This is a genomic window from Borrelia turicatae 91E135 (genome assembly GCF_000012085.2).
Lineage (GTDB): Bacteria > Spirochaetota > Spirochaetia > Borreliales > Borreliaceae > Borrelia > Borrelia turicatae.
This window is the reverse complement of the sequence record NZ_CP019369.1, coordinates 1-43228: the sequence shown is the minus strand read 5'-3', so window position 1 is coordinate 43228 and position 43228 is coordinate 1. Positions and strand designations below refer to the sequence as shown.

The window sequence follows — 43228 nt, the reverse complement described above, 5'->3', positions numbered from 1 at the left end:
CAGAAATTAAATTTTTAGATGTCTCTAATAATAGCATAATTATACACTGCATTTAGTAAAAGGTTACTTCTCTAAATAAAGAAAGCCCAATTTCTGTAGTTTTCTCATCTGAAAATCTTATATCATTGATAATACACTAATAAATAATATCTTTAAATTAAAAAAAGGCTACAATTTTACGTAGCCTTTTTGTTAAATCTAAAATAATAATAGGATTATTACTTTCTAATACCAAGGACCATCTTTATCAACAGCTCCCTGAACTACCTTAAGAGAATCTTTCATTTGTAGGATTGGAGATACTATTGCTTTATATGCTTCATATGGATTAGATTGTCCTTGGACCTTTGAAATTAAAGATTTCACTTCTGTTTCGAGTTTATCCAATCTGCTTTTTGCATGTATTTCCATTATGTATACAAAATTTGTTGCAGTTTTTGCACTCACTTGAATGTAGTCTAATAAGGTCTTAAGATCTTTTTCAAGGTTTTCTTTTGTAAATTCTTTAGCCTCTTCTCTAGATTTAGCTCTGGTAACAGTATCACTAGGATGTGTATAATATATTTTGGTTTGTTTATTTCCAAATAATATATAATTTCTAAATATTTTATCAATTGTATTAATTGCTGAACCTACATTATATCTAACACTTTCCAGATAGGACTTATATCTATTGTCTAACCTTATCTCCTCTTCATCATATTCATCTTCATCATCTTCCAAATAGTATTGATCATAATCTTCTTCTATTTCATCAATGTATGAAATAGTGTTTGAACCTGCAATATCTTCTGGTCTTAAATCAGAGTCTATAGTAAAATCCATTGAATTACTTTCAATAGTTTCCTTTAATTCACCACCTTCACCACTAAGGAAAGTTGAACTTCCATGAGTCATTATTGCATGCTCATAGGAATCATACATTGTTGAAACTGCAGTAATTGAATTTGCTCGCTCTATATCTTGTTGCTTTTGTACTTTTTCTTCTCTAAATTCAGATTTTGTACTTGATAACACAACATTTGGACTCTCTTCATTAAGAATGACATCATTTATTTCAAGTCCATCCTTAAGCATGACTTCATTTTGTATACTATTCTGTTGTAATTCATCCTGAAGAACACTAGTTATATCGCCTGATACTACATTTTGTGCTAAATTATTAAAAGATTTCCTGCCACTAGTAGATGGTCTTTTCTTGATAACCCTCCTTCTTTTCTTAGTAGAACTTCTAACAGATTTTTCACTAGCATCTAAGACAAAATTAACCTTATCTAATAAACCTAGGGATTTTTCTTTAATTTCATCATTAAATATTAAATCACAACTGATAAAACTCAAAAGTAATCCCAAAGCTACATATTTATTTTTGGATTTCATTTCTCTCTCCTTTAAAATTAATATTAAAGATATAGCACTTTGAATAAGATTCAAGTCTTTATTAAAATAGGTAAAACCATTTGACTTTAACTCTCTTAAGATATTACATTAATACTTTTTACTATTTTTTTGTGTTAATTCATTTTATCGATCTTACTCATTAAAAATTCATAACAAATAAATGCTGCAAAGGGTAGAGGTTTTTTCCCTAAAAAATACTATCTTTGACCAACTCCTAATGGCTTGATGCGCACTCTTTAAAGCAGCAAAATCTTCCTCCTCCGCCTGTTTCATTGCATTCCTAAATTTACCCATCTCTGACTCTACTTTTTTAAACATATTTTCTGCATCATTCAAGCTAGTTTTTACACCCGACATATAATGTATAATATAACCAATGTAATAATAGCCACTCGATCTGTAAAGTTTACATGAAGCCAAACTGACTTAGAGAGAGATAAAATATGAATATAATAGACTTTTAAAAGTTTAACTTATTAAGCACAGTATGTTTGATTAATATATAAAATATTATTTTATGGTTTTTTATGTTAATTAGTATTGTGAAATTTTTGTCATAGCTCTAGTTTATTACAATATAATGATACTATCCAAATAAATAATCCTTTTTTTAAATTCAGCTCCCCCAGCATCATCTCCAGAATTATCTTTGCCTCTGATAAGTAATAAATTTTTGTTTTGATGATTATTTACTATTTTAATTCAATATCTAAGGAAAAACTTTTTATACTCTTATACTATAATGCCTTACCATCCAATTTAAACCTACTGGTATCCAAAGCACCAGAAATTGCTTACTATCTCTTAGTAAGGAAACCTACACCCATTTAAAATATGATTCTTAAAACTTCTAGTAAAATCGGCACAAACTTTTCAATGATATCAAGTAATATCTTGGCATACTCACGCATCTATTTTGATGAATACTCATTCACTTCTTCTACTTCATTTAATGCCAATCTTAATTTTATAAAATGAAACATATTATTTAAATCAATTTGCCAATACCACTCAGTGTATAAATTTAAAGGTAAAACAATTATAAATGCGTCTTTTCAAACATTACAATCTATCATAGATTGATATAATTCATAACACGATTTTCAACTTTCTATTAAATTATTTACTATATCTTTTGCACGATCTAAGTCAACTCTTGTGCTCTCAATTTATTTATTCTCAATATTTCGATTTATTATATCCTCTTCTAAAGGAAGATAAAACTCTTCTCTCAGCAAACTATATGAACCAGAAATCTCATTCATTCTTGCTGTTCTATGTCTCATCCATTGTATTGCAACAAATATAGAAGCCTTAACATCATAATCAATAAGCTTTTATAAAGCCCCTATCTAAACCTTATATTCCTTACTTAACAAATCATCTTTTCGCGTTATCAGTATTCAACAAATTTTATCCCTTAAAACTCTAAAATAACCTATTAGTATCTAAATAAAACTTAAGAAAGTTCCCTTTTTATAGAGAACTCTTCTTGCAAATATTGACACTTATAAAATACCTAACTACCTTTTATATACTCTTTTATCTATGAAGACTTCTTAGAAAAGATTTAGCTCCTTGCACTAGTTCTTCTATCTCTTTCTTTTTTCCTTTAGACTCATTTAGCTTTGGAACAGAAGATTCTAATTGCTCTAAAGAATTTTCTGCATCACTTCGTGACTTTTGAGCTAAAAAATCACTGTTTCTTGACAACCTGTAACTTTTATATTTATTTTTTAATCTCTCAGTAATAGATTCTTTTAAAGTTTTTTGGGCTAGATCAAAAAACACCATTGCAGAGCTTAGCTCACTAAGTAATTCTCCTCCGATTCGACTTGTCAACCTATTAATATCAAATCTTTTCCCATTTAACTGATCGCGAAACTGAATTAGTTTCTGTCTCTTCCCATTGTTATCTCTAGGATAACTTCCTATTTTATTGTTAAGCTCTGAGAGGGCACCATAAAAACTGGATTCTAATCGATCACATTCATTTTTAAGTTTAAGTGCATCCTCAATTAATTGATCAAATTCATAATCACCAAGGGCTCTCTTTATTTTTTCAATTTCTGCTTGTGCAGCTTTTTCGTACTTAGTATTTGGAGTTATGTCTTCTTCTTTTATATCTATTTCTTCTTGGACATAGTATGGATACACTTGTTGAGGATATTTAAATACTGGAATAGCATTATTAACAGGTGCTAAAGGCTTTTCTTGCACTACTTGTTGTACTCCTCCTTCCAACTTATTTTTAAGAACATCTAATTGACCTTCTTGCTCTTTCTCACATTCTTTATTTTCTTCTAATTTATTCCCTTCTAAAAATCTTTCCCTTGTTTTGTCTAGTAATTCATTAAAGGCATTTATATCACATGACAACAAACACAACAATATTAACATACATACTACTAAAGTACTCTTCTTCATATCTCTCCTCCTAAATTACTAAAATCACTCAACTATTGAGTCTCAATGTCTAAAGAAAACAATTACCATTAAATATACACCTTTTATTTTAAATTTCATAAAACCTCAATTATTTTATTCTGTAATAATTAAAGGCAATTCAAAATTATTTTGATAAAGTAAAATCAATTACTTACTAATCAAAACTAATCTCATAATAATCATTTACCCCCTAGTTAAAAAAGTTTAGCTAGAGCTTGTTTACTTATCTTTAATACAAATATTTAATCTACTAAAATGCCAAAAAGGAAAACAATTCTTATGAAGAGAAGAGTTTTCCTAATAATGACTTTATTATTTTGTTTACTTATCTTTTATTATTCATTTAGCAGCAGCGGGCTGAATAGCACTAGCTTCTGTTATTTCTGTAGTAGTGTCAGAGTACTGTATTCCTTTAACAGCTTCTCTTATCTTATCTAAATTGATACTTACTGTTTTCCTAATTATAAAATCAAGTATTCCTAACACCTTATTTACAGCACTTACAGCTGCTGCTTTACCTGCTCCTTCTTCATTAGCAGCAGGTTGAGTAAGTTTACCAGACTTAGTCATTGCTTTGAGAGCCAACAGCAGCTGCTAAGTCTGCATTAGTAGCTGCTGTGCCATTATCATTTGCAGCACCAACACTACCAGTAGCTAATTTTCCAGCATCATCGCCAGCAGCAGGTGCAGCAGACGCAGTAACATCCTTAGAATTTTTTATCTTATCAATCATAGCCCATGGGTCGGCTTTTGATACTTCGCCTGCTAGCTTTGCAGCATCACCTGCACCAGCTTGAGCGTTATGAATTAGGGCTTTAGGTCCATCTCCATTAGCCACCGGTTCACCAAAATTGCCAGGCTTGATTTCTATGCCAGATTTATCTGCTAGATCAATAATTGTCTTTACACTTTCAATTATAGCCTTTACACTAGCTTCATCAGCACCTACAGCATTATTATCAGTAATGGCATCACCAATATCAGTATTACCAGCCTCTTTAGCAGTATCAGCAAGTGTAGTTAGAGCAGCAATTAGTCGTTCAAAGACATCATTTGCACCTTTAATTGCACCCTTAACAGCTTCAATTGTGCTACCATCAGCATTTTTTGCTTCAGATATTTTACTTGATAGCTCATTTAACTTATTCTTAGTAGTTGTAAGTCCATCTCCGATCGTCTTAAAGTGTTCACCAACTTTACTTCTCTTGTCACCCGATTTAACTGCTGTAAATCCCAAAGTATCTCCAATAGCATTACCAAAGATGCCAAAAATCTCTTGAAATCCTTGACCTATTTTGATAAGTGAATCAGAGAAATAAATTTTAAATTCAACAGCTAATTTAACTTCTTAAGTTTAATTACAACAATATAGAAGGCATCTGAGGCACATCTCTAAGATTGCCTTCTAATCTTACTCCTGATGCTAATTTTCCATTCTTAACTAATGAACGTAGCGCTATCCCTCCTGCTACTACTGCTGCTTTAACTGCATCTTGGGCTAAATTATCTGCAGTATTCCCTCCTTTAGCAAAACTCATCGCAGTTGTATCTCCATTTGCTTATCCTTCTCTTTACTAATTACACATACCTTACTAATTCCACACTTAACTTTGCTTCATCTATTTAATTAACATACACTCAATATATCATATCTATACTATAATTACTTCAAATACCCTATTAACTAAAAAAAGGAAAACTACTCAATTTAATGAGTCCCGTTTCCCTTTAATGCCTTTATTATTGATTTTTATTTTCTACTTACTTACTAGTGCCTGCCTCACTTGCTACAGGGGTATCTTCTTGTTTAACTGCTGCTAATGCTTCACTTATTGTTTTTAATCCACTATCAACAGTATTTTTTATTGCAAGCATAAGAGTACTTAAAGTCTTAGCCACAGCACTAGTTGCCGCTCCATTTACTGCATTGGCATATTTATCATCACCATTTTTAGCAGCAAATTTACCACCCTTAGTCATAGCTCTTAAAGCAATACCCGCCGCAATAACTGAGTCCTTTTATGCTGCTGCACCAAGATCTTTATTATCATCTTTCTTAGCAACAGCAATCTCAGCAGCATTCTTTGCCTGATCAATCTCAACATTATTATTAGCAACCTCAGCAGATTTAGCAATAGCTTTTAGAATATCAGCCCCAGTTACAGCACCTATTGATGCACTAGCTGCAGCGGCTTGTGCTTCTTCAGCATTAGCTTTACCACCAAGCAACCTACCAATTGATTTTTGCTCTGATTCTGCAGTCTTAGTAGCCTCTGAACCCCCTTCATTGTCTTTCAGAACCACTCCAACAATTTCTTTAATTCCTTTAACAAGAGCGTTTACACTTACTGTTTCTCCAGGGGCAGCATCATTATCTTTAACAGCATTACCAATAGCATCACTACCAGTAGCCCCACTAGCTGCTGTCTTAGCCCCATCAGCGATCTTGTCTAATGTGTTAGTGATAAAGTGCTCAACGACTGATTTAACTTTTGGATAGTTACCATTCGTAGCAACTTTCTCTTGTAATTTCTTTTTAACAGATGTCATTGTCTCTGCTATTTTAGTGAAATACGCTCCTACCTCACTTTTCTTAGTCTCCGCTTTAATACCCAAAGCGCCAGCAACCATATCAGAAAGTGAAGTAAAAACATCTAAGAAACCTTTACCTAAATTAGCAATAGAAGTTAAGAATAAGGTTTTAGGATCTTCAGCCTTAGTACTACCACTGCCACAACTAAGAAGTAAAAATAAAGTCATTAATAACGCACTTGAATAAATAAGATAAAAATAAAAACTAAAAGCATTAGATGCTTTAACATTTCAGAGATTGTGTGTGATTCAACAATTAATTCTATTGATTGTTTTTTAACTAATAATTAAATTATTTAAATTTTGTTAGAGACAATTAGTCTGTGTTTAATATTGTTGCGTTATACTTTTTCCATATACTTGATGAAGGTTAAAGAAATCATGATTTCAAATAGCAATATCAACGCAAGAGAGTTATATAAGTATTCAATATTTTTTAGAAACTACATTTCAAATGTAGCAGAGGACACTCTTAAGAATGGAATTACCTTAAATAGTATTGATACTGCTTTTAATGTTAATGATGCTTTAGAAGCCTTAAAAATAGAGTTAAAAGAAGCATTATTGCAGTGTTTAATTAGTTACCGTTTTAATGGTGTTGGATACATTTTAGTTAAAACTGCTGACTTACTTGAAGATTTACATTTAAGCGTGAACCTAGAACTTCCTATTGGGTTTATGTATCTTGACTATAACAATGTTCGTGATGAGGGGCCTGACTTTAATTATATAACATACACTTTCAAAGTAAATACAGATGAGAAGATATCTTATAGAGAGTTGAAGATTCATAAGAATAGAGTAATCATACACTCTAATTATGATTATATACTTAAAGCTTACAGTCCATGTTATACGCAAAGCTTTTTGCTTAATATATATCTTTTTGAACAAATATATAAAGAAATAGAGAGGAGAATAGAGCAACATAACTTTTTATTTTACAAGGATGAATCATTAGTAACATTACAAGATGCCTTAAGTGATGCTACGACTTCATTAGAGATTTTAACTAAGGGCGTTAATGATAAGCCACGTATATTCTCTAATCTATTTAAAAGAAATGTAGATGAAAATCATATAAGCACATTTAAGAGTGTAAATAGAGATTTAGAGCGAGAGCTTACGCGGCTTAAATCTAACTTAAATAATAATGGTATTTTTTACAGTGGAACACCTGATGCGTCACTGGAGGTTATTAAGTATGACTTAACCTATTTAAAGGAAGCATTAGCCTTAGTAAAGGCAAAGATAGGTGCTGACACAAAAGAGCCATTAACTAGAAGTTTTAATGAGCAAACCAAGGGGCTTGGAAATGATGGGAAAGGGGATAGGTCTAATTATTATGACTTTTTAAAAAGTGTTCAAGAACAAATTGAAGTTACTATTAATAGTAAACTTGTTAAGTATTTCAATCTTAAGATGCATTTTAATTCACTTTATGTGCTAAGTGAAGAAGAAAAAATAGAGCGAGATATGAGATTACTTGAAATGTATGACAAGTATGTAGCTTTAATGCTAAATCCTGCCTTAAGTAAAGTTGATAAGGCAAATTTACAAGACAGATTATTTATGAAAATAAAAGGAGATTAATATGGAAGTAGAGAAGACAAATGACTCTTTAAAGACCGCTACTGATACAGAAGCAGTAAGTAAAACACCTGTTATGGTGAGTATAAGTGCTGCTGAATATGAAGAATATAAAGCGTATAAAGCATCAAAAGAATCTGATAATCAGGCTTTAAGTATAAATGAGCGTGTATCAAAAGAACTTGCTGAGGTTCAGGAGCGTGCATTATTACAAGATAAACTCTTAAAGGAAGCAACACGTATCAATGAGATTGATACACTTGCAAGTAAATACTTAAGTAATCACTTTAATAAAGAGACATTACTCTCTAAAGGATATTCACTTGATGAGATACTCTTAGCCCAAAGCCGAGAGCTTGTTCGAAAATATGTATTACCTGAAGAGATAAAAGCTATAGCTAAGGTTGAATCAGCAGAACATCTTGAAGGAAAGATCTTGGAACAGCTTTTAGATTTGGCAAAGGTGAATATAAAACATAGAAAGCGTAATGAGAGTATGAGTGATGTTTCTTCTAAAAATGGGGGTGTTAAATTTAGAAAGACAATATCAATCTCAGATCCAAATTTCAGACCAATTAATCGGAGTAATTCATTTGATTTTGAATATTATTCAAAAGAAATTGCAAGTGTCTTTAACGACATAAGTATGCCAGAATTTTACAAATGGTTTAATGATTCTCAAATTGAAGATATTAATATCAATCCTGGAGATATGTGTTTACACAAAAATCTAATTGCTGGGATTGATAAAATGTCAAACATTGTAATGTCAACATTAGGATTTAGATCAAAACCAGTTAAGCTTAATTACCTCAAATTACAATACAAGTTTAACCATTTACAACAAACGTATGAAAAAGTGTATCAAAACAATAATTTTCTGCCCTTCAGACAAGCATATAAGCTTGCAAGTAATGAGATTATCAAGCTTATTGACCGTTTTATCTTAACAGGTTGTATATCAACAAAAATCGAAAAAACATTTTCTGATAATATGTATGGACTACTTAATATGCCAAACCAAGTCAAAGAAGAAGTAAGTAGTAGCGATAAAGATAAGATGGATAAGATATTTGAAAAGATTAAATCTGGACTTTTAAAATTAGAACTTGATGATGAATTTGTTATTGCATATGGTTCAACAAGTTTGAAACTTGTTGAACCATATGCAATAACAAATTCATCATCTAATGTTTATTCTTCAACTTATTCATAGAAAGACTTCCTTATTAATACAATTCAGGCTGTTAATAATAAACAAGAAGTCTACTTAAAGACAAGTCATTTACTAAAAAATCAGATACTAATTTATCCATTAAATCCAAAATTACTAAAGTTAAAAACAAGTAAACACAATGTTGCCAATACCAAATAAACATGTTGATGAAGATCCAACTGGTATTGCACATTCATACCTTGATTTTGTACTTGGTGGACTCTTGGCAATAGATAATACTATTTTAAGAGTTGATATTAAACAAAGTTAAGGGATTGTAACTTATGGATAGTGATGTAGAATCATCTGGAAGATTTGGGGAGCTTTACTTAAAAATTAAAGCTCTCTTAAGTATAACTGACGAAATTTTAAGTTTTGAAAAATTTAAAAATCAGACAGATCTACTTGGAATGATACTTAGTACACGTGGTATTAACATTGACACATTAGATGTTAATCAAGCGTCTCTACTGCTTTACTATTACATAGGATTGAGCTTAAACGTTCCGGTATGCTTCGTGAGTTTGGTCTTGCATGATTAACAGGTTTAGTAAAGAATCATACTTCCAGTTTTACAAAGGAATATATTCATATGATGATGAGTTTGAAACACATGGGATTAACTTCGATAATAATAATTAACCCTGTTTGTTGAAATTATTATAGACATATCTCTTCTTCTCTTTCCTTCTCTATTTTTTCTCTCTTCTCAAGACTTAAACGTCTACCATTCCTTGCTTTAATAACAGATGTTCTACTTTCAACTTATATATTCTCTCCATAAGTCCCTTTGACAACACAATTACTCTTGTACTTATTCGGATATTGGATAAGGAAAAGAAATATATTAAAGAGCGGGATAGCACTACGTTCATAAAAATAACAGCAGTCAATAAGTTATCAATAGAAGTGAAAGACAATAAAGGCAACACTTTAAAAAACAAAAGAAAAATAGAGCAAACAAGAGATCCAAAAACAACAAGATAGATAGATTAATTACTTAAAAGTAAGAATAAAAAGCAACCCTCAAGATAAGCCTAATTTGTATTCTATATCTTATTTTTATTAATCAGCAGGAGATAAGGTAGTAAATTAAAAAAAAGCAGGGATTCCTTGTAAGAATTCCTGCTTGTCAAAACTCATTCCAATGAATAATTTAAACACCACACTATATTACTTAGCTTTCACTACACTACTGGAATCTTCTTTTATGCAATCATCAACATCTTTTAAACATTTATCAACTGTTCTTCTTACAATAGATACTATCTCATTTACAGTTTTACCAACTACTCCTATTAATACTGCATTCACTGCTTGTCCTGGTGCATGAGTAGCAACAGTTGCTAATTTACCATCCTTTGCCATAGCTCTCAAAGCTAAACCGGCTGCTATTACTGGCCCTTTGTCCCTAACATCAGCACCTGCATCTGTATTATCTTTATTAGCAACTGCAATGTCATAAGCATTTTTTGCTGCACTAATATTACCTGCTTGCTTACTTGTATCCTTAGCTGCTTCAATTGCAGCTAATATATCTGAACCACTAGCTGCAATTACTGCTCTCTTGGCTCCACTTAGTGCCTTAGCATCAGCACCAACATCACCAGTGTCTTTAAATAACTTTGCAATCTCTTTAGAATCCTCAATCTGCTTATTAGCATTTCCTTTTAGATCAACACCAATTTCCTTTGCTGCTTCATAAATTAAGTTAATCCCTTCAACAAGACCCTTTACACTTTCTGTATTTGCTGGTGCTGCATTCTCAGTATCATCAACTTTACCACCAACTTTACCATTAGCACTACCAGTAGCATCCTTAATTTTACTTGCTCCTTCAAATATCTTTCCTAAAGTACCAATTGCCTTATTTATTGTACTTTCAGCTTTGTCTTTTATTAAATTAAACTGTTCATTTCCCTTTAGCTCTTCTAATTTAACTTTAACTAATTGTACTGCTTCTCCAAGCTTACCCAATTGTTCTCCCACTTCTTTCTTAGTTGTATCTACAGTAAGACCAAGTAATCCTTTTAATAAATTTCCAAAAGAAACAAAAGCATCCAAAAACAATTGTCTTGAGATTGAAATTACTGCACTTAAACTGCTTCCACCTGTAGCTGCCTCGCCATCCTTACCAGCTTGAAGTTGACCACTGCCACAGCTAAGAAGTAAGAACAAAGATATAAGTATAGTTATATTAAAGTTTTTAATTCTCTCATTTAATCTATGCTTCATATTATAGTCCCTCCTTATTGCAAGATAAAAATAAAGTCATCAATAACGCACTTAAAGTAATTCTTTTCATTATTACGTGCCTCCTTATTAACCATAGGGAAAAGATGGCTAACAAGTTTTGATAAGCATAAAAACAAAAACTAAAAGTATAGGCACTATAATCTTACAGAGGCTGTGCGTGATACAACAATTAATAAAATTGATTGTTTTTAACAAAAATTTAAATAATTTTGTTAAAAAAATGACTAAAAAATAATTGACAGAAGGTCAATTAAAGAAGGGACTAGGTAAATAAATTTACTTTACTAATAATGATATTAATGCTAAAAATATTCCTATATTAAGGGTAATTAGAGTTCCAAACATCCAATTATGTAGTCTTGATGTACTTTTAAATTCTGATGCAGTTTTATCAAGTTTATTATCAAGCTCCATTCTGTTAATTTCCATATCTTTTCGAACAAGAGAAACCTCATTTCTAACATTATCAATCTTATTATCCAGGTCTTTAATATCGGATTTTAATTCACTTCTAACGTTATCAATCTTATTATTAAGATTATTCTCAACTGTATCTATTTTGGTATCGAGTTCATTGAATTTAGTATCTATTTTATTATCAAGTTCAGTCTTGACAGATTTAATCTCAGCTTGTAAAAGAGCTTCAACTTTTTCAATCTTGATGTTAAGATTATTCTCAACAGTATTAATCTTGTTATCAAGTTCATTGAATTTAGTATCGAATTTATTATCCAGGTCTTTAATATCGGATTTTAATGTTGTCTCAACCCTTTGAATCTCAGCTTGTAAAAGAGCTTCAACTTTTTCAAGCTTTATATCAAAGTTTTCTTTTAAGAATTCAATATCTTTATAAGTCAGTTCATTACGATAATATCTGTAAGACAGATCAATAGCAATATCTCTATTAATACCAGCCTTGGTAAGTTCTGCTATAACCATTTGTTGAGTAACTACTGGTTGAGCAAGTCCCATAAAACACTCCTTATATAATTATTATATAATATTTTAAGTGTTATAGGAACCTTATTTTAGTAAAATGTGCTTTAAGATTACGCACTCCCAAAGTCAATAACATATATGATGCTGAGAGGCTATCTAATAAATCATCATCACTCTTACCATCTCCTTTGTACTTATAAATATCAGATATAGCTGACTTACTTGAATAATCCATAATACTAAGTTTAGATGTAGCAAATGGTTCTATTAACGTAGCAATTTTCGTAAATTTATTACTTATAGGTTTAATTGGAGCAATTTTAAACTTATGACTCATACCTTCTCTAAGATTAAGAAAGATTTTAGTCACATTCCCATGCCCAGAAGTGTTATCCCTATCTTCAAAATAAAGTGTTAGGTCAATTTCTTTTGGTTTATCAAAAAGCTCAAATACAATCTTAATAACAACATTTACTTACCTTAGTATATGTTGTTAAAGGATTGCTATCAATACTATTTAAACCTGAGTATTATTACAGATAGTAAAAAAGGAAAACAATTCTTATGAAGAGAAAAGTTTTCCTCAAATGACTTTATTTAGTTATGTTTATTAATAATTCTTTATTGTTGCTGTCCAATAGCTGTTGCATCTGCAGGTGTAGTAGAATCTGCAGATTTATCTTCTTGTGTAACTGTAGCAAGAGCATCACTTATCGTTTTTAAACCAGTATCAACAGTATTTCTAATAGCAATAATAAGAGTACTTAAAGTCTTACCAACAGAACTAGCAACAGCACCATTAACTGCATGAGCAGATTTCTCTTCATTTTGTTTAGCAGCAAATTTACCATCCTTAGCCATTGCTCGCAATGCTATCCCTGCTGCAATAACTGCGTCCTTTTGTGCTGCATCAAGAGTTTTAGTAGCACTATCATTTTTAGCAATCGCAATCTCTGCCGCATTATTTACTACATTAATATCTTTATTTGCAGTAGCTTTCTCAGACTTAGCAATAGCTTTTAGAATGTCAGCGCCAGTTATAGCTCCGATTGAAGCACTAGCTGCAGCAGCTTGTGCTTCTGTTCCATCATTAGCACTTCCTTTAGCAAGCAAATTACCAACTGACTTTTTTTCAGTATCTGCGGTTTTAGTAGCATCTGGATTTCCTTCATTATCTTTTAAAACTACGTCAACAATAGTTTTAATTCCTTTAACAAGAGCATTTACACTTGCTGTTTCTCCAGGTACAGCATCCTCATTTTGTTTAGCATTACCAATAACAACATCAGTAGTAGCCCCTTTAGCTGCTGTTTTAGCCCCTTCTGCTATTTTATCTAATGTGTTAGTGATAAATGTATCAACTACTCCCTTTATCTTTAGATAGTTACCATTCGTAGCAACTTCCTCTTGTAACTTCTTTTTAACTGTGTTTATAGTAGTTTCAATATCAGTGAAGTACTGACCAATGTCAGACTTCTTAGTCTCAGCTTTAATGCCAAAAGCCCCAGCAACCATATCAGAAAGTGAAGTAAAAACATCTAAGAAGCCTTTACCTAAATTAGCAATAGAAGTTAAGAATAAGGTTTTAGGATCTTCCACCTTAGCACTCCCACTGCCACAGCTAAGAAGTAAAAATAAAGTCATTAATATAATATAAATAAAAGGAAAACAATTCTTATGAAGAGAAGAGTTTTCCTCAAATGACTTTATTTAGTTATGTATTTGTTATTAATCATTATTTATTGTTACTGTCCACTAGCTGTTGCGTCTGCAGGTGTAGTAGCTTCTGCAGACTTATCTTCTTGTGTAACCGTAGCAAGAACTGCATTTATTGTTTGCAATCCACTATCAACAGTATTTCTTATTGCTATTATTAGAGTACTTAAAGTCTTACCAACAGCACTAGCAGCTGCTCCATTCACTGCATGAGCGGATTTATCTTCATTTTGCTTAGAAGCAAACTTACCATCCTTAGCCATGGCTCTTAAAGCAATACCAGCAGCAATAACTGCATCTTTCTGCCCATCTCCAAAATCTTTACCATTAGCATCAGCCTTAGCAGCAGCAATGTCAGCAGCATTTTTCGCGTTTTCAATTTTAGGATCATCAGAAACTGCATCAGACTTAGCAATAGCTTGTAAAATATCAGCACCAGTTACTGCTCCTATTGATGCACTAGCAGCAGCAGCATGTGCTTCTGTCCCATCATCCTTTTTACCAAGCAACTTACCAATTGATTTTTGCTCTGTGTTACCAGTCTTAGTAGCGCTTGCATCTCCTTCACCCTTTTTTAGAACCACACCAACTATATCTTTAATTCCTTTAACAAGGGAGTTGACACTTGCAACCTCTGCAGGTGCAGGATCTTGACCATCTTTAGTAGCACCACCAATAGCAGCATCACCAGTAGCCCCTTTAGCCGCTTCTTTAGCTCCTTCTGCAATCTTGTCTAATGTGTTAGTGATAAATGTATCAACAACAGATTTAAGTTTTGAGTAATTCCCATTCGTAACAACTTCATCTCGTAATTTCTTTTTAACAGATGTCATAGTCTTTTCAATATCAGTGAAATACTGACCAATATCAGATTTCTTAGTGTCAGCTTTAATACCAAAAGCGCCAGCAACCATATCAGAAAAGGAAGTAAAAACATCTAAGAAACCTTTACCCAAATTAGCAATAGAGTTTAAGAATGTGGTTTTAGGATCTTCCACCTTAGCACTCCCACTGCCACAGCTAAGAAGTAAAAATAAAAAATAGAAGTTATTATTAAGTAATAAAACAAGATAAAAACAATACATAAATATAAATCTAAAATTAATAAGTAATCATAAGAAATCTAAAGAAGTATAATAAAGTAGTAAAGCAAGTAGAGAAAGAATAAAGAAACAAAAAAAGCTAAGAGAAAAAAACTCCTAGCTTATTATTTATAGACTTTATTTTATCAGATAATTACGATTAATTAAAAAGTAATCTTATAATAATAAATTAACTTGTTTATCCTTAGTTAGATTGAACAGTAGATGCTGACTTAGCAGGAGTTGAAAGCGCATTTATTGCAGCTGTTACTGCAGCTTCAGCAGAAGTTAACAAAGCATCAATTGCTGTATTGAGTTTAATAAGCTCTTCCGCGCCTTTATCCTTGGCTCCAGTATCTGCTATATCTATAGCTGTCTTCGCATCAGCATCCTTAACATCATCTTTACCAAGATCAGCTGTCTTTGATTTAGCCTTGGTTAAAAAGGATGTACTTGCATTCTTAACAGTAGTAATTTTTCCCTTTAAGTCATCAGAAATTCCAACTTTTTTTTCTAATGATGCTAATTTAGTATCTACAGCTGATATTACACTATATGCTCCTGAAATTAATTTTGCATTCTTATCAGCATCAGTTTCAAGACCATTGGCACCAATTTTTTTCCCGATAGCTTTAGCAAGCTCATCAATGGATTTAACTAAAGTATGAACGTCTTTAACACTCTTAGCAAAAGCAACAGCATCGGTAATGTTTTTAGTTATTGTAGCTAGGTCAAGGATTGTGCCATCAGATTTAGCCGCATGCCCATCTTTAGGAGAAGTCCCTGAATTATTACAAGATAAAAACAAAAGGAAAACAATTCTTATGAAGAGAAAAGTTTTCCTCAAATGACTTTATTTAGTTATGTTTATTGTTATTAATAATTCTTTATTGTTACTGTCCACTAGCTGTTGCGTCTGCAGGAGTAGTAGAATCTAAAGACTTATCTTCTTGTTTAACGGCTGCTAGTGCATCACTTATTGACTTTAATCCACTATCAACAGTATTTCTAATAGCAATAATAAGAGTACTTAAAGTCTTACCTACCGCACTAGCAGCAACACCATTTACTGCATTAGAATCTTTAGCATTCTGATTAGCAGCAAATTTACCATCTTTAGCCATTGCTCTTAAAGCAATCCCCGCTGCAATAATCGCGTCTTTCTTTGCTGAAGCCTCTTTAATTTCTTTTTTATCATCAACAGCCGGAGCAACTGCAATCTCAGCAGCATCTTTGGCTTTCTCAATTCCATCAGTATCATCAGCATTAGGATTTTCCTTAGATGTAGTTATAGCTTTAAGAATATCAGCACCAGTCACTGAACCAATGCTAGCTGCTGCTTTTGCAATATTTTCTTCTTTAGCATCATCTTTTTTTCCATCAAACAACTTACCAATATCCTTTTTATCATTATCTTCAGTCTTATTCGCCTCTGCATGTCCCTCATCCTTTTTTAAAACCACATCAACAATAGTCTTAATCCCTTTAACAAGAGAAACAACTGAATCCTTGCTAGCGGGAGTAGCTCCATGTCCAGCTGCGGTAGCATTTCCTATAGCATCACCAGTAGCCCCTTTAGCCGCTTCCTTCGCTCCTGCAGCAATTTTATCTAATGTTTCAGTAATGAACTTATCAACAACTTCCTTTACCTTGAGATAGTTACCATTCGTAGCAACAACATCATTTAGTTTGGCTTTAACAGATGTCATAGTCTTTTCAATATCAGTGAAATACTGACCAATATCAGATTTTTTAGTGTCAGCATTAATACCCAAAGCGCCAGCAACCATATCAGAAAGTGAAGTAAAAACATCTAAGAAACCTTTACCTAAATTAGCAATAGAAGTTAAGAATAAGGTTTTAGGATCTTCCGTCTTAGCACTGCCACTGCCACAACTAAGAAGTAAAAATAAAGTCATTAATAACGCACTTAAAGTAATTCTTTTCATTATTACGTGCCTCCTTATTACCTCAAGGGGCAAGATGGCTAACAAGCTTTGATAAGCATAAAAACAAAAACTAAAAGCGCATAGATACTTTAATATTGCAGAGACTAAATACAATGAGAAAATTAGCAGATATTAATTGTCTCTAACAAAAATTTAAATAATTTTGATAAGAAAATAACTAATATGTAGTCAAAGAAAGAAAAGGTTTACTTAATTTAAATTCATCTATTTAACAATGAATAGACTATGGATATTAATGTTAAAAAAATTCCTATGTTAAGGGTAATAATAGTTCCAAACATCCAACCATGAAGTCTTAATGTACTCTTAAGTTCCATTTTGTTAACATCAATCTTATTATCCAAGTCTTTAATGTCAGATTTTAACTCATTTTTAACGTTGACAATTTTATTATCAAGGTCTCTAATATCGGCTTGTAAGGTTGCTTCTACCTTTTCAAGCTTAAGGTTAAAAGTAGTCTCTAAATACTCAATATCCTTGTAAGTCAGTTCATTCTTATAATATCTATAAGATAAATCAATAGCAATATCTCTATTAATACCGGCTTTAGTAAGTTCATTGATGACCATTTGTTGAGTAACTACTGGTTGTGCAAGACCCATAAAACACTCCTTATATAATTATTATATAATATTTTAAGTGTTATAGGAACTTTATGTTAGTAAAATGTGATTTAAGAGAGTCCTTAAATCTAACATAAAGTGGTTAGCCTATTTTTTTTATCTTATCAAAAAGCTCAACTGCGGTCTTACAATCAATCTGTTGTTAAAGGATTGCTGTCAATACTTTGATACCTGAATTATTAGATATAGATAAAGGAAAACAATTCTTATGAAGAGAAAAGTTTTCCTCAAATGACTTTATTTAGTTATGTATTTGTTATTAATTCTGATTATTAACTTTTAGTTTCAGGAACCTGCTTATCAGTAGTTACAGGAGTATCATTAGAATTAAGATTCATAATATCTTTAACAGTCTTAAGTCCCACATCAATAGTATTTCTTATCGCTATTGTTAGAGTCCCCAACGCCTTAGTTATTGCACTTATTGCTGCCCCCTTAATTTCAGCCGCATAATCATCATGACCACCAGCTTCACCACCAGGAAATTTACCATTCTTCGCCATTGCTCGCAGTGCTATACCTCCTGCTACAACTGCATCCTTAGCATTAGTAGCATCAGCTGCATTAGCAGCATTATTTTTAGCCAACTTGGCAGCTTTGCCTGCATCACCTTTAGAAATGGCTTGAAGAATATCAGCACCAGTTACAGCTCCAACAGCCTTAGCAGCATCGGTACCTGATTTTTTTGAATCAGCAGCAATAGCAGTATTACCAAACAACTTAGCTGCACCATCATTATTCCCTCTTGCGCTACCATCTTCAGCTTTTTTATCGGTACCAGCATCAACACTTCCTATATTTTTAAGCACTACATTTACAATCGTTCCAACCCCTTCACTAAGCAACTTAACCGAAGCTTCTTCAGCAACAGCACCAACAACTGTTTGAGCAGCAACATTAGCAATTGGGTCACTAGCATCAGAACCAATAGCCTCACTAGCAGTTTTAGCCCCCTCAATTATTTTATCAAGAGTATTATCAATTAGGTTTTTTACAGCAACACCTGTAGCCTCTGCATTAGGATTATTCTCAGATTTCATGTCAGTAACAATTTTTTCAAGGGCTGTCTTAGTAGATGAAACAGTATCATGAATGGTCTTAAAGTAATCTGCAACATCAGACTTTTTAGTATTAGTATTAAAACCTAAAACACCTCCAACCATATCAGAAAAGGAAGTGAAAACATTTAAGAAGTCATTACTTAAACTAATAAGAGATTTCAAGAATCTACTCTGAGGATCCTCAGCCTTAGTACCCCCACTCCCACAACTAAGAAGTAAAAATAAAGTCATCAATAACGCACTTAAAGTAATTCTTTTCATTATTACGTGCCTCCTTATTTACTCAAGGGGGCAAGATATAAATAAAAGGAAAACAATTCTCATGAAAAGAAAAGTTTCCCTCAAATGACTTTATTTAGTTATGTTTATTAATAATTATTTACTGTTTTTGTCCACTAGCTGTTGCGTCTGCAGGTGTAATAGAATCTACAGCTTTATCTTCTTGTGTAACTGTAGCAAGAACATCACTTATTGACTTTAAACCACTATCAACAGTATTTCTTATTGCTATTATGAGAGTACTTAAAGTTTTACCAACAGCATTAGCAGCAACACCATTAACTGCATCAGAATCTTTAGCATTGTTATTAGCAGCAAACTTACCATCCTTAGCCATAGCTCTTAAAACAATTCCCGCAGCAATCACTGCATCTTTCTTAGCTTCTGCCTCTTTAATTTCTTTTTTGTCGTTAACAGCCGGAGCAATAGAAATCTCAGCAGCATCTGTAGCTTTTTCAATTCCATTAGCATTATCAACTTGAGGATCTTCTTTGGATTTCGCAATAGCTTGTAAAATATCAGCACCAGTCACTGAACCAACACTTGCTGATGCCTTTGCAATATTTTCTTCTTTTGCATCAGCTTTACCATTATCATCAGCAAATAACTTACCAACGTCCTTTTTATCATCTCCTGTTTTAGTAGCACCTGCATTTCCCTCATCCTTTTTTAGAACCACTTCAACAATAGTCTTAATCCCTTTAACAAGAGAAACAACTGAATCCTTGCTAGCAGGAGTAGCCCCATGTCCAGTTGCAGTAGCATTACCAATAACATCACCAGTAGCCCCTTTAGCAGCTGTCTTAGCTCCATCAGCGATCTTGTCTAGTGTGTTAGTAATAAATGTATCAACAACAGATTTAACTTTTGGATAATTACCATTCTTAGCAACAACATCATTTAGTTTGGCTTTAACTGTGTTCATAGTGTTTGCAATATCAGTAAAATACTTTCCTATATCTTCCTTCTTAGTCTCAGCATTAATACCAAAAGCGCCAGCAACCATATCAGAAAGTGAAGTAAAAACATCTAAGAAGCCTTTACCCAAATTAGCAATAGAAGTTAAGAATAAGGTTTTAGGATCTTCAGCCTTAGCACTGCCACTGCCACAGCCAAGAAGTAAAAATAAGAAATAGAAGTTCTTATTAAGTTATAAAAAAAGGTAAAATCAAGGAATAAATATAAGTCTAAAAGATAAAAGAAATCAAAGAAATCTTAAGAAGTATAATAAAGAAGTAAAGCAAATAAAGAGAGAATAAAGAAACAAAATAAGCTAAGAGAAGCAAACTCCTAGCTTATTATTTATAGACTTTATTTTATCAGATAATTACGATTGATTAAAAAGTAATCTTATAATAATAAATTAACTTGTTTATCCTTAGGTGTTAGAGGGTTGAGCAGAACCTGACTTAGCAGGGGTTATAAGCTCCTTAATTGCGGATTCTACTGCAGCTTCAGCAGCCTTTAACAACTCATCAATTGCTATGTTTAGTTCACCAAGTTCTTTAGCTCCTTTAGTTCCATCTGGCTTATTAGTTTTATCTATAGATTCCTTTGCATGGTTTTCACTAACACCATCTTTACAAAGATCTCCATCTTTTTTTATTTTTTCTACTAATGCTAAAATTTTAGTTTCAATATCATCAACCTGTTTTTTAACCGAACCATAACCTGTTTTTTCCTTCAATGCTTTCACTAGCTTACTCATCTCCAATATCACACTAAACGCTCCTGCAACTAATTGGCTATTTTTATCAGCATTTGTACTTTCAGCTTCAAGTGATCCATCATTTTTAATTTTCTTCCCAATAGCTTTAGCGAGCTCATCAATGGACATAACTAAAGTATGAACTTCTTTAACACTTGTTGCAAAAGCAACAGAATCGGTAATGTTTTTAGTTATTGTAGCTAGGTCAATAACAGTGCCATCAGATTTAGCTGCTTGCCCATCTTTAGGAGAAGTTCCTGAATTATTACAAGACATGAATAAAAATAAAGTCATTAATAACGCACTTAAAGTAATTCTTTTCATTATTACGTGCCTCCTTATTACCTCAAGGAGACAAGATATAGATGGGGAAGCAAGATATAGGTAAAAGGAAAACGGTTCTCATGAATAGAGAAAAGTTTTCCTAAAATGACTTTACTTAGATTATTTAATTAGATAATTTATTTAGTAGCAGTAGGTTGAGTAGTACTAGCTTCGGGTATTTCTGTAGTAGTTTCAGAGTACTGTATTCCTTTAACAGCTTCTCTTATCTTATCTAGATTGTTTGCAACTGTTTTCCTAATTATAAAGTCAAGTACTCCTAAAACCTTATTTACAGCACTTGCTGCTGCCGCCTTAACAATATCTTTATCAGCAGCATTAGCACTAAATCTACCATCTTTAATCATAGCTTTAAGAGCAATAGCAGCTGCTAAGTCTGCATTAGTAGCCGCCTTAGCACCATTATTGCCATTAGCATTACCACCAGTAGCTAATGCCCCAGCATCATTATTAGCATCTGCGGTCAGAACAGCAGATGTGATCTTAGCATTTTTAACCTTGTCAATCATTGCCCATGGGTCTGCCTTAGTTATCTCATCAGCTAGTTTAGAACCAGCACCAGCACCAGCACCAGCACCATTATTGCCACCAAGTGCAGCAGTGGCAGTAGCATCAGCTGCAGCTGCTCCAGTACCACCGTCATTGCCTTTGTCAATCTTTACACCAGACTCTTTGGCAGTCTCAATTATAGCTTTAACTTCTTTAATAACAGTTTCAACGCTATCTTTATCAGCAGCTACTGCAGCACCAGCTGCATTATCACCAATATCAGCATCATCATTAGTTACACTAGCAAGTTTGGTTACAGAGTCAACTAGTTTTACAATAACGTCACTAGCACCTTTAATTGTAGCCTCAACGCCTGTAGTATCAGCATGAGGAGTAGAAGTTATGTCTTTTGCTAAACCATCTAGTTTGTCTTTAGTATCACCTAAACCTTTTTTTATCTTATCAAAGTGTTCACCAACTTTACTTCTCTTATCACCCGATTTAACAGCTGTAAGTCCCAAAGCATCTCTAATAGCATTACCAAAGATGCCAAAAATCTCTTGAAATCCATGACCTATTTTAACAAGTGAATCAAAGAAAGAAATTTTAGATTCAACAGCCAATTTAACTTCTTAAAGTTAATTACAAAAATATAGAAGGAATCTGAGACGCATCTCCAAGATTGCCTTCTAATCTTATTTTTAAGTAATCAATCTAACTATCTATTTTATTGCTGACCTGACTCTGAAACTACTGCTTTTGGCGCTCTTGCTTTATCTACTTCTCCTTTTACTTTATCAAGAACATTTTTTACTGTCTTTTTAATTATATCTTCCACTGCTACTAATAACTTATTTACTGCGGTTATTCCTGCTGATTGTACTGCTTTCTCATCATTATTTGTACTATGTGAAGCTAATTTACCTCCTTTAACCAATGAGCGTAGTGCTATTCCTCCCGCTACTGCTGCTGCTTTTGATTGCTCACTATTCGATACGTGCTCTGCAGTACCTCCTACTGCAAATTCCAATGGGGTTGTACTTGCAGTTGCATTAGCTGTTATTTTCGCAACTTTATCTTCTGAGGATTTAACAATAGACTCTAACATTTCTCTGCCACTAACTGCTGATACTATTGTTGCTGCTTTATCTCCCACTGCTTCTCCTGCCTTATGTCCTGCCGCTAAGACTTTAGCTCCATTTTTTGCATTAGCTATTCCTATCGATGCTTGATCCAATTTCACACTACTCTCTTTCAATTTATCAATCCCTACTCCCTCTGATGTCTCCACTATTCCTTGAAGTGCCTTAAGGGCTCTTTTTAATGCATCCATATCTGCTTCGACTCCTTGTTGGTCACTTTTGACATCAACCAACTTGTCACCATCACCTATATTTTTTAAAGACTCTAAATGGCCTTTTAATGTGCTTAAAGTAGTCTTAGCAGCATCAACTGCTTCTTTAATTACCTTGTTTAATAGACCACCTTTATCAACATCTATTTCTGAGTTTTTTGCTACCTCTTCTAACTCTGCTGCTGCTTCTCCAAGTTTCTTGCCTAAACCACTAAAATGTTCTCCTACCTGTTGCTTAGTTGTATCTTTAGTTACTCTTAATCCCAAAGTACCTGATACTAGTTCCATAAATGAATAAAAAGCACTCTCTGCACTTCTTCCAACTTCCATTAGTACTGCACTTAAACTTCCAGTCCCTTTCTCTGAGCCATCCTTACCAGCTTGTGGTTGTTGACCACTGCCACAGCTAAGAAGTAAAAATAAAGTCATCAATAACGCACTTAAAGTAATTCTTTTCATTATTACGTGCCTCCTTATTAACCATAGGGAAAAGATGGCTAACAAGTGTTGATAAACAAAAAACAAAAAACAAAAACTAAGAACATAGATACATCTTTATTTAAAAAGACTTTGGGGAATGTAACAATGCTAAAAGATAAATTATTTTATTAATAAATAATTTATTGGTTTCGGTAAAACCCAATAACTAATATGTAGTCAAATAAAGAAAAGGTTTACTTAATTCAAATTTAAGTATTCATTTATTCAACAATGAATAGACTATGGACATTAATGTTAAAAAAATTCCTATATTAAGGGTAATAATGGTTCCAAACATCCAACCATGAAGTCTTAGTGTACTCTTAAGTTCCATTTTGTTAACATCAATCTTAGTATCAAGTTCATTAAATTTAGTATCTATCTTATTATCCAAGTCTTTAATGTCAGATTTTAACTCATTCCTAACGTTGTCAATCTTATTATCAAGTTCATTGAATTTAGTATCTACTTTAGAATTAAGATTATTTTCAACAGTATCAATCTTGTTATCGAGTTCATTGAATTTAGTATCTATCTTATTATCCAAGTCTTTAATGTCAGATTTTAATTCACTTCTAACATTGTCAATCTTATTATCAAGCTCATTAAATTTAGTATCTATCTTAATAGTAAGATTATTTTCAACAGTGTATATCTTGTTATCAAGTTCATTGAATTTAGTATCTATCTTAGTAGTAAGATTATTCTCAATAGTATCAATCTTGTTATCAAGGTCAGTCTTGACAGATTTAATCTCAGCTTGTAAAAGAGCTTCAACTTTTTCAAGTTTTATATCAAAGTTTTCTTTTAAAAATTCAATATCTTTATAAGTCAGTTCATTTTTATAATATCTGTAAGACAAATCAATAGCAATATCTCTATTAATACCGGCTCTAGTCAGTTCATTGATGACCATTTGTTGAGTAATAACAGGTTGAGCAAGTCCCATAAAAATCTCCTTATTTAATTATTATATAATATCTTAACTCTTATAGGAACCTTATTTTAATAAAATGTGCTTTAAGAGTACGCGTACTTTGTACTTATAAATATCAGATATAACTGACTTACTTGAATCATTCATAATACTAAGTTTAGATGTAGTAAATGGCTCTATTAACATAGTAATTCTAGTAATTTTATTACTTATAGGTTTAATAAGTGAAATTCTAAACTTACGACTCATACCTGTTCTAAGTTCAAGAAAGGTTTCAGTCATGTCTCCATAGCCAAAAGTGTTATCCCTATCTTCAACATATAGTATTAGACCAATTTTTTAAATTAATACAAATTCCAAATACAGTTTTAATAACAACATTTACTTACTTTAGTATATGTTGTTAAAAGATTGCTATCAGTACTATTTAGACCTGCATTATTACAAGACATGAGTAAAAATAAAGGTACTAATATAAGAGTTAGAAAGCTAAAAAAGAATAATTTTCAAAAATTAAATCAATACTTATAATAGCTTATACATCTCAAAAAGAATTGCTATATATTGTTTAAAACACAAAGATAAGGGGTTTAGTATGAATAAAAATATAAGGTCATTAATACTTTTAAGTACAGTATTTTTGTACTGTTGCAAAGGATATAAGATAAGTACCGTACCTACTGAAACTCAGACACACACTGGATCTAAGAAAACTTTGGATAATTTACAAAAAGAAACTGATGAAAACACACAAAAAATTATTACTCTAACTGCTGATGAAAAGAAAAAGTTTAACTCTTTAAAGCATGCATTAAATCAGGTAATTGAAAAACTACAAGATCAAATTGGTGGATGCAAAGATGTAAGTAAGAACAAATGTACAAACTTTATTACCTGGATCAATGGTAACATACAAAAACAAAAAGAGTTAGTAGAAGCTTTTACCACTAGTTACAATTTCTTAGAAGATAAAAGAAAAAAATATGAAGATAATAAAGATTTTAATACTTATATAAGTAATGCTATTGATTGTAAAGCCAATAATCAAATTAATCAATGTAATAATGACAATAAGTACGGCAATGGTACTAACGAAATAGAACAATTTTTTAGAGGTATTTTAAACGATATGTCTATTAGAAATACTAATGAGGAAATGTTTGATTGTATTAAAGACGGCCTGACAAGAGAAAATAGTCATTGGGGTGGACTTAAAGGTTGGCAAGAAATTATTATACAAGAAAAATAAAATAAATATTTAAAACAATAGGTAAATATCAAGATAAGGGAATTTGATATAAAAATTACCTATTTTGGTTTGATGATCTTTTCACTATCAATTAGTAATTGTGATCAAAATAACAATAATGATAAAAAAGCTAAAAATAGAACTAAAAGAGATTTAAAATAAAACCTCAATATCAAATCAAAAAAGCAAAAGTTAACAGGTGAAAAGGAATTAAATTTTGATGAGCAATGCCATATTAAGACCATTAAACCCGTCCACCTTAGATGAGAGACTGATTTTCAAAATAATTTTATTCTCCAAACAACCTTATGCTAAATTTTTATGTAATTCTCAAACAAGAGCAAATACATGGTACAAATTGCTTGATATATCAATACTAAAGTCTGAGCATAAATTGATGTTAAGCATCAATTTATTTAAAAAGTATATTCGTATCAATAATACCTATTACTTAAATTACGTACAAAAAATATTCAAAATTAAAACCTAGATAAAGAAAAGCATCTAAGATGGAGGCTTATCTTTTAATGAAATAGAGGACTATATTTACTGGCAAATAAACTAAAATTTTCATCACTTGCTATATAACCAAATAATTTCAGTAGACTTTTTTTACCATAGTTAAATCGTCCATATATTAAAATATGAACAAAACTACTACTACTTTTGGATCAATCTCAGTCTTTGTTAAACAATAATTTATAACTTCGTCCAATATTCAACTGTTTTAAGTTTTGATTTGGTATAAAAAATTACATACCCCAAAAATCATCAATCCCGCCTCATTTTAGTAAAAAATTATCCATTATCTTTAGATCATCAAACAAAATACCTTTTAACTTTTTTCCTATATATAGCGGACTCTCAAACACTGCATCTGAAAAAGTTCTATATAGACAACTAACTTCACATTCCCTTAACATAAATACTGGTTTATCTCCCCATACAGGTATGTTCCTATAATATTCACCAAACAAAACATAAAAGAAAAACTATAACAATGACTATCACCTGACTTGAAGTAAGTCGTACACTTCCAATCTTCGACAATTTTATTGAATCATTTTATTAACTTTAGAATCAATTTTTGAGAATTTTAACTAATCTTTTACTAAACTCAAGAGATAGGAACATAAAATTTTAGAGCTTAATTAAACACCCTTTTTTAAATGCTTAATCAAGCTCTAAAAGCTAATTAAATGATAGCAATTAAGGTAGTAAACAAGAATACTACTAACATGTAGTTTACAATAAAACTAAAATAAAATCAACCCTAACTCTCTCGGCTTATAAAAATTTTATTTATTATAGATATGATATCTCTTGATATCTAAATCAGACTATACCTTTTTGTAAATTCTTTTCTATACTAATGATTTATTGTTATAATGGGTTCATCTTTTCTAGTATGATTTCAAAATCAAAATTATCATTGTGAAATGAAATAAAACCTACTAATTCTTCAGTAAACCTTTTATTTAAAACCCAGCTCTCAAATCTCCCGTTTCATATATTTTTGCTAAATTATTCATATCATTTCCTTATTTATTATTTTTTAAATTTTTGTATTCTTTCATAAATTTTTGAAGAAATTCCTTTTCATCTTCAAAAACCCTATCTAAAAAGTAACTAGTAAACTTGGTATTACTTTTATAAAAATCATAACTATCTTGACTTTTAAGTTGAAATCTTAATGGCCTTATTGGATTTAATCTTGATTTTTTTAAATTTTTACCTTCCTTATCTTTGATTAAAGATAAAACTTCTCTAAACCCATTTTCTAATACATATTGCTCTTCCAGAATGCCCTCTTCTATAGCTGTTGCAATTTTTAAGTAATTATAGGCTTGGGATTTTGCTACATTATAAGAAGTTAAAAATTCGCTAAATTTCTTATAACCATCAAGTTTATAATAATCATTATCTTTTATTTCTTTCAGAATTTTCATTGCTTCTAATTTATTACAAATACTTTCCTTGAAATTTGATTTTAATTTTAATTTAAGTTCATTATATCTTTCTTTTCTCTTTTCCTCTAAAGACAAAATTTGACTATGATTAAGTATAATATTTGTATCGTTACTAATTATTCTTCTATTAATTTCCATATTATTAATTCCTTTTGTAATTTTTCCAACGGTTGGAAAAATTTATTTTGTTATTTTTTGCATATAAACTATTATCTATATGATATAAAAAAGTACTCAATATTTTATCATATTCTTTCATATAATCTTTACATAAATCAAATTTACAATTATCTGCTATTTTTTTGTTTAAATCCTCTCTTTCAGATATAGTGCCTAAAAAATTATTCTTAGATTTTAAGATATCAAGAAGATATTTGTGTGTATTATTTTTTTTAAATCTTGTTATAAGTATGTAAATAGGTAAAAATATTTCTAATTCTTTGATAAAGAAATCCAAAACTTCAAAGCTTTCAACTGCCCATTTTTCTGCTGTCATCGGAACTATTACATAATCACTACAAACTAAAGCATTTGTTAACGTAAAATCTAAACTGGGATTAGTATCTAGTATTACATAATCATAATTATTTTCCAATCTTCCTATTTCAATTTTCAATTTAAATTCTTTAAGCATATATTTATAAGCAACTCGATTTACTTTATGCAAAGTGACATAACTTGGAATCAAATCTAAATTACTATCAATACTGATAATCGATTTATTAATAGATATTTTATCGATTAACACTTCATAAATATTTTTATTAACTAAATCTGTATATAACTCCTTTACTTTTCTATAAAAATAACTTGTAACTGATGCTTGTGTATCAATATCTATTAAAAGTACTTTATGTTTTTGGGCAAGTAAAGTTGCAAATATGAGAGCACTTGTGCTTTTTCCAACACCTCCCTTAATTGACGCAATAGTGATTATTGTAGGTTTTTTTCTATCCATTTGTTTATAATACCTCCGCTTGGTAAATTTTTACCATAAAATTCATATACCTGTTTTTCTAAATTGATTATTAGTTCAAGTAGAAATTGACTATATTGTGTTTTTGATTTTTCTTTCTTAATTAAACGAGCAATTCCTTTAATGTAACAAAAAACACTTCCCTTTTTAAATCTAAATTCTATGTAATAAACTTTTGAAAGTGTAGATGCCTTCATAATTCCATTTTCCTCATATTCTGTTATGATACCTTGCAAAGGTTTTTTATGACCGTAAAAAATACCTAAAAATTTATCATCTCCCTTTAAGGGAAATAAGTTAAATTCATGGATTTTCTGTATATTAAACAAACTTCTGAATGCAATAAAGAATTTGTTTTTTTGATTTCTATTAACTCCAAATGTATAGAAATCCATTATAATTCTTGTATGATATATTGTTCTATTATTACTTTTCTCCATTTTAATAAAAATTGATTCATTTCCTTTATCATTAATTTCTAATTTCTTTTTTTTGAGACGCTCTAATATACTTTCCATGACTTATCCTTAATTGTAATTTTCTCCAAATTCTACTAATTTTAAATAATTTTTATTACCTTCTATTAACTCTAAAAGCTCATAGTAATAATAGTTACTAAATATTTTACTATATGTTAATTTGTTCTGTTTATTTAAATAATCTTTTAACATGGGGATTAATACCGATGTATTTACTTTATATTTTAACTGATCAAGAAGTATACTAAATATGTTGTTTTTGATATCTTCCTCGGTTTTTTTTGTATTTGACTTAACAAGTTTGGTTGAATCTCTAAGTTTTCCTATTATTTTCTTTAAGTCATTGTATTTATCTTTTTCTATGATAAAGTGGGGCTTGTTTTTATATTGTTCATATACTTTTTGTATTTGTATTTCTAACTGTTTGCTGTTATATCCTTTCTTTTCTAAACTAATCTTTGTTTTATCTAATATTTTATTTAATTTTAACCTTTTGTTTTCAATTTTATTTTTTATTGTTTTTGTATTATTGATACTTGCACGTATGCTGTTTTGGATAAAGTTTTCAGTTTTTTTAAGCGTTTTAAGTATTTCGATTTTAATATTTTTTTCTAATTTTAAATTCAGAATAGAGAAAAAAGTATTTGATTTAAAACAGCACTTTTTAGCGTATTTTTTTATTTGTAGTCTTTCTATAAATTTTGTGTCTTTCTTCTTTTCTTTATTATATATATTATTATATAAACACTCCTCTTTTTCTACATTGCTATTTTTAATACAAGTCTTTTCAAGATATGCATTAATGCGTTTTTGATGTTTCTCTTCTTTTTTATCTTTAAAGTGTTTATTGGTTATGCGGTAACATTCTTTTTTAGGGTACTTAAGTTTGTAATGAATTTCAGTTCCCATATTAACACCTAAATGTCTGTGATAATTAATTGTAACCCTTAATACTTTTTCTAATTTGTAAAGATAATTTTGTAGAGTTTTAAGTTTAGCAGTTTTTTGGCCATTTTTTTTCATATTATTATTGAAATAATAAAGTATGTCACTTTGGGTGTATTTTTTAAACTTTAAATTCATGTAATTTAGCGTAGATATTAAAACGATTAACTTGTGTTGGTGTTTATTGGTGTTTTTTTTTGTATCCTTCATTTAATACTCCTTAATTGCTACTATTTATGATAGTGCAATTGTCGATAAAATGTAAATATCCCTTTTTTCTTTTCGTAAAAATATTTTTTATATATTAGTGATTAAGGAGTATTAAATGAAGGATACAAAAAAAAACGTGACAAAAATAAATAAGAGAGAAAGAGTAATTGAGATGTAATATATCCGATAATCCAAGACTCTAATAACTGTTTTAGTGATGTTGGTTCTGAGCTATTTGACAATGTTGTAGCTGATGGTACCAAAGAAGATGATGTTGATAGTTTAGTAAAAGAAATTAAATCAATTGTAGATGGGGTACTTAAAAATGGAAGTAAACATGACTCTGCATAAGAGTTGTTCTCCTTTTATTTATGTCTTTCCCTTCTGAGTGAAAAATGAGGCACGTAATAATGAAAAGAATTACTTTAAGTGCGTTATTGATGACTTTATTTTTACTCATGTCTTGTAATAATTCAGGGACTTCTCCTAAAGATGGACAAGCAGCTAAATCTGATGGCACAATCCTTGACCTAGCTACAATAACTAAAAACATTACCGATTCTGTCGCTTTTGCTCAGAGTGTTAAAGAAGTTCATACCTTAGTTAAGTCCATTGATGAGCTTGCTAAAGCTATTGGTAAGAAAATTAAAAATGGTGGGGGGTTGGATACTGAAAATAATAAGAATGGGGCATTGCTTGCAGGGGTTCATGGTGTAATATCAGCTGTGAAAACTAAATTGGGAGTATTGGAACAAACAAATGGAATCTCTGATGAATTAAAACAAAAGATTACTGCTGTAAAGACCGATAATGATGCATTCATAAAGAAATTGGAAGCTGAGAATTCTGCTCTTGGTAAAAATGATGCTTCTGATGATGACACAAAAAAAGCTATACTTAAAGGTGATGCTACTGGAGATAAAGGTAATCCTGATGCGGGGGATAATAAAAAGGCTGAAGATGGTTCTACTGCAAGAACCGCTAATGATGGTGCGGGTAAATTATTTGCTAACGATAACGCCGGAGATGTTGCTGGTGCAAATCAGCTGCTGATGCTGCTAAGGCTAATGCTAAAGATGGAACTATTGCAGGTGCTATTGCATTAACAGCTATAGCTAAGAATGGTAAATTTGCTGGTCCTACTGCTGATAGTGTTGATTATGTTACTGCTGCTAAAGGTGCAATTATAAGTGCAGTAACTAAAGCATTGGGTACTTTAACTATTTCTATAAGAAAAACTGTTGACGTGGGACTTAAAACTGTTAAAGATGCTATGAATTTTAATCCTAATGATACTCTTGTAACTACTGATAAGCAAACTTCTGAAACTAAAAGCAAATAATCAGAATTAATAACAAATACATAACTAAATAAAGTCATTTGAGGAAAACTTTTCTTTTTTCATGAGATTCGTTTTCCTTTTCCTATATCTTGTCCCCCATCTATATCTTGCCCCCTGAGTAATAAGGAGGCACGTAATAATGAAAAGAATTACTTTAAGTGCGTTATTGATGACTTTATTTTTACTTCTTAGTTGTGGCAGTGGGAGTGCTAAGGTGGAAGATCCTAAAACCTTATTCTTAACTTCTATTGCTAATTTGGGTAAAGGTTTCTTAGATGTTTTTACTTCCCTTTCTGATATGGTTGCTGGCGCTTTGGGTATTAAAGCGGAGACTAAGAAAAGTGAGGTAGGAGCGTATTTCACTAAAATTGCTGACACTATGACATCTGTTAAAGCCAAACTAAATGATGTTGTTGCTACGAATGGTAGCTATCCAAAACTTAAAACAGTTGTTGAGCACTTTATCACTAACACATTAGACAAAATTGCAGAAGGAGCTAAGACCGCAGCAACAGGGGCTACAGGAGAAGATAAGATTGGTGGTGCTACTAAAGAAGGACAAGATGCTGCACCGGCAGATACTGCAAGTGTCAATGCCCTAGTTAAAGGAATTAAAGAAATAGTTGGTGTAATTTTAAAAGACAATGAAGGGAGTGCAGAAGCTACTAAGACTGCAGAATCAGAGCAAAAATCAATTGGCAAGTTGTTTGGAGGAAAAGATAATGGAGGAGAAGAAGCACAAGCTGCTGCTGCAAGTGCATCAATAGGAGCAGTGACTGGTGCTGACATATTGCAAGCTATTGCTAAGTCTGGAGAGACTGCTGATAATATCAAAGATATTGAGGCGGCGACAGGTGCTGCAAGTATTGCTGCTGCTAAGAAAGATGATAATAAAGAAATTAAAGATGAAGCAGCAAAGAAAGATGCTGTTATTGCTGCTGGAATAGCTTTAAGAGCAATGGCTAAGGATGGTAAATTTGCTGCTAAGAATAATGAAGAGAAATCCGCTCATGCAGTTAATGGTGCAGCGGCAAGTGCTGTTGGTAAAACTTTAAGTACTCTTATAATAGCTATTAGAAATACTGTTGATAGTGGTTTAAAGTCAATAAATGCAGTTCTTGCTACAGTTACACAAGAAGATAAATCTGCAGATTCTACTACACTTGTAGACGCAACAGCTAGTAGACAGCAACAATAGAGAATTATTAATAAACATAACTAAATAAAGTCATTTGAGGAAAACTTTTCTCTTCATAAGAATTGTTTTCCTTTATCTATATCTAATAATTCAGGTCTAAATAGTATTGACAGCAATCCTTTAACAACAGATTGATTGTAAGACCGCAGTTGAGCTTTTTGATACACTAAAGAAAATAGACTAACCACTTTATGTTAGATTTAAGGACTCTCTTAAATCACGTTTTACTAACATAAAGTTCCTATAATAGTTAAAATATTATATAATAATTACATAAGGAGATTTTTATGGGTCTTGCACAACCTGTTATTACTCAGCAAATGGTTATAGCAGAACTTACTAAAGCTGGTATTAATAGAGATATTGCTATTGATTTATCTTATAGATATTATAAAAATGAACTGACTTACAAGGATATTGAGTATTTAGAGACTACTTTTAACCTTAAGCTTGAAAAGGTAGAAGCAACCTTACAAGCCGATATTAGAGACCTTGATAATAAAATTGTCAACGTTAAAAGTGAGTTAAAATCTGATATTAAAGACCTGGATAACAAAATAGACTCTGTTGAGAATAATCTTAACATCAAGATTGATACTAAATTCAATGAACTTGATATCAAAATAGACATTGTTAGGAATGAATTAAAATCTGACATCAAAGACTTGGATAATAAGATTGATGTTAACAAAATGGAGCTTGATAGTAAACTTGATAAAACCACATCTGAACTTAAGAGTCCATTAAGACTTCATGGTTGGATGTTTGGAACTATTATTACCCTTAACATAGGAATTTTTTTAACATTAATATCCATAGTCTATTCATTGTTAAATAGATGAATTTAAATTAAGTAAACCTTTTCTTTCTTTGACTACATATCAGTTATTTTTTTACCAAAACCAATAAATTATTTTATTAATGATAATTTATCTTTGAGCATTGTTACATTCCCCAAAGTCTTTTTAAATAAAGGTGTATCTATTTTTTATTTTCTGTTTTTATTTTTATGTTTATCAAAGCCTGTTAATCATCTTGCTCTTCTGAGAAAAAGGAGGCACGTAATAATGAAAAGAATTACTTTAAGTGCGTTATTGATGACTTTATTTTTACTTCTTAGTTGTGGGAGTGGCAGTTCTAAGACTGAAGATCCTCAGAATAAATTCTTAAAATCTCTTATTAGTTTAAGTAATGACTTCTTAAATGTTTTTACTTCCTTTTCTAATATGGTTGGAGGTGTTTTAGGGTTTGATACTAATACTAAGAAATCTGATGTTGGGAACTACTTTAAAAAAATTCAAGAGACTGTACAAGGTACTAAGGATAAACTTGAGAAAATTGTTTCTGACATGAAATCTGAAAATAATCCTAATGCAGAGGCTACTGATACTGCTGTAAAAGCTCTAATTACTAATACTCTTGATAAAATAATCCAGGGGCTAAGACTGCTAGTGAGGCTATTGGTGATGCTGGTGAATCAATTGGTGATGTTGTTAAAGGTGGTGCTGCTGGTGTTGGTACTAAAGCCGAAGAAGCTTCAGTTAAGTCTCTTAGTGAAGGGATTGGAACTATTGTAGATGTAGTGCTTAAAAATATAGGAAGTGCTGATGCTGGAGATGATAAAAAAGCTGAAGATGGTTCTACTGCAAGGGGTAACGATGCTGGTGAAGCAGGTAAATTATTTGGTAATGCAGCTGCTGCTAGTGCTGATGCTGCAAAAAAATCAGCTGCTGATGCAGTTAAAGCAGTAGGAGCGGTAACTGGTGCTGATATCTTGCAAGCTATTGTTAAAGACAATGGTGATGCTGCTAAGTTAGCTAAGAATAATGGTGCTGCTAATGCTATTAATGTTAATTCTAAAGATGGGACCATATCAGGGGGTATAGCTTTAAGAGCTATGGCTAAGGATGGTAAATTTGCTAATGTTAATAATGGTGATGCTGATGCGGAGAAAGCAGTTAAGGGAGCAGCAGTAAGTGCTATTACTAAGGCATTGGATACTCTCACAATAGCAATAAGAAATACTATTGACATAGGGCTTAAGACTGTTAAAGATGCTATGAAGATTAATCCTAATGATACTCCTGTAACTACTGATAAGCAGATTCCTGAAATTAAAAACTAATAATCAGAATTAATAACAATAAACATAAACTAAATAAAGTCATTTGAGGAAAACTCTTCTCTTCATGAGATTTGTTTTCTTTTTAGCTATATCTGTCTTTCCTTGAGTAAAAAATGAGGCACGTAATAATGAAAAGAATTACTTTAAGTGCATTATTGATGACTTTATTTTTACTTCTTAGCTGTGGCAGTGGGAGTGCTAAGGTGGAAGATCCTAAAACCACATTCTTAAACTCTATTGCTAATTTAGGTAAAGGTTTCTTAGATGTTTTTACTTCCTTTTCTGATATGGTTGCTGATTCTTTTGGTATTAAAGCAGATACTAAAAAATCTGACATTGGTCAGTATTTTACTAGAATTGCTGACACTATGACATCTGTTAAAAAGAAATTACAAGAGAAAGTTGCTACGAATGGTAATTACTCAAAAATTAAATCTGTTGTTGATACATTTATCACTGAGACGCTTGATAAAATTGCAGAAGGAGCAAAGACTGCAGCAAAAGGTGCTGAAGGTAGTGATGCTATTGGTGGTGCTACTGCAGATCAGGATGCTGTACATGCAGATGCTACAAGTGTCAATGTTCTTGTTAAAGGAATTAAAGAAATAGTTGATGTGGTATTAAAAGATAAGGGTGATGCTACTGCTGATAAGATAGGAGATGCTGGAGATAAGAAAAAGGAGATTGGTAAGTTGTTTAATGATAAAGGCAATGCTGCTGAAGAGGCACAGGCTGCAGCAGCAAGTGCATCAATTGGAGCAGTAAGTGGAGCTGATATCTTGCAAGCCATTGCTAGTTCTGGAGAGACTGCTGATAATAGCAAGAATGTTGAAGAAGCAGTAAAGACTGCAGCAGGTATTGCTGCTGCTAAGAAAGATGGTAATAAAGAGCTTAAAGATGTAGCGAAGAAAGATGCAGTTATTGCTGCGGGTATAGCTTTAAGAGCAATGGCAAAGGATGGTAAATTTGCTGCTAAGAATGGTGACAATGCTAAAGATGCCAATGCAGTAAATGGAGCAGTAGTAAGTGCAGTCTCAAAGACACTTGGCACTCTTATGCTTGCAATAAGAAATACAGTGGATGGTGGTTTAAAGTCAATAAGTGATGCTCTTGCTACAGTTACACAAGAAGATAAATCTGCAGATTCTACTACACCTGCAGACGCAACAGTTAGTGGACAGCAACAATAAAAAATTATTAATAAACATAACTAAATAAAGTCATTTGAGGGAAACCCTTCTCTTCATGAGATTCGTTTTCCTTTTATTTTTACTTCTTAGCTGTGGCAGTGGTCAACAGGCTGCAAACTCAGGTAATCCTGGAACAGCAGGAGGAGAGCAACAAGGGGTTGGGAGTTTAAGTACAGTGCTAATGGAAGTAGGTAGAATTGCTGAAAATGCCTTTTATTCATTTTTAGAGTTACTCTCAGATACATTAGGCTTTACTGTTAAATCAACTACAAAGAAAGAGGATGTAGGAGGTTCTTTTAACAGTTTAGGTGCAAAGCTTGGACAAGCATCAGACGAATTAGAGCAAGTATCAAAGAAGTCAGAAATAGAAGGAGCTAAAAATGGATCAATAGCCATAGCAATTAGAAGTGCAGTTGATGTTGCTAAGACTACTTTAAACACATTAAAAACTTATTTAGAATCTTTCAACGATATAGGTGATTCTACTAACAAGGTAGTTGATGTAGCAAATAACCAAAATGGAATAGCAGCAGATGAAGGTGCATTAAAGAAAGCTTTTAAAGCATTTAAAGGGTTCGTGGACACAGCAGAAGGAGCAGGGATTAATAAACCGAAAGAGAGTAATGTGACATTATCCCAGCGATCAATAGGGGTTGATGCAAAAGATGGAGCTAAGGTCTTAACAACAGGTGCTGCCGGAGCAGCAGTTGGTAATGCAGGAGGTAAAGAAGAAGTGCAAGGAGTAGGGATAACAGCAGTAAATAAGTTATTAGTAGCAGTAGAAGATATATTTAAAAAGACAGTTTAAAACAGAGAAAGAAAAAATAGATGAAGCAAGAGAGCCAAAAGCAGTAGCTCAGCAGTAAACTAGATAGTTAGATTATTTAGTGATGAGAGTAGAAGGCATCTTAGATTTATATCTAAGATGCCTTCTATATTGTTGTAATCAAACTTAAGAAGTTAAATTAGCTGTTGAATCTAAAATTTCTTTCTTTGATTCACTTATCAAAATAGGTCAAGGATTTCAAGAGATTTTTGGTTTTTTTGGTAATGCTATTGGTGATACTTTTGGACTTACTGTAGTTAAATCTGGTGATAAGAAAAGTAAAGTTGGTGAACACTTTGAGAAAATAAAAAAAGGTTTGGAAGATACTAATGGGAAGTTAAAAGAGCTATCAAGTGAAATCTCTGAAACAAAAAATGCTAATGGTAGCACAATTGAAGTTGTTAAGGGTGCAATTAACAGTGCTAGTGATGTTTTTATAAAACTAATTGACTCTGTAACCAAATTATCTGATGTAACTAATGATGGTGCTGATATTGGGGATACTGCTAGTGCTTCGGCTGCAGTTGCTGCTGATAAAACTAGTGTTGATGCTATTATTAAAGAAGTTAAAGCTATAATTGAGACTGCTAAAGAATCAGGCGTAAAGATTGAAGCTGGAGATGCTGGTAATGCAGTAAATGCTGCTGCTGCTACTGCTCCTGCTGCAATTGGGAGTAATAATGCAGGTCAGGGCGCTGGTGATAAATTAGCAGCTGAAGTAGCTAAGGCAGACCCATGGGCAATGATTGATAAGATTAAAAATTCTACAACTAATACCGCTGTTCTTGCTGGTAACGATAAAGACGCTGGAACATTAGCTACTGGTACTAATGCTAATGATGCTAATGGAGCTGGTGCTAAAACAAATGCAGACTTGGCAGCAGCGGTAGCTCTTAAGGCTATTACTAAAGATGGTAAATTTAGTGCTGCGGCTGGTGATGTTGAAGTAGTTAAAGCTGCTGCTGTAAGTGCTGTAAATAAGGTATTAGGAATACTTGATTTTATAATTAGGAAAACAGTAGGAAGCAATCTAAATAAGATAAGAGAAGCTGTTAAGGGAATACAATATTCTGAAACTACTACTGAATCAACTGAAGCTAGTGCTACTATTCAACCCGCTGCTACTAAATAAATTATCTATTTAAATAATCTACTAAATAAAGTCATTTTAGGAAAACTCTTCTTTTTATGAGAATTGTTTTCCTTCTTTGCATTTTTGTGACGCATTAAATATTTGTACTAAAGATAAATAAATAGGATCTAGTTAAACCTTTTTAGCTAAGTGGTAAATGATTGATGAGATTAGTTTTGATTAGTAAGTGAGTAGAATTATTTGGAAAGTAAAGGTAGGAACTAGGTTTCTTAGTTTTTGTTTTTATTGAATGATATGTTTAATTTAGTTAATTATTTTTAATTATTTGTTTTTTAAGGTGTAAATTGGATGTAATTGATTACAAGTTTTATATTAAGATTATATTTTTGTTCTTTATTGTATAAATTTACTTAATAAAATAGTTTTGTTGTGTTTTAAGTAGGTCAAAGTGAGAGTATTGTATTATTTTAATAATTTATTTGAAATTTAAAATAAAAGGTGTATATTTACCAGTAATTATTATATTTCAATATCGAGATTCAATAATTAAATAATTTGATATCCCAGGAGGGAGATATGAAGAGAAGTATTTTATCAGTATGTATGTTAACATTATTATGTTTGTTATCATGTGATATAAATGCCCTTAATGAATTGCTAGATAAAGCAAGGGAAAAGTTTTTAGATGAAAGCAAAGATAATAAAGATTTAAACCATAAACAAGAAAATCAGGAAGATAAAGAGGAACAAGCTGATATTATCGATGATCTTGAAGTGATACCAGGCATGGAGGTCATTCCTGTGGATTCCTTAGTATCTGTTAATGCGGAAGTTTCAGTGATTCTAGAGCCGATATACTATTCCCAAGTAAAAAGAGAGATAAAAGAAGAGGATTTAGTTCCAAGTACTGAGTGTGAAAAAGAAGCAGAGAAAGCAATTAAAGATATAGAAAATGCTATTGGATCTTCTGGTTTTTCATCATTAATTGAAAATGCACATAACATGAGAGGTAAATATGGACAAATGAGAACCGAGCTTCAAGATTTATATGTGAAAATCCAAGATGAAAAAAAATTACTGGGCACAGATTTTAAGAATAATAGGGAAAAAAGGAAAGGCTTAAGTCGCTTAGAAGGGCAATTAAAAGAGGAAATTTTTAATGTTGAAAATATTATGAGTAAAATTGATATTGCAATTGGTGAAATAGAGTCTGCTAAAGCATTATTTGAACAGGCACAAAAACTTTAGATAGAGCTATTACCAATAGATTAGAAAAAGTAACAAATAGATATTTAAGAGATATATCAATAACATTATCCAGGATGCAAGAAGATATGCAGAAAGTTCTCTAGAGCAAGTAGAATCTTCCTCTTCTAGTATAGGTGAAGCAACAGGGTTAAGGAAAAATACAGAAGATATTATTAAGGATACAAAATTCTCTTTAACCAAGCTTGATAAATAGAAAATGTATTAAGAATATTAAAAACATTCTTGAATGCTAAATTTTAAAAAGAGAAACCTTTAAACATGAGTTTCTCTTAGATTTTGTTCGGTTGATTTATGAAAAACAACTTTCAAAGGATTTGTTTATTGATAAGTCAGAGATCGTTTGATTTTATCTTTCTTCTAATATAGGAGAAGCAATAGGAATAAAGAAAGAGATAGAGAAATCATTAATGAGGCAAAGTCCGTTCTAGAGAATCTTGAAAGATAGAGACGGTAAAGATTTAAATATTTTATAACATTAGTATTTTCAATAAGAGTTCCTTATAAAGGAACTCTTATTGATTTTATTTAAAGAAGTTTTTACAAACCAATTACCTTTAAGATTTGACTGTGTATTTATTTTATATTCCCATTTTAAGGATATTAATAAGAGTAGAGATTGTTGTTTTAAATTATTTTAAAGCTTTGAGGGGTAATTGTTTTTGAATGCTGATATCGAAAAAGATGATTTATTAAATAAGGAATATAAGGTTTTAGATAAAGGCTTTATAAAGCTTGTTGATTATGTGAGGTAGTGGTGCAAGAATATTTAAGGCGATGAGAGAGGATTGTTAATGTGATGAGCTTATAGATTATTTAATGAGAAATGAACATACAAGTCTATTTGAATAAGTAATGTTTATATTTTATGTTAATGCATCATGTTTTGTTGCAATCTATACTTAATCAAGAGTGTAAATTATTTGTAAAGGCTACTGGAATTGAAGAAATTTAAAATAAAAAATAACAATAAAGACTTATAGAGCAAAGACAGTAGTAAATAATCAAGGTGATTTAAAGTAAAGATTTTCTTGTGATTTAAAAGGTCAGACGGGAAATATGTTTTCTTGTTTATATATGTATATAAAATTATACTAATTGGTATTAATCTATTTTTAATCATTTTAGCAATTATATAGGGGGTATAGTTGTTTGCACCAAAATCATAACCGAACAATATCAAGATAAAAAGAATAGTTAATAATAATAGTAGTGTAAAGTAATAGAAAATAAAAAAAAGTCAGAAATTTTAATTAAAAATTTGTATTTTAAACAAAGTGATATATATTATAAATTAATAATGATTATTATTTAATATAATAATCATTATTAATTTCAAGGAAGGAGAATATTTATGAGAAAAAACTTATTTATATTTACATTGTTAGTTGTAGGATTAGTATCTTGTGATCTAAATTCTAAATTATTGGATAATAAAAAAGTGAACAAAGATGTTCCAAAAGAGGTTGTAGATAGTGTTCAAGGAGATGAGCCCTACAAAGAAGTTAATGTCGATGGTTTAGAAAAGGTTGTAGATGATGTTCAAATAGATGAACTAGCAAAGGAAGATAAGGATGTTGCTGAGAAGGAAAAATTAATATCTGAGCTTAAAAAGGATACCGAAGGTCTTATTAAAGTAGTAAATAAAGATAAGACTGAAGTTGAGGATGGAACTCAATATGGAATGAAGGATGAAGTATTTAAAGCAGTGACAAATACTGTTAATAATAAGACACTAGATAATGATGAGAATAAGGAAGCAAGAAGATTATTTTATTCTTCTTTGAAATACGATAAAGAGAAAATAAAAGACTTTGCAAAGATTCTTAAAAATATCGAATCAGATGGTACAAACAAGGGTACATGGATTAAGGATATAATGAGTGCAGGGAGAGAACATCTTCAATCTAATTTTGAGAAAATAATTGATAAAGTAGAAAAGAGTAAAGATAAACTTGATAAATTGAGTCTTGTTGATTTAAAAGAAGTTAAAACAAAGTTTGACGAAATTAAGTCACAAAGAGAAGCTTTTATAAAAGCTGTAGGTAGTCTTATTGCATCTTATAAAGCCAAGACAGATGGTATTGATTCTGATAGTGAGAAATTAATAAAGCATGTTGAGAAAGAATATAAAGATCTCATTACAGTTAAAATTCCTGGAATGAAATCAGTATATGATAAGATTGTAGGTGTTCTAGATACAATTAAGTAATTATTAATGATATTTAAATACAAAGGAAGATAGGCTATGTTTAGCTATCTTCCTATTTTTTATTTAGAGTGAGTAAAAGTACTATTTATCTAGCAACAATATTTGTATGAGTAAGTAAGTTTTTTACTAATGTAAGTTTTGAGTATGGATTTTTTAATGCTTGGTATGTTTGATAATCTTTATAATCTGGGTATGCTTGGAGATCTTTGTTATTAAATTCTTGTATTTTTGTAATTAAAGAACTTACTTCAGTTTTGAGTTCATCTAATTTTGTTTTTGCAGACAGGTCACTTTGTAAATTTCCACCATAATCATTATAAGTAATAAGTATTGTAGCTGCATTTAAACTCTTTTCAATTTCACTTAGGAGTTTTTTAAGATCCGCTTCTAATTTATCTTTTGTAAATTTGGAGAGTTCTTCTCTTGCCATTTGTTTTTCATGTTCTTCAGCTCTTATTCCATAATAATTGCTTAATTTGATTCTATGGAATTCAATTGTATCCAAGTCATTTTTTATTTGTTCAGCTATTTTAAGTGCTTGCTCAACACTATCTGTGATATTCTTTAGTTTAAATTTATATTGGTTGTCTAATCTGGTTTCTAGCTTAGAATCTTCATTCTCATCTTTGTCAAATTCATATTCTTCAACTGTTATGGGACTGTCAGAGTATAAACCCGATATTATTGGGTTTGAGTCATAATGTGAGTTATAGGTATATTCGTATTGAATATTATGTGATTCACCATTTAATGCATTCAGAGAAGTCTTACTGTTCCCTTTGAGAAGAATATTTGCATTTGATTGGTGTTCAACTGTCTTATTGTTTTGATGAGAGGGATTATTAATATTATTTTGACTGGAGTAGGTTGTATCATCATTTAGTATTAATATGTTGTTGTGTTCTGTTGTATGAGTTAAATCTGTTTTTGTAGGAATATTAATGGCTATTTTTTGTGTTGTTATATTTTCATCAGTATTTGAAGTACTGATTGAAGCGTTATCAATAATGTTATTATTATTAGAATAACTTTTACTTTGGCTTGTCTCAGTAGTTATAATAGTAATATCTTTGTGTGCAGGTAAACTGAATTCTTCTTTTTTTGTCTCAAAGGGAGTTGGAACTAATATACTTTTTTGAGGTTCAGTTTGTTTAGGTGATATATCTTTTGTACTTTTGCTATTAATTTTAGATAGATGTTTTTCTGAATGTTGATTATCACTAAAAATATTTTTCCTAGCTATTTCACTAGCATTCAGCATCATGGAGTTTATTTTATCAAGTGTTCCTGAATACTTTGTGTGAAATTCTTCATCAGTAAAAAAGAACTTACAACCAATCAAGCTGAGAAGAAAGGTTAAAGCTAAATATTTATTTTTTAAAATCATATTTTGTTCCTTGAAATTTACTTACTACTAGATAAGTATATATCAATATGAATGAATTTAATTATTTAAAACTTATATGACTGATTAGTAACAGGGCCAATCTAAGGATATTCAAATAAGATTATAAATTTATTAGGATGTTTTATACTATTAAAAACTAAACTAGTTTAGTTTTAATAGTATAAAACATCCTAATAAATTTATAATCTTATTTGAATATCCTTAGATTGGCCCTGTTACTAATCAGTCATATAAGTTTTAAATAATTAAATTCATT

The 43228-nt window shown here is 31.1% G+C and carries 36 protein-coding genes and 10 pseudogenes; 17 read left to right on the top strand and 29 right to left on the bottom strand.

Annotated features, from left to right (window positions below; all coding sequences use genetic code 11):
* Window positions 1–225: 225 nt before the first annotated feature.
* The 8 genes and pseudogenes from BT0_RS05635 to BT0_RS05605 form a co-directional block, all read right to left on the bottom strand.
* Entirely contained in the window at window positions 226–1380 is a 1155-nt protein-coding gene (locus BT0_RS05635) for a hypothetical protein (protein WP_032495656.1), read from the bottom strand.
* Between the two features lie 168 nt (window positions 1381–1548).
* Window positions 1549–1758, bottom strand: coding sequence for a hypothetical protein (locus tag BT0_RS05630; protein ID WP_145954738.1), 210 nt, complete (start codon window positions 1756–1758; stop codon window positions 1549–1551).
* Window positions 1759–2312: 554 nt separating this feature from the next.
* On the bottom strand, window positions 2313–2399 hold the full coding sequence (locus tag BT0_RS06185) for a hypothetical protein (RefSeq protein ID WP_236842883.1): 87 nt from the start codon (window positions 2397–2399) through the stop codon (window positions 2313–2315).
* Between the two features lie 171 nt (window positions 2400–2570).
* Window positions 2571–2666 carry a hypothetical protein gene (locus BT0_RS06225; RefSeq protein ID WP_236842882.1) on the bottom strand — a complete coding sequence of 32 codons (96 nt, stop codon included), beginning with the start codon at window positions 2664–2666 and terminating at the stop codon, window positions 2571–2573.
* Between the two features lie 277 nt (window positions 2667–2943).
* Window positions 2944–3828: a P12 family lipoprotein gene (locus BT0_RS05620; RefSeq protein ID WP_088895258.1), complete on the bottom strand. Its 885-nt coding sequence runs from the start codon at window positions 3826–3828 to the stop codon at window positions 2944–2946.
* Window positions 3829–4188: 360 nt separating this feature from the next.
* Window positions 4189–5191: pseudogene (locus BT0_RS05615) on the bottom strand (variable large family protein); the annotation flags it as partial.
* 76 nt (window positions 5192–5267) lie between these two features.
* Window positions 5268–5408: pseudogene (locus tag BT0_RS05610) on the bottom strand (variable large family protein); the annotation flags it as partial.
* 202 nt (window positions 5409–5610) lie between these two features.
* Window positions 5611–6609, bottom strand: a pseudogene (locus tag BT0_RS05605) (variable large family protein).
* A 213-nt stretch (window positions 6610–6822) separates the two neighbouring features.
* Here BT0_RS05605 and BT0_RS05600 point away from each other — a divergent pair.
* From BT0_RS05600 to BT0_RS05895, 5 genes are all read left to right on the top strand, one after another.
* Entirely contained in the window at window positions 6823–8034 is a 1212-nt protein-coding gene (locus BT0_RS05600) for an anti-CBASS protein Acb1 family protein (protein ID WP_162494738.1), read from the top strand.
* A gap of 1 nt (window position 8035) precedes the next feature.
* Window positions 8036–9247, top strand: coding sequence for a DUF1357 family protein (locus BT0_RS06075; protein WP_236842881.1), 1212 nt, complete (start codon window positions 8036–8038; stop codon window positions 9245–9247).
* 139 nt (window positions 9248–9386) lie between these two features.
* Window positions 9387–9518, top strand: coding sequence for a hypothetical protein (locus tag BT0_RS06140; protein ID WP_257789428.1), 132 nt, complete (start codon window positions 9387–9389; stop codon window positions 9516–9518).
* 13 nt (window positions 9519–9531) lie between these two features.
* Entirely contained in the window at window positions 9532–9789 is a 258-nt protein-coding gene (locus tag BT0_RS05590) for a DUF3890 domain-containing protein (RefSeq protein ID WP_088895125.1), read from the top strand.
* Between the two features lie 283 nt (window positions 9790–10072).
* A complete protein-coding gene (locus tag BT0_RS05895; RefSeq protein ID WP_161491416.1) occupies window positions 10073–10234 on the top strand; it encodes a hypothetical protein in 162 nt (53 codons plus the stop codon).
* Between the two features lie 186 nt (window positions 10235–10420).
* On the opposite strand, the gene BT0_RS05585 is transcribed toward BT0_RS05895, so the two are convergent.
* The 15 genes and pseudogenes from BT0_RS05585 to BT0_RS05515 all read right to left on the bottom strand — a co-directional run bounded on the left by BT0_RS05585 (window position 10421) and on the right by BT0_RS05515 (window position 24765).
* Window positions 10421–11482, bottom strand: a complete 1062-nt coding sequence (locus BT0_RS05585) for a variable large family protein (protein ID WP_088895124.1) — start codon at window positions 11480–11482, stop codon at window positions 10421–10423.
* Window positions 11483–11779: 297 nt separating this feature from the next.
* The gene (gene bdr / locus BT0_RS06070; RefSeq protein WP_236842862.1) at window positions 11780–12475 is read right to left on the bottom strand and encodes a Bdr family repetitive protein; all 696 of its coding nucleotides are present in this window, start codon (window positions 12473–12475) and stop codon (window positions 11780–11782) included.
* Window positions 12476–12515: 40 nt separating this feature from the next.
* Window positions 12516–12812, bottom strand: a complete 297-nt coding sequence (locus BT0_RS05575) for a hypothetical protein (protein ID WP_088895235.1) — start codon at window positions 12810–12812, stop codon at window positions 12516–12518.
* A gap of 251 nt (window positions 12813–13063) precedes the next feature.
* Complete coding sequence (locus BT0_RS05570; RefSeq protein WP_088895122.1) at window positions 13064–14086, bottom strand: variable large family protein; 1023 nt, start codon at window positions 14084–14086, stop codon at window positions 13064–13066.
* Window positions 14087–14187: 101 nt separating this feature from the next.
* A complete protein-coding gene (locus BT0_RS05565) occupies window positions 14188–15243 on the bottom strand; it encodes a variable large family protein (protein ID WP_088895121.1) in 1056 nt (351 codons plus the stop codon).
* Window positions 15244–15445: 202 nt separating this feature from the next.
* Window positions 15446–16048 carry a Vsp/OspC family lipoprotein gene (locus BT0_RS05560; protein WP_236842880.1) on the bottom strand — a complete coding sequence of 201 codons (603 nt, stop codon included), beginning with the start codon at window positions 16046–16048 and terminating at the stop codon, window positions 15446–15448.
* 85 nt (window positions 16049–16133) lie between these two features.
* Window positions 16134–17189, bottom strand: a complete 1056-nt coding sequence (locus BT0_RS05555; protein ID WP_088895255.1) for a variable large family protein — start codon at window positions 17187–17189, stop codon at window positions 16134–16136.
* Window positions 17190–17410: 221 nt separating this feature from the next.
* Entirely contained in the window at window positions 17411–17812 is a 402-nt protein-coding gene (gene bdr, locus BT0_RS05550; RefSeq protein WP_088895254.1) for a Bdr family repetitive protein, read from the bottom strand.
* A 293-nt stretch (window positions 17813–18105) separates the two neighbouring features.
* Window positions 18106–19155 (bottom strand): variable large family protein, encoded by a 1050-nt coding sequence (locus tag BT0_RS05545; protein WP_088895253.1) that lies wholly within the window; start codon window positions 19153–19155, stop codon window positions 18106–18108.
* Between the two features lie 118 nt (window positions 19156–19273).
* Window positions 19274–20296 (bottom strand): annotated as a pseudogene (locus tag BT0_RS05540) (variable large family protein); the annotation flags it as partial.
* Between the two features lie 255 nt (window positions 20297–20551).
* Window positions 20552–21205 carry a Vsp/OspC family lipoprotein gene (locus tag BT0_RS05535; RefSeq protein WP_088895252.1) on the bottom strand — a complete coding sequence of 218 codons (654 nt, stop codon included), beginning with the start codon at window positions 21203–21205 and terminating at the stop codon, window positions 20552–20554.
* A gap of 137 nt (window positions 21206–21342) precedes the next feature.
* A pseudogene (locus BT0_RS05530) lies at window positions 21343–22338 on the bottom strand (variable large family protein); the annotation flags it as partial.
* A 101-nt stretch (window positions 22339–22439) separates the two neighbouring features.
* Window positions 22440–23525 (bottom strand): variable large family protein, encoded by a 1086-nt coding sequence (locus tag BT0_RS05525; RefSeq protein ID WP_161491453.1) that lies wholly within the window; start codon window positions 23523–23525, stop codon window positions 22440–22442.
* 238 nt (window positions 23526–23763) lie between these two features.
* Entirely contained in the window at window positions 23764–24495 is a 732-nt protein-coding gene (gene bdr, locus BT0_RS06065) for a Bdr family repetitive protein (RefSeq protein WP_236842879.1), read from the bottom strand.
* 51 nt (window positions 24496–24546) lie between these two features.
* Window positions 24547–24765: a hypothetical protein gene (locus tag BT0_RS05515; RefSeq protein ID WP_088895249.1), complete on the bottom strand. Its 219-nt coding sequence runs from the start codon at window positions 24763–24765 to the stop codon at window positions 24547–24549.
* Window positions 24766–25078: 313 nt separating this feature from the next.
* Between BT0_RS05515 and BT0_RS05510 the strand changes: the two genes are divergently transcribed.
* The gene (locus tag BT0_RS05510; RefSeq protein WP_088895248.1) at window positions 25079–25732 is read left to right on the top strand and encodes an Mlp family lipoprotein; all 654 of its coding nucleotides are present in this window, start codon (window positions 25079–25081) and stop codon (window positions 25730–25732) included.
* 220 nt (window positions 25733–25952) lie between these two features.
* Window positions 25953–26222, top strand: coding sequence for a hypothetical protein (locus BT0_RS05725; protein WP_145954735.1), 270 nt, complete (start codon window positions 25953–25955; stop codon window positions 26220–26222).
* A 292-nt stretch (window positions 26223–26514) separates the two neighbouring features.
* Here BT0_RS05725 and BT0_RS05890 read toward each other — a convergent pair whose 3' ends face one another.
* The 5 genes from BT0_RS05890 to BT0_RS05485 all read right to left on the bottom strand — a co-directional run bounded on the left by BT0_RS05890 (window position 26515) and on the right by BT0_RS05485 (window position 30312).
* A complete protein-coding gene (locus BT0_RS05890) occupies window positions 26515–26655 on the bottom strand; it encodes a hypothetical protein (RefSeq protein ID WP_161491452.1) in 141 nt (46 codons plus the stop codon).
* Between the two features lie 618 nt (window positions 26656–27273).
* Complete coding sequence (locus tag BT0_RS05500; protein ID WP_088895246.1) at window positions 27274–27840, bottom strand: chromosome replication/partitioning protein; 567 nt, start codon at window positions 27838–27840, stop codon at window positions 27274–27276.
* A 4-nt stretch (window positions 27841–27844) separates the two neighbouring features.
* On the bottom strand, window positions 27845–28660 hold the full coding sequence (locus tag BT0_RS05495; protein ID WP_088895245.1) for a ParA family protein: 816 nt from the start codon (window positions 28658–28660) through the stop codon (window positions 27845–27847).
* Complete coding sequence (locus BT0_RS05490) at window positions 28636–29196, bottom strand: DUF226 domain-containing protein (RefSeq protein ID WP_088895244.1); 561 nt, start codon at window positions 29194–29196, stop codon at window positions 28636–28638. Before BT0_RS05490 ends, BT0_RS05495 begins: the two co-directional genes overlap by 25 nt.
* A gap of 9 nt (window positions 29197–29205) precedes the next feature.
* Window positions 29206–30312 carry a plasmid maintenance protein gene (locus tag BT0_RS05485; protein ID WP_088895243.1) on the bottom strand — a complete coding sequence of 369 codons (1107 nt, stop codon included), beginning with the start codon at window positions 30310–30312 and terminating at the stop codon, window positions 29206–29208.
* 395 nt (window positions 30313–30707) lie between these two features.
* Between BT0_RS05485 and BT0_RS06060 the strand changes: the two are divergent.
* The 10 genes and pseudogenes from BT0_RS06060 to BT0_RS05435 form a co-directional block, all read left to right on the top strand.
* Window positions 30708–31187, top strand: a pseudogene (locus tag BT0_RS06060) (Vsp/OspC family lipoprotein); the annotation flags it as partial.
* Between the two features lie 45 nt (window positions 31188–31232).
* A pseudogene (locus BT0_RS06055) lies at window positions 31233–31654 on the top strand (variable large family protein); the annotation flags it as partial.
* A gap of 139 nt (window positions 31655–31793) precedes the next feature.
* Window positions 31794–32852 carry a variable large family protein gene (locus BT0_RS05475; protein WP_215533929.1) on the top strand — a complete coding sequence of 353 codons (1059 nt, stop codon included), beginning with the start codon at window positions 31794–31796 and terminating at the stop codon, window positions 32850–32852.
* Window positions 32853–33139: 287 nt separating this feature from the next.
* Window positions 33140–33694 carry a Bdr family repetitive protein gene (gene bdr / locus BT0_RS06050; RefSeq protein WP_236842878.1) on the top strand — a complete coding sequence of 185 codons (555 nt, stop codon included), beginning with the start codon at window positions 33140–33142 and terminating at the stop codon, window positions 33692–33694.
* A 225-nt stretch (window positions 33695–33919) separates the two neighbouring features.
* Window positions 33920–34977, top strand: a pseudogene (locus BT0_RS05465) (variable large family protein).
* Window positions 34978–35105: 128 nt separating this feature from the next.
* Entirely contained in the window at window positions 35106–36167 is a 1062-nt protein-coding gene (locus BT0_RS05460; RefSeq protein WP_145954734.1) for a variable large family protein, read from the top strand.
* Between the two features lie 55 nt (window positions 36168–36222).
* A pseudogene (locus BT0_RS05455) lies at window positions 36223–37033 on the top strand (variable large family protein).
* 24 nt (window positions 37034–37057) lie between these two features.
* A pseudogene (locus tag BT0_RS05450) lies at window positions 37058–38125 on the top strand (variable large family protein).
* Window positions 38126–38662: 537 nt separating this feature from the next.
* Window positions 38663–39334 carry a P12 family lipoprotein gene (locus BT0_RS05445; protein ID WP_088895241.1) on the top strand — a complete coding sequence of 224 codons (672 nt, stop codon included), beginning with the start codon at window positions 38663–38665 and terminating at the stop codon, window positions 39332–39334.
* Between the two features lie 1372 nt (window positions 39335–40706).
* Complete coding sequence (locus tag BT0_RS05435; RefSeq protein ID WP_088895155.1) at window positions 40707–41564, top strand: complement regulator-acquiring protein; 858 nt, start codon at window positions 40707–40709, stop codon at window positions 41562–41564.
* A gap of 85 nt (window positions 41565–41649) precedes the next feature.
* Here the strand turns inward: BT0_RS05435 and BT0_RS05430 are convergent, their stop codons facing one another.
* A complete protein-coding gene (locus tag BT0_RS05430; RefSeq protein WP_088895156.1) occupies window positions 41650–42951 on the bottom strand; it encodes a hypothetical protein in 1302 nt (433 codons plus the stop codon).
* Window positions 42952–43228: the final 277 nt, after the last annotated feature.

Excerpts from the sequence above, each read along its gene's own strand:
- BT0_RS05430 (WP_088895156.1), bottom strand. The coding sequence starts at position 42,951 with ATGATTTTAAAAAATAAATATTTAGCTTTAACCTTTCTTCTCAGCTTG.
- BT0_RS05545 (WP_088895253.1), bottom strand. The coding sequence starts at position 19,155 with ATGAAAAGAATTACTTTAAGTGCGTTATTGATGACTTTATTTTTACTT.
- BT0_RS05485 (WP_088895243.1), bottom strand. The coding sequence starts at position 30,312 with ATGAAGGATACAAAAAAAAACACCAATAAACACCAACACAAGTTAATC.
- bdr (WP_236842878.1), top strand. The coding sequence starts at position 33,140 with ATGGGTCTTGCACAACCTGTTATTACTCAGCAAATGGTTATAGCAGAA.
- BT0_RS05555 (WP_088895255.1), bottom strand. The coding sequence starts at position 17,189 with ATGAAAAGAATTACTTTAAGTGCGTTATTAATGACTTTATTTTTACTT.
- BT0_RS05525 (WP_161491453.1), bottom strand. The coding sequence starts at position 23,525 with ATGAAAAGAATTACTTTAAGTGCGTTATTGATGACTTTATTTTTACTT.
- BT0_RS05475 (WP_215533929.1), top strand. The coding sequence starts at position 31,794 with ATGAAAAGAATTACTTTAAGTGCGTTATTGATGACTTTATTTTTACTT.
- BT0_RS06075 (WP_236842881.1), top strand. The coding sequence starts at position 8,036 with ATGGAAGTAGAGAAGACAAATGACTCTTTAAAGACCGCTACTGATACA.
- BT0_RS05620 (WP_088895258.1), bottom strand. The coding sequence starts at position 3,828 with ATGAAGAAGAGTACTTTAGTAGTATGTATGTTAATATTGTTGTGTTTG.
- BT0_RS05630 (WP_145954738.1), bottom strand. The coding sequence starts at position 1,758 with ATGTCGGGTGTAAAAACTAGCTTGAATGATGCAGAAAATATGTTTAAA.
- BT0_RS05600 (WP_162494738.1), top strand. The coding sequence starts at position 6,823 with ATGATTTCAAATAGCAATATCAACGCAAGAGAGTTATATAAGTATTCA.
- BT0_RS05890 (WP_161491452.1), bottom strand. The coding sequence starts at position 26,655 with ATGTTAAGGGAATGTGAAGTTAGTTGTCTATATAGAACTTTTTCAGAT.
- bdr (WP_236842862.1), bottom strand. The coding sequence starts at position 12,475 with ATGGGACTTGCTCAACCAGTAGTTACTCAACAAATGGTTATAGCAGAA.
- BT0_RS05725 (WP_145954735.1), top strand. The coding sequence starts at position 25,953 with ATGAGCAATGCCATATTAAGACCATTAAACCCGTCCACCTTAGATGAG.
- BT0_RS05535 (WP_088895252.1), bottom strand. The coding sequence starts at position 21,205 with ATGAAAAGAATTACTTTAAGTGCGTTATTAATGACTTTATTTTTATTC.
- BT0_RS05435 (WP_088895155.1), top strand. The coding sequence starts at position 40,707 with ATGAGAAAAAACTTATTTATATTTACATTGTTAGTTGTAGGATTAGTA.
- BT0_RS05460 (WP_145954734.1), top strand. The coding sequence starts at position 35,106 with ATGAAAAGAATTACTTTAAGTGCATTATTGATGACTTTATTTTTACTT.
- BT0_RS05500 (WP_088895246.1), bottom strand. The coding sequence starts at position 27,840 with ATGGAAATTAATAGAAGAATAATTAGTAACGATACAAATATTATACTT.
- BT0_RS05590 (WP_088895125.1), top strand. The coding sequence starts at position 9,532 with ATGGATAGTGATGTAGAATCATCTGGAAGATTTGGGGAGCTTTACTTA.
- BT0_RS05445 (WP_088895241.1), top strand. The coding sequence starts at position 38,663 with ATGAAGAGAAGTATTTTATCAGTATGTATGTTAACATTATTATGTTTG.
- BT0_RS06140 (WP_257789428.1), top strand. The coding sequence starts at position 9,387 with ATGTTGCCAATACCAAATAAACATGTTGATGAAGATCCAACTGGTATT.
- bdr (WP_236842879.1), bottom strand. The coding sequence starts at position 24,495 with ATGGGACTTGCTCAACCTGTTATTACTCAACAAATGGTCATCAATGAA.
- BT0_RS06225 (WP_236842882.1), bottom strand. The coding sequence starts at position 2,666 with ATGAATGAGATTTCTGGTTCATATAGTTTGCTGAGAGAAGAGTTTTAT.
- BT0_RS05490 (WP_088895244.1), bottom strand. The coding sequence starts at position 29,196 with ATGGAAAGTATATTAGAGCGTCTCAAAAAAAAGAAATTAGAAATTAAT.
- BT0_RS05515 (WP_088895249.1), bottom strand. The coding sequence starts at position 24,765 with ATGACTGAAACCTTTCTTGAACTTAGAACAGGTATGAGTCGTAAGTTT.
- BT0_RS05565 (WP_088895121.1), bottom strand. The coding sequence starts at position 15,243 with ATGTATTGTTTTTATCTTGTTTTATTACTTAATAATAACTTCTATTTT.
- BT0_RS05495 (WP_088895245.1), bottom strand. The coding sequence starts at position 28,660 with ATGGATAGAAAAAAACCTACAATAATCACTATTGCGTCAATTAAGGGA.
- BT0_RS05585 (WP_088895124.1), bottom strand. The coding sequence starts at position 11,482 with ATGAAGCATAGATTAAATGAGAGAATTAAAAACTTTAATATAACTATA.
- BT0_RS05510 (WP_088895248.1), top strand. The coding sequence starts at position 25,079 with ATGAATAAAAATATAAGGTCATTAATACTTTTAAGTACAGTATTTTTG.
- BT0_RS05570 (WP_088895122.1), bottom strand. The coding sequence starts at position 14,086 with ATGACTTTATTTTTACTTCTTAGCTGTGGCAGTGGGAGTGCTAAGGTG.
- bdr (WP_088895254.1), bottom strand. The coding sequence starts at position 17,812 with ATGGGTCTTGCACAACCAGTAGTTACTCAACAAATGGTCATCAATGAA.
- BT0_RS05635 (WP_032495656.1), bottom strand. The coding sequence starts at position 1,380 with ATGAAATCCAAAAATAAATATGTAGCTTTGGGATTACTTTTGAGTTTT.